This is a genomic window from Nitrospirota bacterium (assembly GCA_016235245.1).
In the GTDB taxonomy this organism is placed as follows: domain Bacteria; phylum Nitrospirota; class Thermodesulfovibrionia; order Thermodesulfovibrionales; family UBA6898; genus UBA6898.
In genome coordinates, this window is record JACRLO010000035.1 from 57,672 (window position 1) to 109,147 (window position 51,476).

The 51,476-nt window shown below is 48.4% G+C and carries 45 protein-coding genes and 1 pseudogene (1 of these 46 only partly in view); 20 read left to right on the forward strand and 26 right to left on the reverse strand.

The annotated features are described in order from the left end of the window. Positions 1–2,377: the 5' portion of an AsmA-like C-terminal domain-containing protein gene (locus tag HZB31_14320; GenBank protein ID MBI5849096.1), read on the reverse strand. It extends 929 nt beyond the left edge of the window; the window shows 2,377 of its 3,306 coding nt (coding positions 1–2,377); its start codon is at positions 2,375–2,377; its stop codon lies off the left edge, out of view. A gap of 17 nt (positions 2,378–2,394) precedes the next feature. After that, a complete protein-coding gene (locus HZB31_14325) occupies positions 2,395–2,727 on the reverse strand; it encodes a hypothetical protein (protein ID MBI5849097.1) in 333 nt (110 codons plus the stop codon). Between the two features lie 117 nt (positions 2,728–2,844). Between HZB31_14325 and HZB31_14330 the strand changes: the two genes are divergently transcribed. Then, the gene (locus HZB31_14330) at positions 2,845–3,447 is read left to right on the forward strand and encodes a hypothetical protein (GenBank protein MBI5849098.1); all 603 of its coding nucleotides are present in this window, start codon (positions 2,845–2,847) and stop codon (positions 3,445–3,447) included. A 54-nt stretch (positions 3,448–3,501) separates the two neighbouring features. Here the strand turns inward: HZB31_14330 and HZB31_14335 are convergent, their stop codons facing one another. The 4 genes and pseudogenes from HZB31_14335 to HZB31_14350 form a co-directional block, all read right to left on the reverse strand. After that, a complete protein-coding gene (locus HZB31_14335) occupies positions 3,502–5,916 on the reverse strand; it encodes an FAD-dependent oxidoreductase (GenBank protein ID MBI5849099.1) in 2,415 nt (804 codons plus the stop codon). Further along, positions 5,906–7,567 carry a 4Fe-4S binding protein gene (locus HZB31_14340; GenBank protein ID MBI5849100.1) on the reverse strand — a complete coding sequence of 554 codons (1,662 nt, stop codon included), beginning with the start codon at positions 7,565–7,567 and terminating at the stop codon, positions 5,906–5,908. The genes HZB31_14335 and HZB31_14340 overlap by 11 nt, the downstream gene beginning before the upstream one ends. A gap of 24 nt (positions 7,568–7,591) precedes the next feature. After that, positions 7,592–8,680, reverse strand: a pseudogene (locus HZB31_14345) (glutamate synthase). A 182-nt stretch (positions 8,681–8,862) separates the two neighbouring features. After that, positions 8,863–10,407: a hypothetical protein gene (locus HZB31_14350; GenBank protein ID MBI5849101.1), complete on the reverse strand. Its 1,545-nt coding sequence runs from the start codon at positions 10,405–10,407 to the stop codon at positions 8,863–8,865. A gap of 108 nt (positions 10,408–10,515) precedes the next feature. On the opposite strand from HZB31_14350, the gene gspE reads away from it, so the two are divergent. The 13 genes from gspE (at position 10,516) to HZB31_14415 (ending at position 24,155) form a co-directional block, all read left to right on the forward strand. Next, complete coding sequence (gene gspE / locus HZB31_14355) at positions 10,516–12,057, forward strand: type II secretion system ATPase GspE (GenBank protein MBI5849102.1); 1,542 nt, start codon at positions 10,516–10,518, stop codon at positions 12,055–12,057. Further along, positions 12,058–13,251 (forward strand): type II secretion system F family protein, encoded by a 1,194-nt coding sequence (locus tag HZB31_14360; protein ID MBI5849103.1) that lies wholly within the window; start codon positions 12,058–12,060, stop codon positions 13,249–13,251. It abuts the gene before it with no gap. 17 nt (positions 13,252–13,268) lie between these two features. Beyond that, positions 13,269–13,706: a prepilin-type N-terminal cleavage/methylation domain-containing protein gene (locus HZB31_14365; protein MBI5849104.1), complete on the forward strand. Its 438-nt coding sequence runs from the start codon at positions 13,269–13,271 to the stop codon at positions 13,704–13,706. After that, entirely contained in the window at positions 13,707–14,126 is a 420-nt protein-coding gene (locus tag HZB31_14370; protein ID MBI5849105.1) for a type II secretion system protein, read from the forward strand. It abuts the gene before it with no gap. 134 nt (positions 14,127–14,260) lie between these two features. Further along, positions 14,261–14,872 (forward strand): hypothetical protein, encoded by a 612-nt coding sequence (locus HZB31_14375; GenBank protein ID MBI5849106.1) that lies wholly within the window; start codon positions 14,261–14,263, stop codon positions 14,870–14,872. 12 nt (positions 14,873–14,884) lie between these two features. Continuing rightward, on the forward strand, positions 14,885–15,877 hold the full coding sequence (locus HZB31_14380) for a general secretion pathway protein GspK (GenBank protein MBI5849107.1): 993 nt from the start codon (positions 14,885–14,887) through the stop codon (positions 15,875–15,877). A gap of 5 nt (positions 15,878–15,882) precedes the next feature. Beyond that, positions 15,883–17,412: a PilN domain-containing protein gene (locus tag HZB31_14385; protein ID MBI5849108.1), complete on the forward strand. Its 1,530-nt coding sequence runs from the start codon at positions 15,883–15,885 to the stop codon at positions 17,410–17,412. Next, the gene (locus HZB31_14390; GenBank protein ID MBI5849109.1) at positions 17,399–17,950 is read left to right on the forward strand and encodes a hypothetical protein; all 552 of its coding nucleotides are present in this window, start codon (positions 17,399–17,401) and stop codon (positions 17,948–17,950) included. Before HZB31_14385 ends, HZB31_14390 begins: the two co-directional genes overlap by 14 nt. A gap of 2 nt (positions 17,951–17,952) precedes the next feature. Further along, positions 17,953–18,633, forward strand: a complete 681-nt coding sequence (locus HZB31_14395; protein MBI5849110.1) for a hypothetical protein — start codon at positions 17,953–17,955, stop codon at positions 18,631–18,633. Between the two features lie 81 nt (positions 18,634–18,714). Next, entirely contained in the window at positions 18,715–19,482 is a 768-nt protein-coding gene (locus tag HZB31_14400; GenBank protein ID MBI5849111.1) for an ABC transporter permease, read from the forward strand. A gap of 64 nt (positions 19,483–19,546) precedes the next feature. Then, positions 19,547–20,983 carry a radical SAM protein gene (locus HZB31_14405; protein MBI5849112.1) on the forward strand — a complete coding sequence of 479 codons (1,437 nt, stop codon included), beginning with the start codon at positions 19,547–19,549 and terminating at the stop codon, positions 20,981–20,983. Between the two features lie 2 nt (positions 20,984–20,985). Next, positions 20,986–22,173, forward strand: a complete 1,188-nt coding sequence (locus HZB31_14410; protein ID MBI5849113.1) for an ABC transporter ATP-binding protein — start codon at positions 20,986–20,988, stop codon at positions 22,171–22,173. A 44-nt stretch (positions 22,174–22,217) separates the two neighbouring features. Beyond that, the gene (locus tag HZB31_14415) at positions 22,218–24,155 is read left to right on the forward strand and encodes a GNAT family N-acetyltransferase (protein MBI5849114.1); all 1,938 of its coding nucleotides are present in this window, start codon (positions 22,218–22,220) and stop codon (positions 24,153–24,155) included. A 107-nt stretch (positions 24,156–24,262) separates the two neighbouring features. On the opposite strand, the gene HZB31_14420 is transcribed toward HZB31_14415, so the two are convergent. The 20 genes from HZB31_14420 to HZB31_14515 form a co-directional block, all read right to left on the reverse strand. Then, positions 24,263–24,706, reverse strand: a complete 444-nt coding sequence (locus HZB31_14420; GenBank protein ID MBI5849115.1) for a hypothetical protein — start codon at positions 24,704–24,706, stop codon at positions 24,263–24,265. 56 nt (positions 24,707–24,762) lie between these two features. Beyond that, positions 24,763–25,200: a hypothetical protein gene (locus HZB31_14425; GenBank protein ID MBI5849116.1), complete on the reverse strand. Its 438-nt coding sequence runs from the start codon at positions 25,198–25,200 to the stop codon at positions 24,763–24,765. 83 nt (positions 25,201–25,283) lie between these two features. Further along, entirely contained in the window at positions 25,284–25,766 is a 483-nt protein-coding gene (locus tag HZB31_14430) for a hypothetical protein (GenBank protein ID MBI5849117.1), read from the reverse strand. After that, on the reverse strand, positions 25,763–27,067 hold the full coding sequence (locus HZB31_14435; protein ID MBI5849118.1) for an exo-alpha-sialidase: 1,305 nt from the start codon (positions 27,065–27,067) through the stop codon (positions 25,763–25,765). Before HZB31_14435 ends, HZB31_14430 begins: the two co-directional genes overlap by 4 nt. Before the next feature lie 237 nt (positions 27,068–27,304). After that, the gene (locus tag HZB31_14440) at positions 27,305–28,327 is read right to left on the reverse strand and encodes a hypothetical protein (protein ID MBI5849119.1); all 1,023 of its coding nucleotides are present in this window, start codon (positions 28,325–28,327) and stop codon (positions 27,305–27,307) included. A 733-nt stretch (positions 28,328–29,060) separates the two neighbouring features. Continuing rightward, the gene (locus tag HZB31_14445) at positions 29,061–29,855 is read right to left on the reverse strand and encodes a PIG-L family deacetylase (protein MBI5849120.1); all 795 of its coding nucleotides are present in this window, start codon (positions 29,853–29,855) and stop codon (positions 29,061–29,063) included. Between the two features lie 37 nt (positions 29,856–29,892). Continuing rightward, the gene (locus HZB31_14450; GenBank protein MBI5849121.1) at positions 29,893–31,911 is read right to left on the reverse strand and encodes a hypothetical protein; all 2,019 of its coding nucleotides are present in this window, start codon (positions 31,909–31,911) and stop codon (positions 29,893–29,895) included. 69 nt (positions 31,912–31,980) lie between these two features. Then, the gene (locus tag HZB31_14455; protein MBI5849122.1) at positions 31,981–32,985 is read right to left on the reverse strand and encodes a glycosyltransferase family 2 protein; all 1,005 of its coding nucleotides are present in this window, start codon (positions 32,983–32,985) and stop codon (positions 31,981–31,983) included. 16 nt (positions 32,986–33,001) lie between these two features. Continuing rightward, positions 33,002–34,228: a glycosyltransferase family 4 protein gene (locus tag HZB31_14460; GenBank protein ID MBI5849123.1), complete on the reverse strand. Its 1,227-nt coding sequence runs from the start codon at positions 34,226–34,228 to the stop codon at positions 33,002–33,004. Positions 34,229–34,515: 287 nt separating this feature from the next. Beyond that, on the reverse strand, positions 34,516–36,672 hold the full coding sequence (locus HZB31_14465; protein ID MBI5849124.1) for a glycosyltransferase: 2,157 nt from the start codon (positions 36,670–36,672) through the stop codon (positions 34,516–34,518). A 90-nt stretch (positions 36,673–36,762) separates the two neighbouring features. Then, a complete protein-coding gene (wbaP, locus tag HZB31_14470) occupies positions 36,763–38,199 on the reverse strand; it encodes an undecaprenyl-phosphate galactose phosphotransferase WbaP (protein ID MBI5849125.1) in 1,437 nt (478 codons plus the stop codon). 202 nt (positions 38,200–38,401) lie between these two features. After that, on the reverse strand, positions 38,402–39,118 hold the full coding sequence (radC, locus tag HZB31_14475) for a DNA repair protein RadC (protein ID MBI5849126.1): 717 nt from the start codon (positions 39,116–39,118) through the stop codon (positions 38,402–38,404). A gap of 56 nt (positions 39,119–39,174) precedes the next feature. Further along, positions 39,175–39,603 (reverse strand): transcription antitermination factor NusB, encoded by a 429-nt coding sequence (gene nusB, locus HZB31_14480; GenBank protein MBI5849127.1) that lies wholly within the window; start codon positions 39,601–39,603, stop codon positions 39,175–39,177. 100 nt (positions 39,604–39,703) lie between these two features. Then, on the reverse strand, positions 39,704–40,165 hold the full coding sequence (locus HZB31_14485; protein MBI5849128.1) for a 6,7-dimethyl-8-ribityllumazine synthase: 462 nt from the start codon (positions 40,163–40,165) through the stop codon (positions 39,704–39,706). Positions 40,166–40,183: 18 nt separating this feature from the next. Next, the gene (locus HZB31_14490; protein ID MBI5849129.1) at positions 40,184–41,398 is read right to left on the reverse strand and encodes a bifunctional 3,4-dihydroxy-2-butanone-4-phosphate synthase/GTP cyclohydrolase II; all 1,215 of its coding nucleotides are present in this window, start codon (positions 41,396–41,398) and stop codon (positions 40,184–40,186) included. A 47-nt stretch (positions 41,399–41,445) separates the two neighbouring features. Further along, on the reverse strand, positions 41,446–42,081 hold the full coding sequence (locus HZB31_14495) for a riboflavin synthase (protein MBI5849130.1): 636 nt from the start codon (positions 42,079–42,081) through the stop codon (positions 41,446–41,448). Next, complete coding sequence (locus HZB31_14500) at positions 42,082–42,429, reverse strand: hypothetical protein (protein MBI5849131.1); 348 nt, start codon at positions 42,427–42,429, stop codon at positions 42,082–42,084. Further along, the gene (gene lepB, locus HZB31_14505) at positions 42,426–43,112 is read right to left on the reverse strand and encodes a signal peptidase I (protein MBI5849132.1); all 687 of its coding nucleotides are present in this window, start codon (positions 43,110–43,112) and stop codon (positions 42,426–42,428) included. The genes HZB31_14500 and lepB overlap by 4 nt, the downstream gene beginning before the upstream one ends. A gap of 23 nt (positions 43,113–43,135) precedes the next feature. Further along, complete coding sequence (lepA, locus tag HZB31_14510; GenBank protein ID MBI5849133.1) at positions 43,136–44,923, reverse strand: elongation factor 4; 1,788 nt, start codon at positions 44,921–44,923, stop codon at positions 43,136–43,138. A gap of 1 nt (position 44,924) precedes the next feature. After that, complete coding sequence (locus HZB31_14515; GenBank protein MBI5849134.1) at positions 44,925–45,866, reverse strand: ROK family protein; 942 nt, start codon at positions 45,864–45,866, stop codon at positions 44,925–44,927. 85 nt (positions 45,867–45,951) lie between these two features. On the opposite strand from HZB31_14515, the gene HZB31_14520 reads away from it, so the two are divergent. The 6 genes from HZB31_14520 (at position 45,952) to HZB31_14545 (ending at position 50,837) form a co-directional block, all read left to right on the forward strand. After that, entirely contained in the window at positions 45,952–46,335 is a 384-nt protein-coding gene (locus tag HZB31_14520; GenBank protein ID MBI5849135.1) for a winged helix-turn-helix transcriptional regulator, read from the forward strand. Between the two features lie 75 nt (positions 46,336–46,410). Then, positions 46,411–46,752: a winged helix-turn-helix transcriptional regulator gene (locus HZB31_14525; GenBank protein MBI5849136.1), complete on the forward strand. Its 342-nt coding sequence runs from the start codon at positions 46,411–46,413 to the stop codon at positions 46,750–46,752. Between the two features lie 426 nt (positions 46,753–47,178). Further along, positions 47,179–48,150, forward strand: coding sequence for a selenide, water dikinase SelD (gene selD / locus HZB31_14530; protein ID MBI5849137.1), 972 nt, complete (start codon positions 47,179–47,181; stop codon positions 48,148–48,150). A 6-nt stretch (positions 48,151–48,156) separates the two neighbouring features. After that, positions 48,157–48,933, forward strand: a complete 777-nt coding sequence (locus HZB31_14535) for a sulfite exporter TauE/SafE family protein (protein ID MBI5849138.1) — start codon at positions 48,157–48,159, stop codon at positions 48,931–48,933. Positions 48,934–49,001: 68 nt separating this feature from the next. Continuing rightward, positions 49,002–50,189: an FAD-dependent oxidoreductase gene (locus tag HZB31_14540; GenBank protein MBI5849139.1), complete on the forward strand. Its 1,188-nt coding sequence runs from the start codon at positions 49,002–49,004 to the stop codon at positions 50,187–50,189. A gap of 294 nt (positions 50,190–50,483) precedes the next feature. Next, positions 50,484–50,837: a hypothetical protein gene (locus HZB31_14545; GenBank protein ID MBI5849140.1), complete on the forward strand. Its 354-nt coding sequence runs from the start codon at positions 50,484–50,486 to the stop codon at positions 50,835–50,837. Positions 50,838–51,476 lie beyond the last annotated feature (639 nt).

Consider the following 51,476-nt stretch of genomic DNA (forward strand, 5'->3'; position numbering starts at 1 on the left):
CAATACGGTCAGAAGAAACATCTATCTCCAGAACCAGATCGCCGGACTTTGACGATGCGCTCCCCTTCAGGGAGGCAGTATTCACACCGAGTCTCAATAAAGCAGCGTCAATAACAAGGCTGCCCTTCTTAGCGCTTAGTGCCACTGAATCAATGATAAGCGGCAGCTCCCTTCTCCACGGCAGAACGATCTTCTCCCCCCGGAGATTGCCCTGGACAACGATCCCCTCAAGTTCTCCCCCGCTGGTTCCGGCAGTCATCTCGCCCTGTACCATGCCGCCCTGTATTTGGGGGGTAGTGATGAGCTCTGCAGCTGAGGATGTATAAAGTCTGCCTTTAAAGCTCACCTGTTTTTTCTTTTCCTGAAGATCAATGCTCAACAATGCCTTTGATACACTATCTGACAGGTCGAGTCTGCTGATCGTCAGGCCGTCCCTGCCCTTTGCAAGCTCTATCAAAACTGACTGCCCGCCACCGGTCTTCATCGCACTCTGGAATGTAATATCTCCCATTTTCTGCCAGATCAGATGCGCATCTGAAACAGCAACAGTCTGGTCCGTCCGTATGTATTCAGGAATCCTGAAAGCACTCTTGATCCATTGCAATGCCCTGGGCCCGACAGTCCCGGAAAACCGAATATCACCCTTTCTCACAATCTCAAGCGATGTATTCAGATAACCTGAAACCATAGAGGAAGCGTCAAGAATGTTTGTATTGGCATCAGAAAAAGTGAACTGACCTGCCTGAGTTTCGAACTTGCCGCTGTTGAGAGCAAGCTGACCAGGTAGCAGCGGAGTATTAAGCATCAGTTTTTCGACTGAACCGGATATTTTGAAGTTCCAGGCCTGGGAATCCCTTATCAGTCCCTGAAATCTCAGAGAAGACAGATTGATTCTGCCGCTGAGCGAGGCGATCTTGCGAAGCGGCTCTTTCAGCTTTTCATAAGAAGAAAGCCAACGATGCACCTCTGCCGTGTCAAGCTTGCCCTGCCCGGACAGGAGCTCGAGATAATAACTGCCTGTCTGCACCCGGGCCGACAGCCCTGAAAGCGCAGACTTCCCAATCGTTCCCGCAAGGTTATTAACAGCAACCCCTTTTTCATCATAAGAAAAACTCCCCTGCGCAACCGTTATGGGCAGGGGGACCCTGTCATAGTTGGCAGAGAATTTCATCTTTGCTATATCCACCCTGGCCCTGACTGCCCCCAGGCTTTCGCCAAGCACCAGCCTTCCCTCTGCTTTGCCGTTTATTGCCTTTATATGGCCGAGTTCCGTATGAAAATCCGGATTCTTCACGATGCGGCTTAGGACAAGATGGACATCTGTCAGATCTGCTGCGACTGCTGCATCAGCCTGAAATAGGGCATCCCTGCCTTTCAGTCCGATGCTGAGGGTCCCATCGCTGATCCGCGACCGCATGATCTGTCCCTTGAGGCCTTTGCCATACAGTATGCCGTCTCTTATCTCACAGTATCCGCTGACATCCCTGAAGTCAAGACCAAGGTCGGAGATCATGACGCCGCCCCTGTCCAGCCTTCCGGTAATCTTGATATTCGCTGTTTTCCCAAGATCAGCAGGGGCGCTGCCGCTGGACTTAAAGGTGATCTGCTCTACCGTGCCGTTCCTCATGATATCAAAGATCTTCAGCACCACCGGCACGTCATCTCCAAGGGCAAGGGCCGCATTTCTCACTGAGGGGATATCCAGGTTCCTTCCCGTTGCCTCAAGGCTGATCCTGTTGCCTGAAGGGTTTACCCTGAATTCTCCGGACAGGGAAAGACCAGGGTCTTTGCTGCTCAACCTCCCGATGGTGAGTACAACTTCGTCCTTCGTGTTTGCCAGTTTCAGACTCACCGCGATCTTTTTTGCCGATACCGGGGTATGCTCGGGTTTTTCGAGGATCACGCTCCCCTCATCAATGCCGAAGCTGATATCTGCCGCGCCAAGGGCCAGTGAACGCATCACTGCCGCTATCTCATCAAGAGACTTTGTCTTCTCGTCTTTTTCTGCAGGAATACGGACTGTAAAAGACGGCTCATCGACCTGAATCTTTGCCAGCCTCACCTCTCCGCGAAAGAGCGGCAGCAGTTCAGGGAAGATTGTGACCGTCCTGATCGTACCGTTCAGCTTGTCGGGGATAGCCAGACTCGCATTTCGCATGATGACGCGCGGAAGGGGAAACAGGGATATGTCCAGATCCAGAAATGTAACCGTGCCGGCGATCTTCTGCGACAGAAGATGCACGATCTTCTCCCTGACCATTTCCCTATTAATGAGCCTGGGCAGAAGAAACAGAGCAGCGGCAACAGCGAGAAGAAGAATCGCACCTGCGCCTATCAATACCCGCCTCATCGAATTCTTACTGTGGCTAAAAGCCATGGAGAAACCTCATGAGATCAGGAAACAGGCCGGTCAATAAGTGCCTTTGAGGATTTCACAAAACAGATCCCTTGCGGAAGCATACAGTTGCCAGCTTTTTTTTGCCCCACCGCGTCAGCCACAGGATGGAGATTTGCGAGCGTCGAGTTGATGTCTGCCAGCATAAGCAAGACCTGCGGCGGAAGGGCTGAAAATTCTGCGGTATTCGTCGGCATACTATTTATGTCATGTCGCAGCTGCTGAACACTGTTTGTAAATGCCTTGCAGACACTGCAAAGAGGATCGCGTTGCTGATTCGCCAAAATACCTGCAATAAAGCGGTAATAACGCAGTCTGGTCAAAACGTCCATTGGTTGCCCCCTCTCAACGTAAAATTGGAACACACTTCAGTTCAATTATAGAATGTTTAATGCCCGAATTGCTGAAATGGCAGTTTCGGAATGTTGGCCGGTATAAGGATCGCGAATATGCTAAAATGTAGCCGACCCTTTATCACGACAGCCATACATATGAAAAAAGAAAATACCCGACATCCGGTCCAGGACACCTTCACCGGAGACAACATTGAAAACATACGGAAGGCGATTGCCCAGGGCAAAAATATCCTGATCTGCGGGGTCGAGGGCGTCGGCAAGATCACCAATACAGTCCAGGCGGTAAAAAATGCCACCAATGTCTATTATCTGGGCAACCCCCTTGATTATGAAGGCAAGATGCGTCCCGGCAGCTATGAGAAATACCTCAAGTACATCCATTCACTAAAAAAAGATATCAGGATCATCGAGGACATTGAGGGCTTTTTTACGATCACTCAGCCGATCATCCTGATCATCGACGAAGTCTACGGCAGGAGCGACGCCGAGTTCAGCCATATCAGCAGGCTGCTGGAGATGACAAACATTCAGGTTATACAGATTACCGGGTGCATCAAGAACATGAAGCGGCTCATTGACAAGATCGATTTTATCCTCGAGCTGCATGTCGAGGGGGCCTTCTCGGTAGAAAAAGATCTTGCCCAGGCGATCTGCAGGATTCTGGGAAAAGATAAACCTACAAGCAAACTCTTCTGAAATAAAAAAGGCCGACATTTCTGCCGGCCTTTTCCACTATTCTAAAAACAACGCTCAGACGTTCTCGACCATCTCCCAGACTCCGGTCGGGCAGGTGCCTGCGCAAAAACCACAGCCTATGCATTTTGCTTCATCGACCACATATTCGAAGGCGCCATTGCCGAGATCGTTCCTGCTGATTGCGCCCCAGTAACAGGTCGACTCGCACATGTGACAGTCACGGCAGGACGCACAGGACAGACATTTATGCCCTTCCTTTTCAACCGTGAAGTCTCCATTGCCTGCCTCATAGTATTCCCGCCTGATCTTATCATACGAGATCATCTGTTTGGTCTCAGGCTGCCGCGGTGCATGCATGAGCTGATAATGCACGGTCTCTGCAACAAGCCTTCCCTGGCCGATAGCATGCGTTACCAGTCCGAGGCCTGTCACGTCACCAATCGCAAAGACCTTTACATCAGAGGTCTGATTAATATTGTTGACCGCAATCCAGCCGCGCTCCGTATGGATATCAGCCGGCAGAAAATCAATGACCGGGACGTCGCCGACAGAGATAATCACCACATCGGCATCAAGAGACGAGCCGTCCTTGAAATAGATCTTCCTTCCGGCATGATCATACCGTTCAGTGATCTTCGGGTAGAGTATCTGCGTGCCTTTTGACGTTGCAGCCTCCATCTCCTTGCCGAATGCTGCAGGCTTCTGGATGTCAACCGCAATGACAGACTCTGCGCCGAAGTTGTACGCCTCGGACGCCACGTCCATGCCGACATTACCGGCTCCGATCACCACGACTTTTTTGCCTTTGAGGTCATGGACCTTGCCGCTGTTCGTCTCTTTCAGAAAATCGTAGGCTGTGCTCACATGCTCAGAACCGGGAAACGCTATGACCCGGCCTTTCTGTGCCCCCACAGCCACGATCACGATCTCGTGGTCCTTGTAGATCTCGCCATATTTCTTCCTGTCGATCTCTGCATTGAGCTTGACGTTTACTCCAAGCTCGCTGAACCGTGAAAGCTCCTTCTCAAGGATCTGGTGCGGCAGACGCTCACGCGGGATGCAATGCTCAATCTTTCCGCCAAGCTTTTCTGAAGCTTCGTACAGGTCAACATTATGACCTTTAAGGGCAAGCTGCCATGCAGCGCTGAGGCCGCCAGGGCCGCCGCCGATCACCGCAATCTTGTGGCCTGTCGACTTCTCCTTTTTGGGAGCTGGCAGATCAAGTGCAAGACTGCCAAGCTTGTCGATCGCAAGGGGCTTGTCAATAAGGCCCCTGGTGCAGCCGGTCATGCAGAGGTTCGGACATATCTGCCCGCAGACTGTTGCAGGAAGCGGGCTGTATCTGAGCACCAATTCCAGAGATTCCTGAAGCAGCCCCTGCCTGATCAGCGTTGCCCTCTTATGCGAGGGGGTCAGCGTAGGACAGGCATATGCACAGGGAGGGTTATATTTCTCATTCGACCAGAGCGGCTTGTTTCTTCTGTCGCTGCCGGTCGTTATGTAGGGAAGCACCGTAAGGTCATGGTCGAGGTACTCGGCAAAGATCCCGCCCTGGCCCACAGACTTTTCCCAGTTATTCTTGCGGAAGTCGACCGTCGACATCTTAAGCGGCTTTTTCGCCTTCTTCTCCTGGGGCGTGTAGGCCATGAGCTTTTTCCAGTCAGAAGAAGACCGGGTAAGCTCTTCGTAATAGTCCGTCTTCTCAATTGCTTCGAGATACGGCTTCATATTCGCGGTCAGCCACTGCCAGTCCTGGTCAGTAAGGTCAAGGAGCTTCACGTCCTTTTCGCTGTAACCCTGTATCGGGCCGCGGAAATAGATCGTGCCTCCGACCATGCCAACACAGGGACGGTACCCAAGCACATTTTCCGGATTCCTCGGATTTACGCCGCAGACAACTGCAATACCGCCAGCCTTGAACTCTGCAAACGAGTCGCCGACATTTCTGAAATACCAGGACTGCGGAGGGTCAAACCGCGGATTGCGCTTGGTCATGGTATCGCAGCGTGCACCGCCGCTGCCCTGCACATACAGAAGGCCCTGTGCAGCAGCATTGAATGCTCCGTTTGTGACATCGCCCAGGACCGTAATCTTTGCACCGCAGTTTATCCATCCTGCATCATCAGATGCGCTGCCCTTTACCACGATCTCGGTCCCCTCCATGCCCATGCTGCCTACTCTCTGGCCTGAAGTGCCTTCAATCGTGATCTTTATAGTCTCGCCTTTCGGCCAGATACGTCCGCCGATGCCATGCTGGCCTTCAGCGATCACCCGCAGCTCGCTTACACCGCTCTTTACCGCCTCCTGGATCTGCTCCTCGAGGATTCGGGAAGGCACACGCTGTCCTTTCACATTGCCTTTTATGGTAACGAGTGAGGACGGGACATTTCTGTCTTCTGTCTTGTCACTTTTTACGTTTTTCTGTTTTCCCGTCACGGTACGTTTAACACTTTCTTTCTTAGCACGCATAGCTTATTCCCAGCCTCTCAGCAATTGCTTTATCATCAACACTCAGCCCGTCTGACATGCCTATCGGCAGCTCAGTAGACCGACCCATCGGAGCGAAGATTTTCTTCAGTTCCGTATCCGCTGCCTTGAAAACCTCCACGACACGTTCGGCAACCTTGTCCGGATCAAGTCTTCTGTAAAGCTTGGGGTCCTGAGTCGTGATACCGCGCGGGCATTTCCCGGTATTACAGAGATTGCAGCGGTTATATTCATCACCGAAACAGTCTGCAGCAGCCTGCATAATGTATTTGCCGATTGCTACGCCGGATGCGCCAAGCATCATGAGCGCAGCAGCATTTGCAGCAAGGTTGCCCTTCTTGCCCACGCCGCCTGCTGCGATAAGCGGCAGTTCGTTCTGCTTGCCCTGTTTGACCAGGTCGAGATAGCATTCCCTGATGTTCGATGCGATCGGATGGCCCATTTTGTCCATCGAAACGTTGTACGCCGCACCAGTGCCGCCGTCCTCGCCGTCAATACAGAGACCGGCTGCATACGGGTTCCTGGCAAGGTTGTTCAGGACCGCTTTTGCGGTCTTGGAGCCCGAGATCTTCGGATAGACCGGCACCCTGAAACCCCATGCCATGGACATGGACTGGATCATCTTTGCGACCGCCTCTTCGATAGAGTATTTGGTCTGATGGGTCGGCGGCGACGCAAGATCAACGAACTGCGGCACACCGCGGATCTTTGAGATCAGCTTCAGCACCTTCGCGGCCATGAGCAGTCCGCCGTCGCCCGGCTTTGCTCCCTGGCCGTATTTGATCTCTATGGCTGCAGGGTCTTCGACCATATGCGGGATCGCCCTGACAATCTCGTCCCAGCCGAAATACCCTGAGGCTATCTGGATAATGAAATATTTCAGGTACCGGGACCTGAGCAGCCGGGGAGGCATGCCGCCCTCTCCGGAGCACATCACCACAGGCATGCCTTCAACTTCATTAAGATATGCCACGCCCATTGCAAGACCTTCCCACATCGGCGGTGAAAGCGCACCAATAGACATGGAGCCGATCATAATCGGATATATCTCCCTTACCGGGGGGATAAAGATATCGCTCTTTTTGTCCATCTGGAGCCTGTCGCCAACAACCGAAAGCGGCATCTGCTCGGGTGACATGACCCGGCCTAGCAGTGTCCTGATCCGGAACTCATGTCTTCCCGCGTCCAGCGCCGGGTCAGTGAGCATCGATATTCTGGTGAACTTCAGCCTGTCCAGCGTTGATACGGTCGGATCGTTTCTTCTTCCGCCTCTCTTATATCCATCGCCGCCCTTATTCTTATAGTGAAGCATCTTATGCTGAGGATTAAGCTCAGGCTCGATCGCCTCATTCGGGCATACAAGAGTGCAGGAGCCGCAGCCTGTGCAGTAGCGTTCCATGTCCTTCACCTGCTCGACCACTTGTACGACCTGCCTTACCGCAACAGGCGTCGGCACAGGACCTTCAGACCTGACCGTCCGCAGGACCTTTACCGCCGGCTCGATCGCCTTTACCGGGCATACTGCCGTACATCTGCCGCAGCGCTTGCAGCGGTCATCCCTCCAGCGGATGATATAGGGGAACTCCCTGAGCGAGAGTTTATGATTATTGTCTAACCGTGCAGCTGGTTCCATACCTTCACCTCCTGTGCATCCGGTGACCTTCACCTCCTGTGCATCCGGTGAAATGATCACCATATCGTATTTCATCGGGAAAATGTCCTTTGACTTGTCTCTCTTTGGGACAGCGCTGTCAACGCCGCATTCTTCTGACATAAGCGCATATCTGCCTTTCACTCCGCCCACAACACCCGGCCTGAGTTTCTTGGAATCCTGCACCATAAATACCCTGCCGTCGGGCGTAAACCCTATAACCATATTAGGCCCGTCAATACAGAGCTGCCTCATGGACTGCTTCATCAGACCCACGGCCTCAGCATCAGATCTTTGTGCGATCTCAGTTGCTTTAAGAGGGGTTATAACATCCTTGTAATAATGAAGCGGAAATCCAAGCTGCCTCACCGAGTAGTGAAGGATATGCGTAAAGACCTCGCTATCGCTGTTATAACCCATATAGCCGGGGAACCCCCTGCTCGAAAGATACTCCCTGATCGGCACGAATGCCGTATTTTCGCCATTGGTCATGGAACAATACCCCTGTATGAAAAAGGGGTGGCAGGCATAGAGATAGATTGCATAATTAGTGTTCTGCCTACCCTGGGCAAAGATGATCTTCGCCTTGAGGCTGTCATTGTCAAGGCCGAAGAATTCAGCAACCTGCAGAGGATCGCCGACCTCTTTGATTGTGATAACATCAGGATAAAAAGAAAAGACAAAGATAGAGCCGTCAGACTCTCCCTGTTGCCGCAACGCAAGCCGCGTGCACATCAGAAGGTCTTCCTTCTCCTTTACAGACTTGTTTTTGAATGCTACAGGGTACTCATAGGCACGGGCAAAATAGTGGTCGCGGCTTATGATGCCGTCAACAGGCCGTGTCTTGGGCTTCCACTCATGTTTGAGCTTGAAGCCCTGTTTCTTCATATAATCGTCAAGAACTTTCCTTCCGTCCCTGGAGCAGATGCCGGAGAGAACCGGATATTTCTTCAGCTTCTCGAACTCTCCCCCAAGGTTCTTGAGCGTTAGCCCAAGCCCTGAACCGTCATGTCCTTCTTTCATGGTCTCAAGGGCAAGAACAGGCTCCATGGGCGAGATGTATTCTTTTGATGTAATCGCAGCAAGTCTGCACATGTCTGTTACCTCTACCTTCTGTTCTTTAAAAATAGGCAAAAAAAGCGTCTCTGCCGGTCCTCTGGCATAAGACGCCCATACGTTAGCCGCATGCCGTCTTTTATTATATAAAAGTGCTGATTTTCATTTCAAGGAAAGTAAAGGGGTACCCTGGGACCGGACGGCAAAATTACACCCTGACGCTAAATATCCGGCTGCTGCTGGGCAGCCTGTTTTTCCTGATAAAGAATCATATATTCTGCTTCGAGTGATTCAAACCGTTTGACAGCCTCCTCAAGTTCCTTATCCTTTGCCTTAAGCGATGCCTCAAAATCCCTCACCATCTCCTTCAGGTCCTCGTTCTCCTTCAGGACCTCCGCAGGAGTTTCACTGATCATTACCGGTCCCTGCGTCTTCATCTGGTCAAGCTCCTTCTGCCATCTGCCGACTTCCTCGACAAGACGCTCGTTTTCTTTTTCGAGTGTCGCAACACAGAGCTCGAGCTGCTTATAGTTCTCCCGGAACTCAGCAAGAGGCGCCTTCATGGCCTCGCCCATTCCTGCCTTCTGTGCAGCATCAAAGAGCTTATTTTCAAGGTCTTTATTCTTATCCTTAAGGGAGTCGAACTTCAGCTGGGACTCGGCTATCACATCCTTATAGCTCATCAGAAAGGCGATCTTTCTGGCTTGAGCCTCTGCAAGCGCCTTGGCGCCTTTGAGATCCTCGCTGATACCGCCAATCTCCTCCACCTTATCCTGCAGGACATCGATCTTGTCAAGGGCCGTCTTTTTATCCTTCAGCACCGTCTTGATAGCCTCATCAAAACTCTTATAGATCTGATTCCAGAGCAGAGGCATCTCATCCTCTGCCTTATCGGGTTTTACAAGCAGACCCTTCAGAAACAGGAGTCTTGCAGAGTGCAGCTCATTGATCACCTTCGAATCGGCTGTTGCACCTTCCTGCGCCTTCTGTTCGTCAGAGGCAAGCTGCTTCATCTTCTCATCTGCCTGCTCCCTGAGGAACTTCCCGAAGTTCATCACCTTATTTTCAACCCTGACCGGTCTGAGCTTCCTCACCCGAAGATAGAGGACCATAAAAGCAGCAATCCAAAGGACTGCGGCAACAGCATTGATTATACCGAAGGTGAGCCAGGGGAATTTCTGCTGAGTCTGATTCGCTGCCTCAGCTTTAGTCTTTATCTCAGCCTCACCCTTACTGTCATGCCTGACCTCAGCCTTGGCCTTGATATCTTCTATTTGGCCCGGAATCCCCTCGGCCGGGGCGTCTGCAGTCTTGCCAGACGACAGCGCCTTAAAGGTATGCTCCTGAGTCCGCCTGATGCCTTTGCCTTCGACAAGGACCCGGACCTCATAAACACCTGCCTGGGCCGCCGTGATCCTGCAGGAATAGAGACCGTCACCGGCCCTGACATCGCCATCCAGACCGTTATCAAAGAGTGCCTTGAGAAAACCGCTTCCGTCAGGCTGCTTTACATATGCAGACATCTTCAGATACCTGATCACTTCAGGGCTGTTAAGCACCAGTTGGCCTTTTACGACACTGCCGGTTATAGTCATGGATTCGCCCTGTCTGATCTCGGCACTGTGCAGGGAACTCTGAAGTTCAATCCCGGCCGAGCCGGTATCCTGACCAGGCGTAGGCGACGATATCAGAAAAATGACAGCAAGGACCGTAATGCCTTTCAGCAGCAACAGCCGCCTCATCCCTTCCATCTCCCTCAGCTTCATGTAGTTATTATACAGCAGGCCGTATCCAAAGCTTAAATACTCAGCATTCCCCAGTGGGAAACATCCTGATTTTGGTAAAAAAACCACTTGTATGTTATAATTTTTGACATGTTGAACACTGCAGATTCTGCCCTGAACAGACCATTTATCAATAGCGAAGACCTCCCGAAAGTCCCCTTTGTGCTTATTGCCATATCACCCCGTTTTATACGCGAAAACACGGTTATCCCTCTTGAATTGAAGCAAAACGTGCTGAAGATAGCAATGGCAGACCCTGATGATCGGGATACCATTGATGCCCTCAGGGTTGCAACGGCTGCGGAAATCCAGGTATTCGCGGCTGACCGCAGGGCCCTCGGTGAATATATATCAAAATTCTATGGTCAGGAATCACAGGACATAAACAGGATTGTAGAAGATATGGGAGAAAAGGGGTTCGAGTTTGTCAGCGAAGATGAGGAGGATATCGGGCATCTGAAAGACCTTGCCTCGGAGGCTCCCATCATACGGCTGGTGAACCTTCTGATAACAAGAGCTGTTGAGGGCCGCGCAAGCGATATCCATATAGAGCCGTTCGATGATGAATTGAAGGTCAGATACCGCATCGATGGCGTACTGCACGATGCAGAATCCACTCCAAAAAAACTGCAGGCCGCTATCATTTCTAGAATCAAGATCATGGCAAAGCTGAATATAGCGGAAAGGAGACTGCCGCAGGACGGGCGCATAAGACTGAAGGTTGGGGAAAAAGAGGTTGACCTCAGGGTCTCCACCATACCCATTCTTCACGGCGAAAGCGTCGTCATGAGGATTCTTCACAAGGAAGGCATCGCCATAGACCTGAAACTTCTGGGGTTCCCGCCAAAGATGCTGTTGCAGTTTCAACAGCTTATCGGGAAACCCAATGGGATTATCCTGGTAACCGGTCCCACGGGAAGCGGCAAGACGACTACGCTTTATGGGGCTCTGGACAAGATAAATTCGCCCGAAAAAAAAATAATCACCGTTGAGGACCCGGTCGAGTATCAGCTCAAGGGAGTCAACCAGATCCAGGTCAAACCACAGATTGGCCTTAATTTTTCTAACACCCTCAGACATATTGTCAGGCAGGACCCTGACATCATCATGATTGGAGAGATCAGAGACCTCGAGACTGCCGAGATTGCCATCCAGTCAGCATTGACCGGTCATATGGTATTTTCCTCCCTGCATACAAACGATGCGCCAAGCGCTCTGACAAGGCTCCTTGATATGGGTGTTGAAAATTTTCTTCTGTCGTCTACCGTGAGGGGAGTGCTTGCACAGAGACTCGTCAGACTGATATGCCCTTCCTGCAAGGAGACAGACCCTTCGACCGCTGACAGGGAAGAACTCCTGACACTCGGGATAGAAAGGGATACGCCACTCTACCGAGGAGCAGGATGTGAACAATGTGCGCATACCGGGTATTTCGGCCGGGCCGGGATATTTGAACTTCTGATTATTGACGATGAGATACGCAAACTGGGCCTGAAGAACGCTGATTCAAATCAGATCAGAGCTATGGCCAGACAGCATGGAATGAAGACTCTGCTGGAAGATGGCGCTGATAAAATAAGGGCGGGGATCACTACCTTGAGTGAAGTGCTCAGGGTAACGCAGGAGACCTAAGTGCCCATTTTTTCATACAGGGCCACCACCCCGGACGGTCAGATTGTTGAAGGTGTCATAGAAGCCGCGGATGAACCAACTGCCGTCAACAGACTGAAAAACTCCGGGATTATCCCGCTAAAGATCGATGCCTCATCCGAAGGAACCAAACGGAAGTTTACGTTAAAGTCGTCAAAGGGTGATATGCTGACATTCACCACAGAGCTTTCCGCACTCTTAAGCGCAGGATTACCTATCGACAGAAGTCTTAACATGCTCGCAGAGATCTCTGAAGGCAAAGAGATGAAGAGCGTAATCCAGTCGATCCTCAAAGCTATCAGAGAGGGAAGTTCCTTTTCTGACGCCCTGCAGAAACATCCCAAAGTCTTTTCAAAACTGTACGTAAACATGATAAGGGCTGGTGAAGTCGGCGGCGTTCTGGACGTTGTCCTGGATAAATTGAACGAGTTTCTCGAATCTACCAGAGAATTAAAAGAGCATGTCTTCTCTGCGATGATCTATCCGGCTATCCTTCTTCTTACAGGCGGGATATCGATAATCATCCTCCTGGTCTATGTCCTTCCAAAATTCTCGATCATTTTCAGTGAGATGGGCACCTCCCTGCCGCTGCCGACGCTGGCACTTATTAAGTTCAGCAATATCATAAAATCATTCTGGTGGATCATCCTCTTGTCAGCAGTAACGGGATGGCTTGTATTCAGAAACTACATACGGTCTGCAGACGGCAGGTACCGTTGGGATGCCCTCAAGCTGAAGCTCGCAGGAGACGTAATCATTAAGCTTGAAACCGCACGCTTTACCAGGACCCTCGGCACACTTTTACAAAGCGGGGTGCCCCTTCTTCAGGCCTTGAAAAACGCAAAAGATATTATTAATAACCAGATCATAGCCGTAACAATCGATACCGTGACAAAAGGTGCAAAAGAGGGCAAGGGTATCGCAGGGCCGTTAGCCGGTGCCAATGTTTTTCCTCCCCTTGCCCTGTCAATGATAAAGGTGGGCGAAGAGACGGGCCAGCTGGATGCGATGCTGCTGAAGGTCGCTTCCACGTATGAAAAGAGTCTCAAGACTGCCATGAAACGATTCATCGGATTCCTTGAGCCGGCGCTGATCCTGAGCATGGGGATTATTATAGGATTCATCGTCCTTTCCATGCTGATGGGCATATTCAGCATGACTGATCTGCCGCTGTAAATGCACGACAATAAGGCATGAAATCTAACCGATCCGGCTTTACCCTTCTTGAACTGATAATTGTTCTTTTCCTGATTACGCTTATGCTTGGCCTTTCTTCGGTGTTCTTTGCAAATACACTCCCTTCCGGCAGGTTCAATGCCACCGCAAGAGAAATTGCAGCAACCATAAGGCAGGCCAAACACCTTGCCCAACGTAAGGGAGAAAAGCAGATCGTCACAATCAATATGGACACAAACAGCTACGGCATAGAAGGACAGACCGGAAAAATTCTGCCCTCCGGAATATCCTTTAAGGTGATTGACCCGCTGGCCGGTGAGATCACCAGCGGGATATACCAGATAGCCTTTCGCATGACGGGAAGCACCGAGGGCGGGACCATCATTGTCTGGAATAACGCCAAAGCAGCTCAGATAAATATAGATCCGGTTGCAGGGGCCGTGATAATCAGATAGATGAAATTTACCAGACAGAAAAGATATCCTGCATTTAGCATTGCAGACAGGGGGTTTACCCTGCTGGAAGTCCTCGTTGCCATGGTATTGTTGAGCGTTGCATTAGCAGCCATTCTTGAGCTCTTCTCGACTAACCTGAAGGCACTGGCAAAATCGGATGATGTCTCAAATGCCGTCATACTGGCTGAATTAAAGATGCGGGAGATCCTTGATGACGAAACCCTCATAGAACGTGCCTGGTCAGAGTCAACCGGGGATAAATACCGTATAGATATTGCGGTAAGAAGTACGGAAAATAACAGGACGGAAAATCTTCAGATCAAATTGTTTGAAATCAACCTGACGGTCCTCTGGACAAAGGACGCAAAAGAAAAGACCGTTAACCTGAAGACCCTTAAAGTCGTGGCTAAACAGATATGATAATACCGTTGCCTCTTCACCATAACCATATAAGAGATTCCAGAAAAAGCAGCGTCATCTCCAGCGTTTTTCCCCGAAGAAGAAAAATATACCTGCCGGCATGCAATTCCCGCAGCGGATTCACGCTGTTAGAATTGTTGATCTCGCTTGTCATGATCGGGGTTATCGCCCTAATAGTGACAGGTGCCATGCGTCTTGGCCTGCGCACGGTCAGCACAGGAGAAAAGAAGATCGATCACCTTGAAATGACCAGGGCATCTTTTACGATAATCGACTCGCAGATCCAGTCTCAGACCCCGCTTTCTTACGAGGAAAATGGTGAAAAGAAATACTATTTTCAGGGGGACAAGGGGTTTCTGCAGCTTGCTACTAACTATTCCATCTGGGGAGGCCAGAAGGGATATGTGCTGGTAAGATACAAAGTCACGTCAGATGAGACCGGCAAACAGTTCTTGTCAGTATCCGAAAATATTATTGGGATGAGCGGCAACAGGGAATCAAGGCTCTTCAGTGGAGTTGATGCCATACGTTTCGAGTATTTTTTCAAGGATCCTACCGAGGAAAAGGGGAGATGGGTTGACACCTGGACTGATAAGGCAACTATCCCCGAGAAGGTAAAACTGCATCTTCTTTACGGTGGAAATGATACCTCGATGATCATACCGATGAGGACCGCGGCTCTGTCGCAGACAACGTCAAGCAAGGCTCGTGACAAGCAAAAGAAGCCTGTAAAAACAGGAAAGTAGGGAGTGCCGGATATGCACCGAAATACTGCGAGACATGCTAGAGTTCATACCGGAGCGGGAACAGTTTCCGGGACACAGAGGGGCATTGCATTGCTCATTGTGCTTTGGGTCCTGACCATTTTGATCGTTATCGTTTTTTCATTTTCCTATATGGCAAGGACAGAAGCCTATGCTACCATGTCCTTCAGACAGACCGTCGAAAAGAAATTCCTTTCGGAAGCGGGATTAGCAAGAGGAATAGCCGAGTTATTCTATTTGAATGAAAACAGGAACGCAACAACGGTGATGGAAGGAAGCGAGGTCTGGAGGACAGATGGCAGAAAATACAAGCTTTTGGCTGATAACGGATACTATACGGTTGGCATCGTAAACGAAGGTGGCAAGGTAGACATAAATACTGCGCCTGAGTTAGTATTAAGGACTTTATTGATTAATCTCGGCGTAGACGCCGATTACGCTGATGGTCTTGTTGATTCCATAATGGACTGGAAGGATCCGGACAATCTTCGCAGACTGCATGGCGCAGAAGATGATTATTATTTGTCCTTGCCAAACCCCTATAAGGCAAAGAATACTGACTTTGCAACGCTGGAGGAGCTTCTTCTGGTTAAAGGCATGACCCCTGAAATTCTTTATGGAGATACAGGAAAAAAGGGGATAATTGATTTCCTTACAATCAATTCAAGGATGACACAGATCAACATAAATGCCGCACCCAGAGAGGTCTTATTGGCTATACCCGGGATTACGCCAGAACTTGCGGATTCAATCCTTGCCATCAGGGAGACTCAGGAGATACAGGACATCCAGGGAGTTCTCGGGAATAACTATTCGCTGGCATCATCGTATATCGGGCTGACACTGGCCAATGCATTTACGATCGAATCAGCGGGATATAAGGACACTGACCGTTCCGGTTATACAATCCGGGCTACGGTCACTCTTGAAGGCAACAACAAATTCAAATATATTTATTATAAGAGTCCGGTCGACATTACACAGTGAAACATATGATTAAAATCAGGGAAATACTTGCCGCTCCCAAACAGGGGACTCCTCTGTTCAGAATATGGGGCACGATCCTGAGGATGCTCACCTTTAGCCCCGCAGACGACCGTATTTTCCCCGGGAAAGATATCTCCGTTGCCATACAAAGAGGAAATGTTTCTCTGGCATATGGGACTCGCGTTCTTTCCGCTATACGTATTAAGGAAATGAAGAAATACCTGTTTGCAGAAGACCGCTATCCGCAGCCGGAAGAGCTTTTGTCTTCCCTGGCGTTGGCATTCAGCGAATTTGATCTTCCAAAATCGGCAATAACCCTGAGTATCCCGAAGGAATGGACCGTTATCAGGACGGCCGACTTCCCCTCTACCGTAAAAGAAAATATTCAGAAGGTCATCGCGTATGAACTCGATCGCCTTACTCCCTTTTCCTCTGAAGAGGCTTTTTTTGACTTTCGCGTAATTGAAGACAACGGAGACCGGGTATCCCTACTGCTCATGGCAGTAAAAACTGACCATCTTAAGCCATACCTTGACGTTCTCAATGAAGGCGGTTTTGTTGTAGACAGGATCACGGTCAATCTTTCTGCAATCGGCGCCGTATGCAGCCACAGGGATAAAAAATCGGCCTTCTATTTTTTGGAAGCGGGGAAAAACGGGTACGAGGGAGCTCTGTTCAGCAATGGGTTGCCAATACACAATTTCTCGGGAGTTTTCGAGGGAAGTGATGAACGATCAAAGGTAACCGCAATCTCTCAGGAGATAACAGCACTGCTTCAGACGTCACATAACAGAAGCAGCTCACCACAAATTATTGTTTTGCTAAGCGATAATAACGCTGCATTCAAAGAAATGCTCAAAGCCGGCTTAAAGCTGCCTGTCAGCGTTCTTGGGGAAACAGACACTGGTCTGCATTTATCACAACCGATAAACGAAGTCCCATGGGCCGCAGTCGGCAGCGTATTGCAATCATTAGGGACAAGGACTGCCGGGATTAATCTCCTCAATAAAGGGTATCATGAAAAACAGAACGTTCCTTATGCTCTGACGATCCTGCTGTTGCTGATAATAATGACAGTCTGGATAGGATACTCAATTGCACCCCTTAAAATAGAAGAGAGAAAGCTTCAGGAACTATCAGGCAGAATAACCACCAAGAAAGAAGAAGCCAGGAAAGTCGAGGAACTGATAAAGGATGCCGATGCGCTCCGTTCAGAAATTTCCTCGATTCAGAATTTCAAGAATAACAGGATAATGACTCTGAACATCATGAAGGAACTCACGGCACTGCTGCCCAAAAAAGCCTGGACATCAAGGGTCAAGGTCTCCGCCACTTCAATTACAATTGAAGGGTATGCTGATGCCGCGACGGAACTCTTGCCAAAGCTGGAGGCATCACCCCTCTTCAGAAAGGTCGAGTTTGCATCACCGACGGTGAGAGATGCCAGCAGTAAGGCTGACCGCTTCAATATAAAAATGGAAAAGGAAGAGACTCCGAAAAGAGACACGGAGCCGATAGCCAATGCAAAAAAGTAAAATACTGTCCTGGGCAATTCCGCTCATGATTGTAATGCTCCTTCTCGGCGCATACAAATACGCCTATCGGGATATACGAGCAGGTATGGCTTCTGTCAGGGAAGAGCAGGAGATCAAAATAAAACTGTTGCTCAAATATATGGGCCTGATTGCGCAAAAACCACAGATAGAAAAACAGATTAGCCTCCTAAAGGCGGAAAGAAAATCTGACGATTTAAAGCTGATTGATGGTCAGACACCCTCCCTTGCCGCTGCCACCCTTCAGGAAATCATCAAGGGGATCGTTGTTGAAAAGGGCGGCACCATATCCAGTGAGCGGGTTGAAAAACCTGAAGACATGGGAAAGTTCAGGATCATTACGATCAGCATGGATACCGTTTTGCCTGATACCGCTGCCCTGAGTGAAATCCTATATTCCATAGAGACACGGACTCCCTATCTTATGGTTAAAGAACTCGATGCACGGGTGAAAAATATCAGAGAGCCGAGGGAGCTAATGGTCAAAATGGATATATCGGCAATGACCGCCAGCAAATAAAGATGGCCAGAGTAAAATATATCCTCAGCAACATAAACCTGCTCAATGTATTATTGGCAGGATTCATTCTCTTTTCCATGCTTTACACCATTATGCCTTTTATTAACAGGAGTATCCGGTCCTCTCTTCCGGCAACACAAAAACATGACACAGTGCCTTCCGGCGCTGATACCATCCCTGAGCAGGCAAAACCGCTCTCTCCTCTGGATTATGCACTGATTGCTGAGCAGAATCTATTTCATCCCGAAAGAAAAATTCCCCTCGCAACAAAAAACGCTCAGACTGCAGAAAAGCCGGATTTTATTCTGTATGGAACACTGGTAGCCGAAGGCCTGAAGATGGCCTTTCTCGACGACCTAAAAGCACCGTATTCCACCCGCGGCAGAGGGAAAAGGCAACGGGCGCTGAAAGTTGGGCAAAGTTTGAGCGGATATACACTGGCTGAAGTTCTTGCGGAGAAGATCGTGATGGTAAAAGGGGATGAGCGGATTATTGTCGCAGTCAATGATCCGTCAAAGCCAAGAAGAATCGTCAAGGAGCAGGCGACTCAAAAACAGGCAAAAGAAACAAAAGAGGCCGCGGAAGGTTCCGCTCCTCAAAAAGCTTTCTTTGCAGAGTCGTTTTCCAAAGCTGACAGGGAGCAGGCTGAGATGCAAAAAAAGAACAAGAAGAAAAACAGATAAAAGGCAGCGTTATCTTTAATTTTCTGGAACTGATCGATAAATCAATATGCTTCGTATTGGAGACGCCTCCTCACTAAAGACATGAAAAACAAATTACATCTGCTCATCTATTTCTTGAGAAAAGACTTAAAAGCAAAATATGCGGGTTCGGCATTAGGAGTTATTTGGACATTTCTTATGCCCGTTATCCAGATTCTTCTTTTATGGCTTGTTTTTTCAACCATCATGAAGGCCCGCCCCTATGGGAATATGCAGATGCCCTACATATATTTTCTGCTTTCCTCATACTTCTTCTGGCTGGCATTCCTGGAGGGCACCATGAGAGCAGCGAATTCCATAATAGAAAACTCCGAAATCGTCAAGAAAATTTCTTTCCCGAATATTATACTACCCATTACGGCTGCCCTATCCAGCTACCTGCCGCATATTCTCGGCTTTATACTATTTATTGTAGTGTACGGCATAGAGACATCATTCAGCCCAATACTGCTATTGGTCATGCCGGTTCTGCTCTTTCAGGTCATTTTTTCACTGGGAGTTGGGATGATACTTGCGTCCCTGATGCCTTACGTTCGAGACCTGGGGCAGTTACTGGGCCAGGCATTGCAAGGGATATTTTTTCTCTCTCCGATTATCTACAGTATCGAAGCCGTCCCCGAAAAATTAAAAATCATTTTTTATCTTAACCCCATAACCTATTTTGTAGTCTCATACCAGAAGATTATTCTGCTTGGGGAAGTACCGTCGTTCTCATATTTGAGCGCAATCGCCTGTCTTTCGCTAAGCTGCTTTATTGGCGGATATTTTCTCTTTCACAAACTGAAAGAGGGGTTTTCCGACGTCTTGTGAGTTGCGTTAACTGCTGTCTCCGCAGTCAATTTGACATCCCCCCGGATTGAAGTTAAAATATTCGATGCCCGGATGTGCTGAGCAGCAGTCGGAAGTCCCGCTTGAATTGAGAATTAAAGACAAGGTTTTCTTTCTCCATAGTTCGTTGATGGGAGAGCCTTATCCGGAAGTCCTGTCATTGGAATCAACAAATTTCTGCAACCTTTCGTGTTCTCATTGCGGACATTCCCAGTTCCCCGTATTTCAGAAGGGGCATTTTGACATGACTCTATTCGACACATTAGACCACCTCCTCGGCACAAGGATAAAGACCGTCTCCCTGAGCAACTTTGGAGAACCTTTTATGTCTCAGATATGGCCGCAGCTGCTTAAGAAAGTATGCTCCATTGACGAACTCAACATTTCTTTTATCACGAACGGCCTGATGCTGGATAGACACCTTTTGGATGTCGCAGACCACAGAATATCATTTGCTGTTTCAATTGACGGTGCATCAGAAAAAACCTATGGCCATTTCAGAGGTAAAAACAACTTCTCGAGGCTCATTCAGAACCTCACTCTTTTAAAGAAACAAAAGGATCAGGCGGGAGTCGTGTATCCCCGCATTACATTTCTTTTTACCGTTTCAAAAATTAACTGCCATGAACTTGTCGATATGGTCGAACTGGCAGCTTCTCTTGGCGTGACATCATTAATCGTTCAATTTCAACTTTTTTTTGATCAGCACCGTTTCGAATCCGAATCGCTTTATTTTGCTCAGGACGAGTACAATCAACATATCAGGGAGGCAGCTCAAAAGGCGGGCGAGCTCGGAATCGCTTTCGTACATCCTGACTCTTTCGATGGCAAGACAATGGTATCGCGTGAGACTATTTCCAATTGCTGGCTTGGCAGAGACAGCTCCGGCGAGATACGCTGTTTTTCCCAGCGAGCCATCTGTTACGTTAAATATAACGGATGCGTTGAAGCCTGTTGCTCTCCTGATCATAACGTTATGGGAGATCTCAAAACCGACTCTTTTGAGGATATTTGGCACGGACGGGGATATCGTGATCTGCGCCTTGCATTTGACAGGGGAGAGTGGCCGGACAGATGCAGATATTGCAATATTATTCAGGCCCTGGACGTTCATGATAAAAGGGCACACTTTATTGCGCTTCAGGATATGGGGCAGCCCCCTTCTTCAGTTCGTCAGGAATATCGCATATCCGAACTCGATACCCGATATAAGCAGGCCCTTCTCCTGCTCAGGTCCAATAATATCTCAGGGGCCTCCGAGCTTATTGTACCGATGAGTCGCATCGATCGTAATTTAATTGAAGTCGGTAATGCAAGAGCTTTTCTTTACGGTATGGAAGGAAGAGTCAGCGCCATGTGCGAACAGCTCAAAACACTATTGTCCATAGCGCCGAAAGACAAAATACTGCTGGCTAATTATACTGCCGCGGTCACCATGTCAAAGAAAAAAACTTTTTTTGACCGGCTGTTTCGTAATTCATAGCCATGGTGACTATTGAAGCAGATGGCCTCACAAAAATCTTTAAGCTATACGACAGACCCTCTGCGCGACTCAGTGAAATTTTTACCAGGAAGAAGCTGCACAGAGAATTTATATCACTGGACCATCTCTCCTTTCGGGTCAACCAAGGAGAGACATTAGGCATTATCGGTGAGAACGGCGCAGGAAAGAGCACTTTACTGAAGATACTCTCCAAAACACTATCTCCTTCAAGCGGTCACTTTGCCATACACGGAAGGGTCTCATCGCTTCTTGAACTTGGGGCAGGCTTTCATCCAGAATTCACCGGTCTCGAAAATATCTATTTCTACGGATCTCTTTTGGGAATCGACAGGGCACTCATGGACAAAAAAAAGGAGGAGATTATCGAGTTTTCTGAACTCGGCGATTTTATCCATTTCCCGGTCAAAACCTATTCTTCCGGTATGTTTGTAAGGCTTGCATTCTCAGTCGCTACGTCCGTCGACCCAGAAATTCTGATACTTGACGAGGTGCTCTCCGTTGGTGACCTGCATTTTCAGAAAAAAAGCACTGACCGCATACTTTCTTTCAAGGAAAGAGGAAAGACTATTGTCTTTTGCTCTCATGAGATGTACCACATAGCAAGGGTCTGCGACAGAGTCTTGTGGCTGAAGAATGGGCGAATCCACATGGAAGATAAACCCTTTGAAGTAATTCAGGCATATGAAACGTTTCAACTGGCAAAAGAGAAGGTTTCTTCCGGGCCGGTTACGGAGGGCAATGTAGAAATTCAGAAGGCCCCCTCTGAAAAGCCGGACGAAAAACCATTTATATTCATACAAAATCTGCTGGTAGACCCGCCTGAAATACTCACTGCCGGCGGCGATCTCCGTATTAGTCTTCAAACCATGGTAAACGATGACCGTATACCGTATCGCATTGCCATTTATATAAGGACCGTTGACGGACTCGGAATCATCGGAACGGGCACCTATAAGATGGACCCTTTTTACGGAAACCAGAAAGTTACGATTCTGTTTCCCAAGATTCAGCTCCGCTCGAGCACATTTCTCATCGAGGCCTTTGCGTTTGACAATGAGGGGGTCTACTGGTATGACAGGAGACAGGCGCTGCCCCTTGTTGCGCACCGTCAGACAGTGGAAGTAGGGATAATTGACCTGCCGCATGAATGGCATATTGAGAAAGCGTAAGGCGGCTGAAGCTGTGTCGTGAATTACTACGGAGTATTAATCCTATGAAAAGTCAAATTCAATGCCCTTACTGTTTGTTTCCTGATGCCGATTTCTGCCTGCCGAGAAAGGACGGGATTCCGGTCTATGTCTGTTCCCATTGCAGGCTGAGATTTGCGCTGAAGGACGATCTGCAGCACGTTTATGGCTCAATCGAGGCGTTATATCAAAAAGATTATTACGAGCGGGAGGGAGACATTGGATATATCAATTATGAGGAACTCCCTCTGTCGGACTTTTTGTGGCAGGCTGCAGTTGTCCGGCTGATCGCGGGTGGAAGAAAAAAATGCCTCGATGTCGGATGCGGAACCGGCAAACTTATGGCTCTGCTTGCAAAAAAAGGGTTTGAGATAGAAGGGATAGAGATTTCCAGCCATGCCGCAGCCGTTGCTTCGTCGCGTGGTTTATCCATTATTGGCAGCGATATTTTGTCGATACCGGCAGAAAAGACCTACGACATCATTACTGCCTTTAATGTTATTGAGCACGTTGCTGATATCCGTGCCTTCCTGAAAAAAATCCTCAACCTTTTGACTGATGACGGCGTTTTCATTTTTCTGGTGCCTGATGCAGGATCAGCCAGTGCTTTGTCTCTGGGGGAAAAGTGGTATGGTTACAACAGCAGCCTTGAACATCTCTATTACTTTTCTGTTGAGTCCCTGAACTATCTTATGACTGAAATCTTCAGTACCTCCCCCGTCCTCTACCAGGCAACGCTCAAGGGCGAGGATGGTGTCTGCGGATTTATCAGAAAATCGCCTGGTTATCATGATATTGAACTGGCGGGACTCCTTAGCAGTAATTTCGCTCCTGAGTCTATTACCCGTGAAAATATAATACCGGTTTCCATTCTGTTGGTGACACTGGGTAACGCCAGAGTTTCTGAATATTGCGCGAAATATGCCTCCGATATCCGCCGGAATGCTGACGCGCTTGAGCTTTCGTTTCTTGGGCCTGCATTGGATATATCGGCATCGGGGACCGATTCGGTTCCGTTGAGCAGCGACTTCTCGGTCAGGCTTTATCAAGAGGGCGATGAATGCGGAATTGTCCGTCTTTTCAATGAAGTTTTCGAGCGTGAGATGACCGTTGAAGAATGGAATTGGAAATATAAGGGCAGGGGCAATAGTAGTGTTTACTCCGCTGTTGCTGTCAATAGCGCTCAAGAGACGGTGGCCCATTACGGCGGTATTCCTCACCGCATGATTTATCTGGGCAGGGATATATATGGTCTGGCTATTGGTGATGTAATGGTGCATCCAAAACTGAGGGGGCTGAAGCTTTTTAAAAAGACTGCGGAATTAGTACCTGAAGAGGCAGTAAGAAATAATATTTATTTGGGATACGGCTTTCCTAATCAAAGGGCTCTTCGCCTTCCGGAAAAGTTGGGTCTTTATGAAAAAATCGAAGATGTTTATGAGGCGTCAAAAAAGATATGCTTTCAGACGACTGCCGCCCGTTTTTACTTCAGCCTTTCCCCTTTATCTTTTGACGACAACAGAATTGACCTCCTGTGGAATGATGTAAAGACGCGGTTGAAACTTGCGGTGGTCAGAGACAGGGATTATCTGTCCTGGAGATACCAAAGACATCCTTTTTATTCCTATGAACTTTGGGGGCTGCAGAGACGATGGGGAGGCGGCCTTCTTGGCTTTGCCGTGCTGAGGAGGGATGGCGAGCAGATGCTGCTTGTTGATTTTGCCTGCCGATTTGAGATGCTGAAGAACCTTCTGAGGAAGGTAGAAAACTACTGCTGGACAGCCGGCTTCAAGCGCCTCCTGCTCTGGCATCCGGAATTCCTGAACAGCAGTCTTGAGTCGCTGGGCTTTGTCGTAGGCCCTTCACTGACCTGTATTCCGCGCACAACACATGAACTGACAATGAAAAAGGAAGAGATCAAGGGGAATTTCTTCTATACGATGGGGGACACGGACTTTATGTAGAAAGAACCGGGAAGCCGAAAGCTGATGCACAGGGAAGGGCAGATTGTTTTGCCCTTCCCTGTAGTTGATTAATTGCGTCAATACCGCATCAGGTCTTCGGATTGGATTTACTTCGAAGCAGCTCCTGAGTCATAATTGCAGCCTTCAGGGCTGTAGAACCCGAGTGCTTTGTAGACTCCGCCTGACAGATCCATTCCGTTAGCCTGTATTTTCTTGTAATGAGTGATCTCGCCGTAAAACATGATAGGAGCGTATGAGTTGCCCAGGGCACCCCACTCATTCCGGCTGGTATTTAAATCCGCAAGGCTCATATTCATTGGACCAAAATAGTTACTATAAATTCCATACGGAAAACATACACTCCAGCAGTCAGTAATCTGCTCGGCGGCAGCTTTCGGCAAAGAGGTCTGTGGCGTCAGTGAGCCGTCAGCTGTTATAGTGACCAGAAAATCTTCAATATACTGACACGGAGCTTCTTGTGCCAGTACGGTGCCTGCAAAAATCGAGGAGATAAGTAGAACCATCGCTGCAAGACAGGTAACTTTTTTCATGATTTTCTCCTTTTCGTTAATGGTTCGATAATTTCGAGCATTTTTCAACTCAGACATTATTTTGCAGCTGATCCGTAATTGCAGCCTTCAGGGCTGTAGATTCCGAGTGCTTTGTAGACTCCGCCTGACAGATCCATTCCATCGGCCTGTATTTTCTTGTAATGAGTGATCTCGCCGTAAAACATGATGGGAGCGTATGAGTTGCCCAGGGCACCCCACTCATTCCGGCTGGTATTTAAATCCGCACGACTCATGTTCATCAGACCAAAATAGTTACTATAAATTCCATACGGAAAACATACACTCCAGCAGTCAGTAATCTGCTCGGCGGCAGCTTTCGGCAAAGAGGTCTGTGGCGTCAGTGAGCCGTCAGCCGTTATAGTGACCAGAAAATCTTCAATATACTGACACGGAGCTTCTTGTGCCATTACGGTGCCTGCAAAAATTGAGAAGATAAGTAGAAGCATCGCTGCAAGACAGGAAACTTTTTTCATGATTTTCTCCTTTTTTAATGGTTTATTCATTGGAGCCATTGTCATGAACTGAAGTCAGGCAACAGCTCCCTCCTTCAGCAGTCTCAGGGAGGAAATGACGGGAACAATAGTATATAGGTCATATTAAGATTCAGCTTGAACACCTTATACCAGTCATCATCAATCCATATCCAGTCGTCTTCCCATGTGTCTGTCCGCGGCGGCACACTGATCTTCTGCCCTAAAATCATTGTCTCCGGAATTTCAAATACCGTCTGACCGGGAACCTTTGCAATATTCTCTGTGATCTTTATTTCACCAAGAGTATAGGATATATATTTTATGTCAATCATATTGGCTTCATAGACCACTTTTTTGACACGAGCCCTAAAAAATGGGTCATAGGACTTGTAGTTCTCCCCCATGTCGCCCCTGATTTTTTCGTCCCAATGTTGATTGACCCGCTCGACAAGACGTGCCATTCGCGGGTCCTGCGTCTCAGCAGCAAAAACAGAAGCGACCAGGAAAAAGAGCATAAACAGCAGAGACAGCAGGGTCGGCAATTTTTTCAGCATGGAATGCTTCATGGTATCTGTACCTCCCGGCTGCGTATCGTCCCAGCTTTCATGTTGTCGTCCTCATATTCGAGCCAGACGACCTGAAATTTCCCATCCTGCCCTGCGGCAAGGGTCGGGTAATTCGAATTCCGGCTCTTTCTGCTCAGCAGCATCTCCTGCGGAAGCCAGGTCTTCCCAGCATCCTTTGAGGCATTAAAATATACAGCACCCCGGATATTTCTGTAATCTACCCATGAAACGGCTATCCGGTCATGGCTGTCTATGACGATCTGGGGTAGTCCAGCATAGGTGTGATGCGGGGCATTTGACTGTATCCTGACCGGTTCTGTCCACGTCTGTCCCTTGTCATAGGAGGCGAGAAAATAGACATTGTCTATACCTTTTTTGAACTTTTCGCGGATGCTGAGGGTCAAAAAGATATTACCTTTACTGTCCACTGCACGCGGCAGTTCAAACTGCATCCAGGAGTTCAGCGGCATCTCTCCTGCGGGCTGCCATGTAGATCCCTGGTCATTAGAATATATTCCGCGGGCTGTTGACTGAAATTTTCCGGTGGCTGTTCCGCACCAGATAATAAGAAGTCTGTTTCCGGCCAGAAATATCTGCGGGGCATAGTAATTGTCCCTCTCATGTATGCTCTTCGGTTCAGTCCATGTTTTGCCGGCATCTGCTGAGGAGCGCACCATCAGACGGGTATTCGGCACCATTTTTCGATTTTTATTTCTTTCCTTCTTTGCCTTCGCTTTATGCAGATCATCGGTCTCTTTTGGCAGGTCATCGGACTCATCAGGCAGTTGATCAACCCATATCACCCATACACGGTCACCGGAAGCAAAGACCTGCTGATTAGATGAACCTGTTGAACCAGGGGCGTCTTCTGTATCAACCCGCATCTCGCTGGGGAGCCAGGTCTTGCCATAGTCACGAGAGATATTCATATAAATATCGAGTGGTCCACTCCGCTCATCCGACCAGACAGCATAGACGTCACCCTTTCCATTAAAGGCAAGCGTCCCCTGCATGGCATTGCCTTCTCTATTTAAAATAACCGGTTTTTCGAGGGTCTTGCCGCCATCGTAAGAGGCCCGAAAGATCATATACTTCATGCCGATATCCTCATCCTTGCCGCCTTTCTCTATCTTGGGTCTAAAGAGAGAATAGAGTGCCGGGCCATCAGCATAGAGCTGGTTAAGGGACAGACGGCTTGGAGCAGGTGCTCCTTCACTGACCCAGAGAGATTTCTCGCCTGTCGCCAGCATGAGGCGCTTCTGCTGGTCATACCAGCTGTATGCCGGAACCCCTTTCTGCATAACAACTGCTGGGCCCTCTAATAAATCCACATCCATTGCAGGCCGCACGAAGACAGCCAAATCCTGATCATTTCTGACAAGGTTGCTGGCCATACACCCGGAAGCAAGCAGTGCAAGTAATATCACAAATTGTTTAAAGGACATTCTTTTCCCTCTCTTCGACTATATGACTCTGCAAAATTAAGGGGTGGATTTTTCAATCCACCCCTCAGCAAAACGATAAAAATTAACTGCTGCTTATCTTGTGTATGAAAGGTAAGCTGTTGCGTTTGGCTCGTAAACCATGGTTGACATGGTCTTGCCAAGAATTGATGATGAAGTGATCTTGTAGGTGTAGCTGTAGTCCCAATCGTACTTGCCCATCCAGCCACCGGAGTTCTTTACAGTGTTGTAATGGGTCAATGGTATCAACTGCGCCGGTGTGTAGAAGAAGTTAGCGGTCATAGGAGCAGGAGCACCCGTTGATGAACCTGTTGAGGGATCAAAGCCCTCATTCCAGCAACCAACAGGGAAATACTTCGTATATGAATACAGATTTTCATTGTTGTCATATACGCCATCTGCATCAGCGTGGTAAGGATGGTGTCCAACCTCTGAAGTGCTGTTCAGCACGAGGCCGGCAGGACCTGCAACATCTGCCAGATCTGTGCCATCAATAGGGAACATGAACCATACGGTCGATGCATAACTTGTTGGCAGGAAGCTCAGGAAGGTGTGATCATCTACATTGTCATCAAACTCAAGGTTGCCTGAATCTACTTCCGTAGGATCATTGATCGCATTGTAGCTATATGCGGTTCCTGCGCTTGTGTTAACAACAATGGCCTGTCCTCTAAGCTCTCCTTCAAGTCCTGCGCCATAACCAGTACCATGAGTAACGGTCAGGTAGCCCCATGCTGGCTTAGTGTTCAGGATGTATGAAGTGGAAGTTGTGTCGCCAGGAAGAAGCTGACCGGTAACACCCGGTGTTGAGTTAGTCGCTTCGAACAGCATAATGTCGTTTCTGGAAGTCTTGCCATTCTGGTCAGCATGCTGGCAGACTTCTGTTCCAGAGTTGTAGACATAGATGTAATGCAGGTTACCCTGGGTTGCAGGTGCGGTCAGAGCAGAGGTGTTGATGATCTGAATGAATGTCAGGTCACCGCTGCCACCACTGGTAAAGTACGGGAAGAGGATTGAATCATAAGCCATTGCATTTACACTGAAGCTCACTAACATTACGATAGCCATAAAAGCCATCAATACAATCTTTTTACTCACTTTCGACCTCCGTTTCAATAAAAAACTTTTTTAATTTTGCTTTCCTTGTCAACGACAAGGATTTTTGAAATTTATCTCATTACGCAGCCCAAGCCCCTTTCAATAACCACCTCCTTCTCATAATTTGGAACTACCAAATCGTTAGGCTACCAATGATAGCTAACAGCATAACAGCTCTTTAATATCCCTCCCCTCCCGGACATATTTCATTATATATGTATCGCTAATGTCCGGATATAATTGTCAAAAAAAGCCAAATTGCTTGCCTACATTCTAAAGAAAGAAAGTGCCTTTGTCAAGTCTATTCGGATATCAGAACCGCCGTCAAATAACGGTTGCTTAGCCCCGAAAGCTCTAAAAAAACACATTTCCTTTTCTCTTAACTTTCAGCAGGTATCGCGGCCTCCGGGGAGCCAGGTTACGTATTTCCTCCGGCCAGGCATTTATCACACAAACAACACTCGCGCCTGCTGCAGATAAAGTCTCAAACGCCAAAACAGCCGCAAGACTTCAGGACTTTGCCTTGAGAACGCAGACCTAACTCTATCAAGAAACGTGCCACCTGAGCTATTCACACAACACATTGAATTCATTGAATATAATATTTTCATGCAATTATTATTATACCTCTTCGTGTATCTTTAAAGAACCATACCGTGTTTTTTCTGCAATAGTAAAACTCATAATATCCATATCCCATCGGAGATATATCAGTCAAAAGCAACCAAACTTGCTATTGTGAAGTCTCCGGCGAAGAAATAATGTCCGCATAGCCCAACCACTTTTTTATCTCTTCAGGCGTTAAAGATTGCGCGACAATCCAGAAAGCCTCAATATAGCCGGCCTGTTGCACCGTGAGCGACCTGAAGGTATTTAATGCGGTCATGTGACCGAGATAATCTATCAGCCTCAGCTGAGATCGATATTTTTTTATGGCCTTCATTTTCTTTCTGAAGACGGAGGTAATATCCACCAGCATGTTTGGCCTTAACGGCGTTGACACCTCGTAAAATACCACCCCAACGCGGTCATGCCGTGAGGCCCTCGCCCGCTGTAAATCCAATGAAAGGGACGCAGCAGCCCTGTGATCGGGATTCAGTTCGATCATCGAGGGGCTATAAATGATATCCGGCCTGAAATCCCCTGCGATCTGCACAAGCATTTCACTGGCCTCACGGTAATTTTCTGCAAGCCCTCTGTCGGGAAATCTCAGAAATTCATAATCAGAATGAGGCACACCCAAAACGTTCAGCGCATTCACGGCCTCTTTTTCCCTCATGAATGAATAATCCGTGATATGCGTTTCATTGTGGACAATACGAGACAGATGATTGGCAGGGTCTGCTTTGTCCCCGCTCGTCAGAAATACAACTTTGATATCCTTCTTGGATTCCGCATAGAGTCTGATGGCCCCTCCGCATCCAAGGGTTTCATCATCAGGATGCGGCGCCAAAATCAGCACTCTGTTGCCGGGGGGAGAAGTCGGGTGATATGGAATGATATCTGATTCAGCAATGATCATCGACACGATTCTGCATTATCGTTCAGGAAATATAAAGGGATGATTATTGAGGGGCACCTGCGCCTGCAGGCCCGGCACTCTCCTCTTTTGTCTTCCTGAACTTTATTATTTCTTTGTCGATCCCGTTCAGCCGCTGCAGATAATCCGATGAGACCTTCGCAGCCTCAACCTGATTTCTGATGACATGCGGGGTCAGTAGGATAACGAGTTCCGTACGTGCAAACTTGTCTGTCGTACTTCCGAAGAGATATCCGAGAACCGGGATCTTGCTGAGCAAGGGTATCCCCTCTCTTGACTTGGAGGTATCTTCCTGGATCAATCCCCCGATTACGATTGTCTGTCCATCCTGAATCACCAAATTAGTCGTTGCTTCACGTTTACTTATGACAACCTGATCAGAACCGAGAATTTTTTGCACAGAAAAATTAGACACTTCCTGAGAGAGATCAAGCGCGACCAGCCCACTCTCATTGACCTGGGGCTTTACCTTCAGGATTATTCCCGTATCTTTGTACTGGATCGTCCTCTGTATATCTGCTGTACCCGAAACATTTGTTTCTGAAGTGGCTATCGGCACCTGGTCTCCTATCTGGATCTTCGCCTCCCGGTTATCTGATACCAGAATATGAGGTGACGCAAGGACCCTGAGCTTTGAATCAGAAGCGAGACTCTCAAGCAGCGTCCGCACAATACCTGCCGAATCAACTCCGGCAAAAGCAAACCCCCCCAGTTTCGTCACATCCAGCCCGGAAAGCTTTGCTGAATTGAACCCCAGGTTTCCACCGAGGTTGACGTCCCGGTTAAAAGGTTTCAGTCCGGAGATATTAACATCGGTCTTCAATGACCATGCAAGTCCAAACGTCATGTCATCGGTCAACTTGATTTCAGCAACAAGCGCCTCGATCATCACCTGCCTGGGGACCGTATCGATCTTTTTTATTGTTTCGGATATAAGTCCATAGTCCTCCGGGGTCGCAAGAATTATGATCGAATTTGCGACCTCGTCAGCAAATATGCGGGTTATCTCTGATACCAGGGATTCACCGGCAGACGGCGTCAGGGAACCGGAAAGGGCTGACGGGACCGAGACAGGAGATTGAGCAGGAACAGACGGGGACTGAGCGGTAAAGGATTTAGTGGTTTGCTGCGGCGTTTTTGAGGGTGTTGATTTTGTCTGGGATGATGATTTGACCCCAAGGAATATCTCCTGCAGCATGCTGGCGACATTTACGGCCTTACTGTTCTGTACCGGGTAAACATATACCGTGGGCTTTGCGCCGACAAAAAGGTGGTCGAACGTTTCCACCCATTTTCTGACGTAATCAAGCTGCTCCTTTGTCGAGGCAACAACAAGGAGGGCGTTAAGCCGGTTAATAGGAAGAACCCTGATCTTACCGCCCTTGGCCGATAATCCTATAGCATTCTCGATATCCTTCATGGAATCTTTCAGATTAAGGTTTTTAAAGGTAAAGAGCTCCATGGCAACCTTGTCAGGGTCTTTCCCGACCTGTGCATAGATCAATTCCCTGGATACGTCGGCAAGAGGCACGATCCGGTATAGCCCCTCTTCCACAAGAAAGCCAATGCCATTAAGCCTGAAAATAACTTCCATTACGGTGAGCACTTCACTTTTCGGGATTGGGGTAACGGTCCTGAAGTTCACTCTGCCGGCCACCTTCGGATCAATGAGATAATTGACCCCCAGCACGTCACCGAAAACAGTCTGCACAACCTCAAAGATATCAGCGTCATCAAAGAAAAAACTGACTTCTCCTTTTTTCCATTCAAGCTGCATTGAAGGCTTGGGGGGAGCTATGCCGGCCGTTGCCGGAGCAACTGGTTCGAGGGGGGAAGGCAGCGGCAGACCGGGCTGCGGCTGCTGTTGAGCCCGGGACATATTCTCTCTTTTCCTGCGTTTTTCTTCCTCGCTTTTCTTTGGCTTTTCGGTCCGCTCATTCTCCGGAGCTGCCGTTGCGGTCTCGGCGAACACCTGATTGGGGAAAATCGGGAAGGAACCGGCAACAAGAGCACATAAAATAATACTTATTATTTTTTTATACACGAAACACCTCGTTCAAACAAAATACCTGTATATACGGCAGAAGATTCCTGACAGGCAGGAAATGGTCTGCTACCCTTCATGATCGCGTTGCCGCCTGAAAAACTTCCCGGCTTTCTGACGAAAAAACTCCCTGCTCCAGAGCGGCGTCATAATGCGGTGCAAATAGCATACATCTGCTTTTTTTAATTTCATTATTTTTTTTCTCGAACCGCCGATAAGACGCAGGCTCTTTAAAACGTCGGCCTTAGCCTGTACATAGAGTTTTAGCTTTCGGTATCTTACCGCAAAAAAGAAAAAATCTGCAATTATTCCGATAATCCAGGCAGCGGAGCATCTAAGGAATAGACCGGCAGGGATATTCTTGAGCCTGACCAGTTCGCTGTTGCGGAGCGAATAATAGATTGCCAGATCACTCATGTCTCCAATCGATGATCTGACCTTATGAAATACTCTCGCGGCAGGGACATAGAGAACCTTCCACCCGGCAAGCTGGGCACGCAGGTTCAGATCGGTATCCTCATGGAGCAGAAAAAAACTCTCATCAAAAAAACCGATTTCATCCAGCATTTTTTTCCGGTAAAGGGCGGCACCGGCACAGGCGCCAAATACATATTCTTCTTGTGAATATTGATCAGCGGACTGCCCTTCCCCGCGTTTGAAACCCTTCAGGTTCGTTGAAAATCCATCCCCTGCGCTGTCAATCACCTGGGTTCCGTGAACGAGCATTTTAGAAGCACAAATTCCAACCGCCGGGTTCTTTGCCATCGCATCAACAAGGTTTCGCAGCCAGTCCCTGTCTGCCTCAGCATCATTATTGAGCAGCGCAATAAATTCCCCGTGCGCCTGTTTCAACCCCTCATTGTTGGCTCCGCCAAAGCCGATATTCAGGGGCAGCAAAATACGTTTTACTTCCGGAAAGTTCGCTGCGATGTATTTTCCTGACCCATCCCGGGATGCGTTATCAACAATAATTATTTCGAAATCCCTGAAGGTTTGAAGACGGAGCGACTCAAGGCATTCCGGCAGAAGGTGCAGACCATTGTAATTTACGATTATAAGGGAGACCGTATTCAAAACAGGAGGCCCGGTCTCAGGACAAACTCTTTCGGTAGACAGACTCAACCATAAATGCTTCTTCCTCAATCCGGGGAGGGGAAAATACCTTTTTCTTCATGTCTTCAATAAGGGAGGGGTTATTGCTGATCTTTTCGATAATCAGTTTAAGCGTATCCGGCCGGCCTACCGAAAAAACAAAGCCGTTTTCGCCATCGCGTATATACTCATACGCGCTGCCCACAATATCGGAAGCAATAACCGGTATCCCGTATGCCATGCTTTCTACGACCACAAGTCCATAGCTTTCCAGCGTCGTTGACGGGACGACCACGACATCTATCTCACTCATTACCTGAGGTAGCTGACCGTGTTCATACTTTCCCATCAGTTGTATTCGTGTATCCTCTTCTACGGCACGGGAGAGCTCTGCATTGAATTCCGTATCCCATACACAGTTGCCGTAAATTTTCAGGGTTATGTCAGGAGACCGCACCTCCCGGAAAGACTTCAGCAGCAGGTCAACGCCCTTAAACCTGGTAACAACACCGGTGTACCCGAATGAAACAGTTCTGGCGGCTCCGTCTTTAGGCGGCAACGGTCTGACATTGGCATAATCCACCCCATGGTTAATATGCAGTATTTGCCTGTCCCAGCCATGTGACTTATAATTTTCGATCAGAAATTTTGAAGGAGAAAGAAGGACATCAACACTTTCAAACATCCTCTTTGCGTCTTCATATCGTTTCATAATGGACTCACTTACGCCGCACTCACGGACGCATTTCAAGCCTTTTTCAGGAGAATTGCATAAGGAGTAGTCCGGCTTGAAGAAACGTCCCCGGGGGCACAGAAGCCAGAAATCCGTCAGAGTAAATACCACAAGAATACCGAGATTTCTGGCAGCCCGGTAGCAGCAGGCCATTCTCATCGGATGTGCTATATGCATTACGTCAAAATTCTTGCCGCGAATAACTTCTGCGATAGCCTGTTCCATGGGCTCGTCATCAATCACAAAGCCGATTTCAGCCGGAATGGTTCGGTGTCTTACCGACATGACCGGAACACCCTCATAGACATACTTTTTGCAGAGGAGGCCGCTCTGGAGCACCTCAAAGCTTTCAGGAGGATCCTCTATGCCATACGTCAATACCGTTGCCGAATGTCCCATGCGCTGCATCTGTTTTGCAATGTTAAGAACATACCGCTCTGTTCCTCCATAAAACCTCGGGAAAAAATCGTGTACAACATAAAGGATATTCATACGCCCTTTTCCAACACACCGGATAACGTCTCCGGAAAAGCTTCGGAGGCATTATCGTTCTCCTCCGCGTATACGGCATAGCTGCCCATGTTTGATCCTCCGACAACAGCAAATAGCTTGTAGAGCCCAAGAATTAATTCATCATTCTTATCTGACAGACCTCCAAAGACTTTCAGAAATTCACCGAAACTGCGAAAAAGATCAATATACTGGTTTAATAAAATATCCGTTGCACGGCTGCTATCGAAAGAGTGTATATTCTCCCCCTTCAGCAGTCTGCCAAAAAGTTACTCCAGACTGTTTTCGCCGCCAGTGGCAGATGGCATCTCCGGGTCCCGGAGAAACCGCTCTAGGCTGTCCAGAAGCTCACGTGCCGGCTGGTCGGCTCCCCTGTTCGCCTGCATGGCTGCAACCGCATTAATCTTCTGATAAAAACCGTAAACACAGGCAAGCATGTCTTCAGTGGTTGTTATACCAAAATCACCCCAGGAAATCGGCTTAAATTCCAGCAACCGGACCAGATGCTTTATATCAACAAAACTCCTGCGGAAATAGTAATCCGGGGGTCTGGTATGGGAATGTACTACCCCGACAGTAGAAAAAAAGGCCATTTTATAGCCTTCTGAAATTATTCTCAGGCCGAGATCCAGATCTTCAGCGTAGGGGATTGGATTGAACTTTAATCTATCAAAGATATCCTTCCGGATGCAGGAAAAAATATTGTCAAGCTGGCTAACTCTTCTTTTTTCATCGGGCGCCAGGGATGAAAAAACTGCCTTGTCTACGCTTGAAATATGATCGTCAGAAAGACCAAGAACGTTATTATAATAGTACCATAACTGCCAGCAGGCAAAAAGATCCGCATCGCTTCTCGGTATTTGCCGCGCGGTTGCCGCCGCAATCAACGGATCGCCCTCTATTATTTTAATGATTGCATGGACACATAAATCTCCGATCGGTATAACATCCTGCGATAAGAAGACGAGGTAATCACCAGTTGCCTTTTCTGCACCGATATTCCTGACCGCACCGTGGTTGAAGTCCTCAGGCTTAATGGAAAAAATTCTCGCGCCGTAGTGTTCAGCAATCTTCAGCGTATCGTCGCTCGACCCTGAATCAACAACGATAATTTCCAGGTCCCTGATCCCTTTCTGAGCCCTCAACTTTTGGAGCGTCATCCTGAATTCACTTCCGGCGTTTTTTGTCGGTATAATAGCAGACACTTTTTTATCGAGTATCTCAGGCTGTTCCGATTGTATCACCGGCAGAACAAACTTTTCATTCCTTATTCTTTGCTGCGCAAATTTTTGACGTATGCGATCTTTCACCTTGCCAAATGCAACCCTCGGACCTTTTGTTATAATAACGGACAGACCCTTTAGTATCAGCAGATAAAAAGTCTCCCGGCGGCTCCCGGGAGCAAAAAGCCTTGGCTTTATCCTTGAGCGGTATGCATCGAGCAACTTCCATCCCAGAGAACTCTGAAATTGTTCGATATAATGCTCCCTTGACCGAAGTTCATTTTTCAGTTCCTCACTCTGCCTGACAATCTGCTCGATATAAATGTCTTTTGCCTTTAATCGCTCTTCCCGTTCCCTGAACAGCTCTTTTAATTCCTGCTTCTCTGATACAGCATTTGAAAGAGAAGCGATTTCATCCTGCTTCGCCGCAAAATAATGGTACGCAAACTCTGGGGTTATTTTATCCCAGTGTTTTGTCAGCACTTTCAGATAATAATCCACGGCATCGGGCAGGTTAACAAAGGCGATCTGATCAGTCTTGCTCCACTGGATATATTTTGAGGTTACCTTCGGGATATGATAAAAAAGATTTTTTTCGGAAGCCCTGATAAAGAAGTCCCAGTCCTCGTAGAGCTCAAAGGACTCATCAAATCCTGCGGCTGCCTCAAGAACATCTCTTCTGAGCAAAATGGAGTTCAACGGGATAAAATTCTCAAAGAGCAATACGGCAAAGGAAAAATCCCATGATCTGAACGTCCCCCTATTCAGTTCCCGGACAATACTGCCGTCCTCGCGATATTCCCGCTCAATGATTTCACTGTCTGCGTAGGCCGCAGAACAGTTCGTTTCTCTGCTGAGGCCATCAAGAAGGGTAGAGATATGATCAGGATAATATTCGTCGTCGTCGTCCAGAAAGCCGATAAAATCACCCTTTGCATTGGCAATCCCGACATTGCCCGCATGAGGCCTCCCATGATTTTTTCCCAGCCGTATATAGGTAACTGGCATGTCGCCAAGAATAATTCTTAACTCTTCGGGGTCAACGTCGCATCCCCCATCATTTACCACAATCGTCTCTATTATCCTGTGCTGCTGGGCAGCAATGCTTTGAAGAGCTCTCAGTAAAAGTTTCGGCCTGTCCTTCGTTCTGACGATTATGGAAACTAAAGGTTTGATTTCGTTCATGGGTATTAGAGCCGGCATTAATCCCTGATCGGGGACAAAACGCAATCCCGATTTATTATCGAGGCCACCGATCGTATCGACCCCTTATGCAATAAAAACTGACGCATCTCAATATGCCCCTTCTTTCCTTAATACGATTTTTACGGTCTTGAACAAGATAACAATATCCAGCCACAATTGCCAATTCTTTACATACCATACATCCAGGGCAATGCGGTAATCGTAGGCAGTATTATTTCTTCCGGAGACCTGCCATAAGCCTGTTATACCAGGAAGGACACTATAGCATATATCTGCTGCTTCTTTATAATACTCATTTATTTCATCTCCCGTCACCGGCCTTGGCCCCACAAAACTCATTTCACCCTTCAGCACATTCACGATCTGCGGCAGCTCGTCAAGCGATGTCTTTCTCAAAAATTTCCCTATTCGGGTAATTCTCGGATCGTCCTTGAGCTTCCAGAAGGTCGTCCACTCATTCTTTCTTGCCGGATCATTTTCCAGAAGATCTTTCAGACGTTCTTCGGCATCGTCATACATGGTCCTGAACTTATAACATCTGAACCTCCGCCCGTTCTTCCCGATCCTTTCCTGGGAAAATATGGCAGGCCCCTTTGAATCCAGATTGATAAGAACAATCAAAACGACCATGGGGATAAAAAGCAGCGGCAGCAGCAGCATACTGACAAGCATATCAAAACATTTCTTCAGAAAAATATTTACCGGCCGGTAGAGATTATTATTCATTTCGAAGGCAAAGGCCTCTTCATAGAAAAAATGTCTCAGATTCGTCCCCAATACCGCAATGCCGAATATATCAGGCACGAAAAGGATATTCTTAACCTTGTGCTGCAGCGTATTTATCAACGCCTGAAGTCTTTCTTTGCCGACCCCCGGCATGGCAATAAAAATATCTTCCACGTTGCATCGTTTTATATAATGCAGTGCCTTATCCACACCTCGATGTACTTTTATGCCTTCGATCCGTTTGCCGCATTTCTCAGGATCATCGTCAACAAAGCCGATAATGTTATAGCCGTAATTCGGCTCTCTCATCAGCGCCTTCAGCATAAGCCGGCCTGTTTTGCCGGCGCCAAGAATAAGCACCCTCCTTTTCAGGAGACCGGATCTTCTGAGAGTCTTTTTCACGGTCATTCTTATCAGGGGCAGCAATCCAACCGCCGCTATTCCCATCAGGACTACAACGGTCCGTGATATTTCATCGCTTATTTTTCCTGCCGATGCGATCGTAAAAATCCCAATCGTTGAAAGGAATGCTACCCTCCATAAAACCCTGATCTCATCCCAGTATGAAAATATCCGCGTATACAGGCCTTCATAATAAAAGAAGCATATCCAGACCACAAAGATCCACCACAGACGCAAGGGGCCGGCAATCGGCGCATCACCCGGAAAGCTGGATTGGAATACAAGAGGCAGGACTTTTCTTATCAATACCGCCAGTTCGAACATGAGAAAAACAGCGCCGGTATCAGCAAGCAAAAGGGCCAGCAACTCGATTATTTTTCTGATTTTATTATTCAAGAAAGACTGCGCTCATTTCATGCATGATTGTTTATATTACTATGTAAATTTGTTTTTAGAAAGACAGCCTGAAAACTCCATGACGCTGCGCCATCGGCGCATTGAGAAACTGCTTCGCCAGCCTGTTGACGATGTAATCGGACCGGTCGTTTTCGAGCAACCACGGTGTATCCTCACCGTTCTTTCCGAAATCCCCTATTCCCTACCCTGCACTTTCATACCCCGGCAATGTGCCCTCTCTCGAAAAACTATATATCAGCTCGCCTGCCACAATAATGTGATCAACGACCGGGACATGTATTCCTCCAAGGGCCTGCACCAGACTGCGGGTCAGTTTATGGTCATGGACAGATGGCTTAATGCTTCCTGCAGGGTGATTGTGCGCCAGAATTACGGAAGCCGCCTTATGCCTTACTGCAGCCTCTGCAACATGCCGTGGATGCACAAGGGCATCCTTCACCGTGCCCTCACTTATTAATGCCGGATAGAGAACCCTGAGCCGGGAATCAAGACAGATTACATAAAATACTTCTTCAGAGCGGCCTGCCATAAGAGGAACAAGATATTCAGCAGCCGCTTCAGAGGTATTAAGAGGCTTGCGGGAATACCTGAGACGATCATGGAAATAGCGGCGGGTAATATGAGGGATCATCGAAAGAAAGGCAGCAGCATTGCCGCTGACGCCTTCGACAGATGCCAAATCCTTCGGATCGGCCTCAAGCACCGCAGAAAGACTGCCAAACCGCTGTATCAATTTGTGAGCAAGAGGGTTTGTATCCCGCCGGGCAACAGCCTGAAAGAGAAGCAGTTCGAGCACTTGATGATCCTCAAAGCTATCGAGGCCTTCTTTGAGAAAACGCGTACGCAAACGGTTGCGATGACCTTTGTGCAATTGCCCCTCTGACACTGCTTCAGCCATACCTTATCCCCATTGAGTCAACAGAAATATTGCTGCGTTACATGCAGTCTATACGTTCAGGCTTCGTCTTTCTTTGATTTTTTCCTGGTCTCGCGTGCTATTTTATCCAGGAGGCCGTTGATAAATGAAGCTGCTTCCGAGGAAGAGAATTTCTTTGCTATTTCAAGCGACTCATTGATCGTCACCGCAGGAGGAATGTCCTTGCGGTACAGGAGCTCGAAGACGGCAAAGCGCATGATATTCCTGTCAACCGAGGCCATGCGGTCCATTTTCCAGTGCTCAGCAGCCTGCCGGATCCTGCTGTCTATTTCTTCAAGGTGGGCAAGGGTCCCGCTAACAAGCTCTTCGGAAAATTGCTTGATATCCTTGTGTTCCTTCTTTGTCGGATCAAGATCTTCTACGGCCCGGAAATCAGACCGGTGTCCGGTAAACTCATACTGAAAGAGCATCTGGAGGGCAAGCTCCCTGGCCTTGCGACGGTTCATAAGAAAGTAATGCGTGATGCGTGATGCGTGACAAGTATAAGGACACGTTTCTCCGGCTGTCTGCCCATTACGCATAACGCATTACCCATCACGGCTGTTATCATAACTTCTTGAAGACCTGTGCCATTTCGATTGCAGTGACCGCAGCATCGAATCCCTTGTTGCCGCTCTTGGTGCCGGCCCGTTCAACCGCCTGTTCGATCGTGTCTGTCGTGAGCACACCAAAAGCGATCGGCACGCCCGTATCGAGCGAGGCCGAGGCAACACCCTTGGACACCTCTGCAGCAACATAGTCAAAGTGAGGCGTTGCACCCCTGATGACCGTGCCGAGGCAGATCACCGCCTGATATGAGCCCTTCTCTGCAACTTTCTTGGCTGCAAGTGGTATCTCAAAGGCACCCGGCACCTTTACGACATCAATATCCTCATCTTTAGCGCCGTGCCTCAAAAGAGCGTCAACTGCGCCGTCGAGGAGCTTGCCGGTGATAAAATCATTGAACCTGCTCACGATGATCGCAAACTTCAACCCCTTTGCCTGTAAGTCACCCTGGATAATTTTCATGGTTTCCTCCTGTTGCTCCTATACATTGCTCAGCATATGTCCAAGCTTTTTCTTCTTTGTCTTGAGATAACCGAGGTTTCGGTCCTGAGGCGTTATCTCCATCGGCACCCGCTCGACGACCTTGAGGCCATATCCTTCGAGTCCGACGATCTTCTTCGGGTTGTTCGTCATCAGCCTCATCTTGCGCACGCCGAGATCAACAAGGATCTGCGCGCCGATGCCATAATCCCGCAAGTCAGGCTTGAACCCAAGCTTGAGGTTGGCCTCGACCGTATCAAGTCCCTTGTCCTGCAGCTCATACGCCCTGAGTTTATTCACCAGGCCGATACCGCGGCCTTCCTGACGCATATAGAGGATCACGCCCTGTCCTTCCTTGCTGATGATCTTCATTGCCTTGTGCAGCTGCTCGCCGCAGTCGCATCTCCTTGATCCGAAGACATCGCCGGTCAGACATTCGGAATGCACGCGCACAAGGACCGCATCGTTCTTGCTAATCTCGCCCTTCACCAGGGCAAGATGCACATTTGCGTCCACGTCATTGGCATACGCAATGACCGTGAAATCACCGAACTCGGTCGGCAGCACGGTCGTTGATTCTCTGCGGACAAACCTCTCGATCCGCGTCCGGTATTTAATGAGGTCTTTGATCGTCACGATCTTCATATGATGATGCTTTGCAAATTCCATGAGCTCCGGAACGCGGGACATGGTACCGTCGTCATTCATGATCTCGCAGATGACGCCGGAAGGGTTCAGCCCTGCAAGACGGGAAAGGTCGACAGACCCTTCGGTCTGACCTGCCCGCTGGAGCACGCCGCCGCGCTTTGCCCTGAGAGGGAAAACATGGCCGGGACGGGCAAGGTCCTCATGCGTTGATTTTGGATCGATCGCAGTCAGGATGGTCACTGCCCTGTCTGCTGCGGATATGCCGGTAGTCACGCCCTTCTTCGCCTCGATCGAGACGGTAAAGGCTGTGCCAAAGGAAGAAGTATTGGCCTCGGACATCATCGGCAGCTTCAACTCCTCAACCCTTTCACCCGTCAGGGAAAGGCAGATAAGCCCCCTGCCGTGCTTTGCCATGAAATTGATCGCTGCAGGGGTGACCTTCTCGGCTGCCATGCAGAGATCGCCTTCGTTCTCCCGGTCCTCGTCGTCAACAAGGATGACCATCTTGCCTTTTGCAATATCCTCGATCGCTTCGTCTATGGTGTTGAATTTATGTTTCTGCTGCATCATTGCTCCTTTAATTAATTACAGCGTTTGTCTTTTGAATTCTGCTTTTACGCAAAGCCCGACATCTTCAGGGTCTGCATGAGGGATGAATCATTTCCTTTTTTCAGGTATTTTGAAACATACTTGCCCAGGATATCAACTTCGACATTCACCCGGTCACCGGCACTCTTGATCCCGAGCGTGGTCAGTTTAGCAGTATGGGGAATGATCACAAGCGAAAATCCGTCACGCATCACATCCACGACCGTCAGGCTGATGCCGTCAACAGCAACCGAACCTTTCTCTACAAGATATTCAGCTATCCAGGATCCTGTCTCTATGACGATCTTATACACTTCGCCTTCCAGACTCTTTGAACGTACCGTGCCCGTGCCGTCAATATGGCCCGTCACAAAATGGCCGCCGAGCCTGTCGCTGAGCCTCAACGCAGGCTCAAGGTTAACCCTGTCTCCGACCCTGAGTTCTCCGAGATTGGTAGATATAAGCGTCTCGCCGGAGACATCGAATGACAGCGCTGTTGCCCTGATCTCGACAATGGTCAAACAGGTGCCGTTAATCGCTATGCTGTCACCAAGCTTTGCTTCCTGACTGAGGGCCTTTGCATCGAGGGAAAGTCTTGCCCCCTTACCCCTCTTCTGAAGGGAAATAATATTTCCCAATTCAACGACAAGACCGGTAAACAATCAATACTCCTCATACATATCAAAATCAAACGTCTTCTGGTAAAAACCCCAGAAATCCACCGTGTCTTTCCAGGTTGCCTTCACCTTCACAACCTTTTTGTCGATTGTCACGGAAAGATCGGCCTCGTTCAGCCTGATCCCGAGTTCGGCAGCGTCCTTCATGACATTTGCCCTGATCGTATTAGCATCGCCGATCTCGGTCTTCAAAAAATCCCGTGTATGTGAGCCGAGGGTATACGAGCGATAATAGGGTTGGCCAAAAAGCATCAGGGCAACGATAAGAGCGCCAAGAAGAATCAGTCCGAGCAGCGTCTTGATAAATCCTTTTTCTCCCAAATTCTTTTTCATTTCACAAGCCTCCCTATTCTGTTAAGGTGATTCCATCTCTTGGAGGTGTCCCAGGACCAGTAAATAACAACTGCCTTGCCTTTGATCTGTTTCAGATCAACCGTGCCCCAGAATCTGCTGTCATAGCTCTGATCCCGGTTGTCGCCCATAACAAAGACCTTTCCCTGGGGTATGGTGAGAGGCCCGAAATTATCCCGCTTGTCCATTGCCCGCGGCCTGATCGTATCATCTTTGTAGACCACAAACGGTTCGCTGACCTTCTGGCCGTTCAGATAAAGGACCTTGTCTTTGAATTCGACGACATCGCCGCCAACAGCCACGGTCCTCTTAATAAAATCCCTTTTGGGATCCTCAGGGTATTTAAAGACAATGATATCACCCTTCTGCGGTTTGTAAAACCCCGGCATCCAGAAGAGATTGATATCGGTAAAAGGGATATCGATAGGGGTTCCAAAAACAATCTTGTTTACGAGGATATGATCTCCGATCTGGAGTGTTTCGAGCATGGAGCCCGAAGGGATCTTGAAGGCCTGGACCGCAAACGTTCTGACCACAATGGCAATCAGAAGCGCTATCAGTATCGCCTCGATATTTTCGCGGATTACCGATTTTCCCCTGTCTTTCTTATACCCCCGCTCCTGCTTCGAAGATGAGTGATCGGTCACGGCCGAAGTCTCACCCATATCATGGATCTTTTTCTCTTCGTTCATTTCACTTTCAGGATCGCAAGAAAGGCCTCTTGCGGCAGTTCCACCCTTCCCACCTGCTTCATCCTTTTCTTGCCCTCCTTCTGTTTTTCAAGCAGCTTCCGCTTCCGCGAGATGTCGCCTCCATAGCACTTGGCGATAACGTCTTTTCTCATCGCCTTGACCGTCTCGCGCGCTATGATCTTGCTGCCGATGGCTGCCTGGATCGCCACTTCATACATCTGTCTCGGGATGCTCTCCCGCAGCTTTTCTGCCAGCTGGCGTCCTTTATAATAAGCCTTATCCTTGTGAACTATCAAGGACAGGGCGTCAACAATTTCGCCGTTCAGCATCACATTGAGCTTCACGAGATCCGATTCCTTATATCCCATAAATTCATAGTCCAGCGAGGCATAGCCTTTCGAAAAGGACTTGAGCTTGTCATAAAAGTCCCAGAGGATCTCGTTTAAGGGGAGTTCATATTCGACCTTGATCCTGTCTTTGCCGATATAGTGGAAACCCTTCTGCGTACCTCTCTTCTCCTGGCAGAGATCAAGGATCGGCCCGATAAAGTCCTTTGGAACAAAAATGGTCGTCAGCACATAGGGCTCTTCAATTTTCTCGTATTGATCAGGCAGCGAAGCAGGGTTTTCGATGAAAATAACGCTTCCATCCGGCAACGTTACCCTGCATACAACCGTCGGCGCGGTGCTCAGGAGAGAAAGGTCGAACTCCCGCTCAAGCCTCTCCTGAATAATCTCCATATGAAGCAGTCCTAAAAATCCGCACCTGAAGCCGAACCCCAGTGCAAGCGAGGTCTCCGGCTCAAAGGTGAAGGATGAATCATTCAGTCTCAGTTTGTTCAGCGCATCTCTGAGGTTTTCATACTGATGAGTTACGGTCGGGTAAAAACCGCAAAAGACCATCGGCTTAATGTCCTTGTATCCGGGACAGGGCTCTGTCACCGGCTTGACCGCATCCGTAATCGTGTCGCCAATTCTGGTGTCAGCCACATTCTTGATGCTTGCAATGATATAGCCGACCTCGCCTGCCGTAAGCTCCTCAACCGGCGTCATCTTGGGGCTGAATATGCCGACCTGCAGGACGTCAAACGTCGTTGCCGTTGCCATGAGCAGAATCTTCTTGCCTGCCTTCACTTTTCCGTCAAAGAGCCTCACCAGCATAATGACTCCCTGGTAATTGTCAAACCAGGAGTCGAAGATAAGCGCCTTCAGAGGTTTATCCTCGTCGCCGGGAGGCGCCGGGACCTTCTGCACAATCGCTTCAAGGATCTCCTTGGTGCCGATGCCTTCCTTTGCGCTTGCAAGGATCGCGTCTGAGCTGTCGATGCCAAGCGTGTCTTCGATCTGCTCCTTTACCCGCTCCGGGTCAGCACTCGGAAGATCGATCTTATTAATAACCGGTATCATCTCAAGGTTATTATCAACAGCGAGGTATGCATTGGCGAGCGTCTGAGCCTCGACGCCCTGGCTTGCGTCAACAATCAGAAGGGCCCCTTCACAGGAAGCCAGACTCCTTGAGACTTCATAGGAAAAATCCACGTGGCCGGGGGTATCGATAAGATTAAGGATATATTCTTTTCCATCATCAGCCTTATAGTTCAGTCTGACCGCATGTGCCTTGATCGTAATGCCCCGCTCCCGCTCAAGGTCCATCGAATCGAGCACCTGCTCCTGCATCTCCCGCTTCGAAAGCGCTCCGGTAAATTCGAGCAGCCGGTCGGCAAGCGTGGATTTGCCGTGGTCAATATGGGCGATAATGGAAAAGTTGCGGATATTCTTCGACATGCTACAAAGACTTCCCGGATGTTTCCATGAATACAAGGCTCGCTGCGCCGACGATGCCGGCATCGTCACCGAGTGACGAAGGGATGATCTTCACCGCATCAAAGAGTTCTTTAAAGGCCCTCCTCGATGCCTCTTTGATAGCCTCCTGCACATAAATGTTCCAGGCGCCGACAAGACCGCCGGTAAGGATGATGGCCTCAGGGCTCATTATATTAATAATGTTTGCAATGCCGACACCAAGGAAACGGCCGGCATCCTTGAGGATCTCACGGGAGAGCGCATCTCCTTCAAGCGCTGCCTTATAAATATCCTCAGGCGTGATCTTATAAATACTTCCTTTACAGCATTCCTTGAGAATGCTTTCATTGCCCTTTTCGAGCAGGTCTACAGCCTTTGCGATCATGGCCCGGGCCGAGGCATAGGTCTCGAGGCAGCCGATATTGCCGCATGGACATTTCTCTGCATCTGCATTAATGCTCATATGGCCGATTTCTGCTGACACATCAAGCAACTTTCCCTTATGGATAATGCCGCCGCCGATACCCGTTCCTAATGTCAGGAGAACAAAATTATCAAAGCCCTTGCCGGCGCCTGCGGTCTTTTCTCCCAGGGCTGCCACATTGGCGTCATTTTCGATCATTACCGGAACGTTGAACCTGCTCCGGATCTCTCTTACCAGATCAACTCCTTCAATGGCATGAAGGTTGGGTGATATAAAAACCCTGCCGCGCTTTCTGTCAATCAGGCCGGCAACACCAAGTCCGATCCCCACAATTTCGGTCTGTTTTATTTCATCTATGGCAGACAATACCGCATCGAGCACCGGTTCTGACGACGGTTTTTTTATCTTGCGGGCGATCTCTCCGTCTTCGGAGACGAGTGCGACCCTGAGGTTTGTTCCTCCGAGGTCTATCCCTATAGCGAATTTTTTCGTTGCAGTCATGCTGTTATGCAGTCCTTATGAATGCGGGAAATCAATGAAGTCTAGAAGTGTATCACAAAATATTCCTTTGAGTAAAGGAAGTTACATGAAAGATTCCCTTGACCTTTTCATGCCTCAGTCAATAAAATATGAATATATGAAACAGAACAAGACATTATTTGAACTTCAGTCAGAGGTCTGCAAGACCCTCGCAAGCCCCAAGAGACTCGAGATCCTCAATGCACTTAAAGAGGGTGAAAAGACTGTCACTGACCTTGTCGAGGTGCTCGGCGTTCCCAAGGCCAATGTCTCCCAGCACCTTGCGGTAATGAGACACAGGGGTATTCTCAGGACGCGCAGGGACGGGGTCAACATCTACTACAGCGTTGCCAACGAAAAAGTTATCCAGGCCTGTATTCTGATGCGTGAGGTTCTTACGGAACAGATGCAGGAAAAATCAAAGCTGATCGACATTGTCGCAAACAGCTGATCTCTTTTTTATTTGACAAATATATGCAAGAATGCTAATGTTTGCATATATTCAATCAGGAGGAAGCGACTACAAATGAGATCCATGATGCATAGGGTAGAAGTCCTAAAGACCATTGCACATCCGGTCAGGATACAGATTCTTGAAGAACTTCTGAAGGGTGTGAAATGCGTAAGCGACTTTGAGGACTTTCTTGCAATAAGCCAGCCGAACGTTTCCCAGCATCTGTCCCTGCTCAGAAGACAGGGGCTGATCGACCACTACATGGATGGAAGGCTCAGGTGCTACTTTCTGAAAGACCCGATCATCCCTGACCTGCTTGAGATCCTGAAAAAAGACTATATCGAAGAGTTGCCGGCACCGGCCTGCTGTCCGGTTACAAAAAAGGGCACCTATCCGGGAGATAGACAGAGATAGGAGTTATGATTTTCTGTAAGGAGGCACAGGATGGGTTCGCACACCATTAAGCTCTATGTCAATGACCCGATGGGGAAACGTTGACTGCAGAATCTTGAAGCAGCCAGGAAGGCTGAAGCAGAATCAGGCGCAAAAATGGTCATAATAAGCAAGTCTTCACCGGATTATCTTCAAGAAAGAAATCCACCACCATGTCCCTCCGTTGCAGTAAATGATCAATTTATAGTCAAAGACAGCATAGTTTCTTATGAGGATTTGAAGGCCGCTCTTCTGACCGCAGGATAAACATGGATTTTCATCGGATGAATTGCTTACATGGTAATAAAAGATAACAATCAACAAGGAGGTAGTATGGATATCAAACTTACCAGTCTTTCAAGCTGCGCGGGTTGAGCGGCAAAATTCAGTCCTCTGGACCTGTCCCACGTGCTGGGGCAGCTGCCTGCGTGTACAGACAAAAATGTTCTGGTTGGGGCATCCAATGCCGATGATGCAGGGATCTACAAGATTACTGACGAAATAGCGGTTGTCCTTACCACAGACTTTTTCACCCCTATTGTTGATGACCCTTACTGGTTCGGGGCAATTGCCGCAGCCAACTCACTGTCTGACGTGTGGGCCATGGGAGGGAAGCCGACGGTTGCACTCAACATCGCCATGTTCCCGAGCAGTTCTGAGTTTTTCCCATCGCTACAGAGAGTCATGCAGGGCGGCATTGACAAGATGACCGAGGCGGGCGTATCGATCATCGGTGGCCACACAATCAAGGACAAAGAACCGAAATTCGGGTATACCATAATGGGGCTTATCCATCCCGATAAGATACTCGATAATTCTAAAGCAAAACCGGGCGATGCCCTGATACTCACCAAAAAAATCGGGACAGGTATCATCTCCACCGGAGTAAAGGCCGGCATGTGCAGCGATGCCGTTATTGAGGAGTTTACCCTCTCTATGGCGACTTTGAATAAACGGGCAGGAGAGATTATGTGCGAGATCGGTGTGAGCACCGCAACGGATATCACCGGCTTCGGGCTTATCGGTCACCTGAATGAGGTGCTTACTGCGAGCAAATGCCAGGCCCGCCTTTATTCAAGCCGCGTTCCGTTTTTCGAGGAAGCGGTAAGACTGGTCAAGAATGGCATTGCCCCCGGTGGCACGTTAGGAAATCTGAAGATATATAACCAATATGTTGCCTGGGCAGAAGATGTGCCGGAATATGAAAAGGTTCTTATGAACGATGCCCAGACATCAGGAGGCCTGCTTATCTTTGTCCCGGCAGAAAAGAAGGAGCAGTTGATTACTGCCTTGCAAAAGGAAGGGATTCTGGCTGCGCACATTGGAGATATTCTTGATAGTCAGCCAAAAGACGAAAAACACGTTATCGTAGAGCGCTGAAGAATCATGGCGTTTTATCTTTTGTTATGGGCAGCAGGCTCGATAGTCGGCTTCTTCTCGGGTCTGCTCGGAATCGGCGGGGGCATACTCATGTTCCCGCTGCTCCTTTACGTGCCTCCTCTTCTTGGGATGGACTCAATCGGTGTGAAAAATATTACCGGTCTGACAATGATCCAGGGATTCTTTGCGTCCCTTACAGCCATGTTTTTTTACCACAAGCATAATCTTGTCAACAAGCCTCTTGTTCTTACCCTTGGACTCTCGCTGTTTCTGTCCTCCCTGACCGGATCTTTCGTATCAAAAATTGTTCCGGACAAACCTCTGCTGTTTATCTTTGGTGCACTGGCATTTGTAGCGTCAATAATGATGCTTATCCCCAGAAATTATTCAAAAGATGACTTCACGGAGGATAAGATAACCTTTCATAAATCAATGGCCATAGTTATAGGAATTACTATCGGATTTCTTATTGGTTTGGTAGGACAAGGTGGAGCATTCATAATAATACCTCTTATGCTGTATGTCTTGAAGATTCCGCTCAGGGTCGCTCTGGGAAGCACCCTCGCCATTGGGCTCTTCTCAGCTTCAGCAGGCTTGATCGGAAAGATAGCAACAGGTCAGGTACCTTTTCATATGGCGGCTGCATTACTTGTTGGTGCAATCCCTGCAGCACGTTTTGGCGGTGTAGTTGGTAAAAAAACCAAGTCTGAACATTTGAGATGGCTGCTTGCAGTGATCATTATTGCCACTGCGGTTAAGATCTGGTCGGATATTTTCAAATAATAAAAACACTTTCATCTGCAGAGAAAAGTGTCAGAATTCAAACATAACAGGCAGAATTGGGGAGGATTATGGAAAAGATCGTTGTGTTGGGCGGTTCATTCGGCGGACTGACTGCTGCGCTCGAAACAAAGAGGCTATTAGGCCCACAGGCAGAGGTAACGGTCATCAGTGAGGAGAACAGGTTCGTATTTCTGCCGTCTCTTCCCTGGCTGATTATGGGCTGGAGAAAGCCTGAGGACATTACGCTCAGTGTCTCTGACATCCTTAAATCTAAAGGCATCCAGTTTATCCATGAAGCAGCTCTGGCAGTAGATCCTGATCTCTCGAAGGTCAGAACAGCAACAAAAGAGTTCTCCTACGATCACCTCATCATCTCAACCGGCCCTTTTCTTTCGTTTGACGAGATACCCGGTCTTGGTCCTGATAAGGGATACACTGACTGCACCTTTACCCTTGATCACGCGGTAAGAACAAGCCAGACCTGGAAAAAGATTCTTGAAGACCCCGGCACTGTAGTAGTCGGTTCATCCCAGATGGTCAGCTGCTTTGGCCCTTCCTATGAGCTCGCCTTCGAGATGCATGCTGAATTAAAAAGATTGAAGATGCGCCATAAGGTGCCGATCATCTATCTCACGTCAGAACCGTATCTCGGCCATATGGGTGTCGGCGGCCTTGGCAATTCAAAGCGCTTCTTTGAAGAGGAGTTTGCAGACAGGGACATTAAATCACTTGTGAGTCAGGCGATTGAAGAAGTGACGCCCGGAGAGATCAGGCTGAAAGACGGCTCAAAAATACCGTTCAAACTGGCGATGATAGCCCCGCCTTTCAAGGGAGTGCCTGCGGTAGCACAACTCGGCAACCCCAGAGGCTTTATCCCTGTTGACAGAAATTATCGCCATACAAAACATAAGAATATCTTTGCAATCGGTGTGGCTATGGCAATAGCTCCTCCTGAACAGACCCCTGTGCCTACCGGAGTTCCGAAGACAGGGTTTATGACCGTGAAGATGGCAAAAACCGCTGCTGCCGCAATCTATTCAGATGTCAAAGGAACACCACCGCCGGCCATGGATGAAATGGAGGTCATCTGCATCATGGATATGGGCAACACTGCAGCGCTGATGAAGGCTTCGCCGGTGCTTCCTCCGCGTCAGGAGTCATTTACGAAAAAAGGTGTATGGGCAAAATGGATGAAGGTCGGTTTTGAGAAATACTTTCTCTGGAAGATGAAGAACGGGCAGAGCAATCTGCCGTAACAATACAGAGAAGAAGCACAGTTGCTTGCATGTCAGCTCAATGTACCTTTCTTTGCCATGTCCAAAGCAGACTTTGTGGAGGGGGTTGAGCTGGCAAATCCTGCAACCTATTACAAAGAAATTATGGTCCCGGCTGACATGAACCTTACGTTTTAAACGAATGAACTAACGACAAAAAGGCAGATTCAGTTCTTCAAATAATTTCCCCTTCAGTCCACGAAGTTTTCATTTATCTTTAAAAAAGCGGTAAAATCTGGATAGAAGATCCGAGTATTGAAATTGCCGGGGAAGAAAATGAAAGAACCTATCATGATGACCTGTCCGCAGTGCGGGAAAGAAACGGCCGCAGGAGATGAATGTCTGCTATGCGGCAATAAGATTGAATCCCTTCAGGGACTGGAAATACAGTACAGGGATTTCAAGGGTTCAGAGATGCTGGATATAAAGATGGCCTCTTCTTCGCGGCAGGGAGATGAACAGCAGACGCTCAAGCCAGCGCAGAAGAAAGATAACCCCTCGGGTACTGCTGCTCAGTCAGAAATAAAATGGCCAGACAAAAAAACGGTCTTCTTTTTTTGGGCCACAGTCGGCATCATCCTTTCGGCCCTCGCCTGGTATTATCTGCTCAGCTTCTTCCTGAAGTTCTGAGAAAACCGTTTCGTGCCATGCATAAATAAACGCCCTTGCCCCTGCACCGAATTACATAGAAAGAGCCGGGCAGATGATAGGTCTTCTCCATCTGCCCGGCTCCCGTGTACCAGACCCTTCACTTCAGTAATTCCGAAACTCCGGTCTGGTTGTGTTCTGGCATTCTCTTTCGAGTTCCTGTCCGTCTGATCTCACTTTAGAAGAAATTCAGGATGTTGTCAATTCCATAATTATAATTCTAAGGCAATGCAATATTGTCTTTTGAGCTGAAAGTCATTCCGTTGCCATGCCTGCAGGATACAGGGCATGTCTGCCTGCCACGTCCGCTCACAAATTTTCAGCAACCAGGTCTTACGCTGTCATGGGTACAAGAATCCCCGACTATTCATTTATTAGAGTAGAGATCAATAAGGGCTCAAATCCTCGCAGTTTTGCAAATAGAAGAGGGCTATTTGCAGAACTGCAAACAAATCTTCGAAAAGAATCCTTTAAAAACGTAGTGTTTCATGTTGGCATGAAGCCTGCATATATACAGGCAAGATCAACAAGCAGGAGGATACGAAGATGAAAAACAACACACTGGCAAAAAAGGGATTATACATCGGAGCAGGAGCAGGACTGATGCTGTTTGCAATCATC

What these genes read in the sequence shown, in the direction of transcription:
- HZB31_14325 (MBI5849097.1), bottom strand. Translation starts at nt 2,727, where the DNA reads ATGGACGTTTTGACCAGACTGCGTTATTACCGCTTTATTGCAGGTATT.
- HZB31_14330 (MBI5849098.1), top strand. Translation starts at nt 2,845, where the DNA reads ATGCTAAAATGTAGCCGACCCTTTATCACGACAGCCATACATATGAAA.
- HZB31_14335 (MBI5849099.1), bottom strand. Translation starts at nt 5,916, where the DNA reads ATGCGTGCTAAGAAAGAAAGTGTTAAACGTACCGTGACGGGAAAACAG.
- HZB31_14340 (MBI5849100.1), bottom strand. Translation starts at nt 7,567, where the DNA reads ATGGAACCAGCTGCACGGTTAGACAATAATCATAAACTCTCGCTCAGG.
- HZB31_14350 (MBI5849101.1), bottom strand. Translation starts at nt 10,407, where the DNA reads ATGAAGCTGAGGGAGATGGAAGGGATGAGGCGGCTGTTGCTGCTGAAA.
- gspE (MBI5849102.1), top strand. Translation starts at nt 10,516, where the DNA reads ATGTTGAACACTGCAGATTCTGCCCTGAACAGACCATTTATCAATAGC.
- HZB31_14365 (MBI5849104.1), top strand. Translation starts at nt 13,269, where the DNA reads ATGAAATCTAACCGATCCGGCTTTACCCTTCTTGAACTGATAATTGTT.
- HZB31_14370 (MBI5849105.1), top strand. Translation starts at nt 13,707, where the DNA reads ATGAAATTTACCAGACAGAAAAGATATCCTGCATTTAGCATTGCAGAC.
- HZB31_14380 (MBI5849107.1), top strand. Translation starts at nt 14,885, where the DNA reads ATGCACCGAAATACTGCGAGACATGCTAGAGTTCATACCGGAGCGGGA.
- HZB31_14385 (MBI5849108.1), top strand. Translation starts at nt 15,883, where the DNA reads ATGATTAAAATCAGGGAAATACTTGCCGCTCCCAAACAGGGGACTCCT.
- HZB31_14390 (MBI5849109.1), top strand. Translation starts at nt 17,399, where the DNA reads ATGCAAAAAAGTAAAATACTGTCCTGGGCAATTCCGCTCATGATTGTA.
- HZB31_14395 (MBI5849110.1), top strand. Translation starts at nt 17,953, where the DNA reads ATGGCCAGAGTAAAATATATCCTCAGCAACATAAACCTGCTCAATGTA.
- HZB31_14400 (MBI5849111.1), top strand. Translation starts at nt 18,715, where the DNA reads ATGAAAAACAAATTACATCTGCTCATCTATTTCTTGAGAAAAGACTTA.
- HZB31_14405 (MBI5849112.1), top strand. Translation starts at nt 19,547, where the DNA reads ATGCCCGGATGTGCTGAGCAGCAGTCGGAAGTCCCGCTTGAATTGAGA.
- HZB31_14410 (MBI5849113.1), top strand. Translation starts at nt 20,986, where the DNA reads ATGGTGACTATTGAAGCAGATGGCCTCACAAAAATCTTTAAGCTATAC.
- HZB31_14415 (MBI5849114.1), top strand. Translation starts at nt 22,218, where the DNA reads ATGAAAAGTCAAATTCAATGCCCTTACTGTTTGTTTCCTGATGCCGAT.
- HZB31_14420 (MBI5849115.1), bottom strand. Translation starts at nt 24,706, where the DNA reads ATGAAAAAAGTTACCTGTCTTGCAGCGATGGTTCTACTTATCTCCTCG.
- HZB31_14425 (MBI5849116.1), bottom strand. Translation starts at nt 25,200, where the DNA reads ATGAAAAAAGTTTCCTGTCTTGCAGCGATGCTTCTACTTATCTTCTCA.
- HZB31_14430 (MBI5849117.1), bottom strand. Translation starts at nt 25,766, where the DNA reads ATGAAGCATTCCATGCTGAAAAAATTGCCGACCCTGCTGTCTCTGCTG.
- HZB31_14435 (MBI5849118.1), bottom strand. Translation starts at nt 27,067, where the DNA reads ATGCAGAAAGGGGTTCCGGCATACAGCTGGTATGACCAGCAGAAGCGC.
- HZB31_14460 (MBI5849123.1), bottom strand. Translation starts at nt 34,228, where the DNA reads ATGAATATCCTTTATGTTGTACACGATTTTTTCCCGAGGTTTTATGGA.
- HZB31_14465 (MBI5849124.1), bottom strand. Translation starts at nt 36,672, where the DNA reads ATGCCGGCTCTAATACCCATGAACGAAATCAAACCTTTAGTTTCCATA.
- radC (MBI5849126.1), bottom strand. Translation starts at nt 39,118, where the DNA reads ATGGCTGAAGCAGTGTCAGAGGGGCAATTGCACAAAGGTCATCGCAAC.
- nusB (MBI5849127.1), bottom strand. Translation starts at nt 39,603, where the DNA reads ATGAACCGTCGCAAGGCCAGGGAGCTTGCCCTCCAGATGCTCTTTCAG.
- HZB31_14485 (MBI5849128.1), bottom strand. Translation starts at nt 40,165, where the DNA reads ATGAAAATTATCCAGGGTGACTTACAGGCAAAGGGGTTGAAGTTTGCG.
- HZB31_14490 (MBI5849129.1), bottom strand. Translation starts at nt 41,398, where the DNA reads ATGCAGCAGAAACATAAATTCAACACCATAGACGAAGCGATCGAGGAT.
- HZB31_14500 (MBI5849131.1), bottom strand. Translation starts at nt 42,429, where the DNA reads ATGAAAAAGAATTTGGGAGAAAAAGGATTTATCAAGACGCTGCTCGGA.
- lepB (MBI5849132.1), bottom strand. Translation starts at nt 43,112, where the DNA reads ATGGGTGAGACTTCGGCCGTGACCGATCACTCATCTTCGAAGCAGGAG.
- lepA (MBI5849133.1), bottom strand. Translation starts at nt 44,923, where the DNA reads ATGTCGAAGAATATCCGCAACTTTTCCATTATCGCCCATATTGACCAC.
- HZB31_14515 (MBI5849134.1), bottom strand. Translation starts at nt 45,866, where the DNA reads ATGACTGCAACGAAAAAATTCGCTATAGGGATAGACCTCGGAGGAACA.
- HZB31_14520 (MBI5849135.1), top strand. Translation starts at nt 45,952, where the DNA reads ATGAAAGATTCCCTTGACCTTTTCATGCCTCAGTCAATAAAATATGAA.
- HZB31_14525 (MBI5849136.1), top strand. Translation starts at nt 46,411, where the DNA reads ATGAGATCCATGATGCATAGGGTAGAAGTCCTAAAGACCATTGCACAT.
- HZB31_14535 (MBI5849138.1), top strand. Translation starts at nt 48,157, where the DNA reads ATGGCGTTTTATCTTTTGTTATGGGCAGCAGGCTCGATAGTCGGCTTC.
- HZB31_14540 (MBI5849139.1), top strand. Translation starts at nt 49,002, where the DNA reads ATGGAAAAGATCGTTGTGTTGGGCGGTTCATTCGGCGGACTGACTGCT.
- HZB31_14545 (MBI5849140.1), top strand. Translation starts at nt 50,484, where the DNA reads ATGAAAGAACCTATCATGATGACCTGTCCGCAGTGCGGGAAAGAAACG.